Genomic DNA, 57,671 nt, shown 5'->3' on the forward strand with positions numbered 1-57,671 from the left:
ATTTGTTTCAGCAGCGCTTTGGTATGGCTGTCAATCTTTATTTTGGTAAGCACTTTTTCGTGCCCGATGCCACGGCGCGGATCCTTGTTCTCTTTATCGATGAGCTGCTTTATAGTTGATACGCCATCGCCTACCACCATGGCCGGTGTGCGTTTGGCGGCGGCCACAAACTTGCCGTTTATAACCAGCAGCCTGAAGTCGTAGCCGGTAATGTACTGCTCTACAATAACGCCCGACGAGTATTTTTGAGCCTCTGTAAAGCCTTTTCTGGCATCGTTGAGGTTTGTGATGTTGATGGATGCGCCTTTGCCGTGGTGTCCGTCCAGGGGCTTTGTAACGATCGGGAAGCCCAGCCAGGTAATAGCCCGCCGTAGTTCCTCCTGCGAATAAACAGTCGTGCCCTGCGGCACTGGTATTCCGGCATCTTTCAGCAGGTCTTTTGTAGCATTTTTATCACCGGCAATCTCTACTGCAAAACACGCTGTGCGGCACGTCAGGGTGGCCTGTATGCGCTTCTGGTGCTTGCCATACCCCAGCTGTATCAGCGAATGCCTGTCGAGACGGATGTAGGGAATGCCCCGGCTAACCGCCTCCGAAACTATAGCATAGGTGCTTGGCCCGAAGTATTCGTCTTCGCGTATCTGGTGCAGACGGTCCAGGTCATCCCACAGGCGATACTTTTCTCCTTTCACCAGGGCTTCGGTAATGCGCACGGCGGCATAGGCGGCATACTCACCGGCACGCTCTTCCTGGTACGAAAAAATAACGTATAGTTCATCCTCTTCGCGGGTAGGGTAACAACGGCCAAAACCGCTGTCCATGCCAGCCATTGTCTGCAGTTCCAGGGCGATGTGCTGTACTACATGCCCAAAGCTGGTGCCCTCTTCTACGGACCTGAAAAAGCCCCCTTCCACGCCCTCGGATGCCCGGTGGCTGATCATGCCCGGAAACATGCGCTGAAGGCGGTTATAAAAGTTCGGAATATCGCTGGTAAGTTTCTGGCTCAGATCTTCCAGGGCCAGTTTCAATACAATAATTTTCGGATGCTTTACAGACCAGTAATTTGGTCCGCGCATTACGCGCAGGTCTACTATTTTCATATAATGGTACTCGTAAGCTTATTGTTTGTTCTGATGGTAGAGGATACAGGGTTTAACTATTTATACATTACGGTGAACTGCAGGAGCTTCTGTTGTTAAGAAGTAGCGGTTCCGGTTTTTTTGGTACATGTAGTCTGTTGTTGTTGGCAGGAATGCCGGTTTCAGGGATATGCTGAGTACGCAATCGGGGTGCAAAAGATTAGCACTTGTGCAAAATCTGAGATCCATTTTTGCTATATAAAGGTAAGTAACAGAGTATGAGCGGCATATTTATACAGGATGCTATAGTTGCCGGAAGTGCCTGCGCAAAACTACAGACCAAGCTATAGTTTTATAGTTGGTGTTATCCTGTTGGGTCGGGTTGGTGTTTGGTAGCTTGGGAAGGTATGGCTGGTAAAGCAAAAGCCCCGGCTGCTGGTGGCAACCGGGGCTTTAGTAAGAGGTAACGAGCGGATTCGAACCGCTGTAGCAGCTTTTGCAGAGCTGAGCCTAGCCACTCGGCCACGTTACCGTGATTGGGAGTGCAAATATACAAAGCTGTGTATACTTGTCAAACTATAGAAGGTTATTTTTTGGCGACAAATAATTTACAAACCATAACTACCTGTGTATGAACTATACTTTTTTGGTCTGCGTCGGGATTATAGTTTATAGTTTGTTAGGATGGGGGACGACGAACTGATGTAGACGATGTGCGATGCATATCTGAGTATGAGGGCTGCACGTGGTTGGGCAATGTATTTTAATGCACACTTTCTTTCAATACTTTTCTATGGCCATTTGAAATGTAGCTGTAAAAGTTTCTGTCTATTTCTTTTAACTTATGCAGTTGAGTCGGAATAGTATGTTTTGGGTGTGGGCCACCGAATAGAAAATAGAAAAATGATTCTATCTCCTTGGGTTTCTTTGCCTTTAACATTTGGTAAGTTAAATCCACGTTTTCCATGACAAGAGGCTCCAAGCTGTGTTGCAGTTGACTAACTGCGTCAGCTTCCTATTTCCCGTTTATCCCTATTTTTATTGCCTTATTTATTTTCTCTTTCTTTGATACCTTGTCAAGAGCAAAGAATCTGGATATGTAGTCAAACGATTCTTCATACAACGGGCCAGGCTTATCTTCAACATAACCAAATATACTTTCAAATGTCCGAAAGTCGCTTGGGAAAAGGTTTAGGTATAGAATCTGGTTTTCTTTAGTATCAGCTCTTTTTAAGTTATTGAAGGATGACTCCAGTTTTTGAGTGTTTGAACCTTGAAAAAGTAAAACTGTTGACAATAACAATAAGAGAGTTTTCATAATTTATATTTTGACCAACGTTTCGTATATAGCTTGTGCGAGGCGTAACCGAAGCATAGGGTATAAACTGTGTTGAGTAGAGTTATTTTTATTTCATTCTATACTTCTTTGACCACTCATCCACGCTTAGCGGCTTTGATTCGTTATTCGGGAAAGTGGCTTTTATGTATTGGTACTGTTCCTGTGTCAGGAAAACAGCTTCTCCGTCGTTACCGCCAGACATCAGGTATAGCCGTTCTGGTGATTTGCTTCTGCTTAATATGTCATTCACCATTTCAGCGTACCGTTTCGCTGCTACACCCCAAGAGATTGCACTTCCTTGGTCGTTTCTGAAGATGACATACTCTTTGCCGTTCAACCAAATAATGTGGTTCAGTCCACCGCTTTGAGAGTATTCTTCTATTTCATTTTCTACCTTCAGATTTACATTCAGCTTCTTAAAGGTCCTTTCCATATCGGAGAGGTAACTTCTAAAACCACCTTCTTCATACAAGGTCTCTCCGTCAAGCCCATATAGCCTGTAATCTGCTGATTGATACTTAGGCATTTCATAAGTCGTCACAAGTGCGCCATGTGTGGCGTAGCCTTCGGCAAGTGCTTTTTTTAATTCAGCTACTTTGCTTGATTGAGCATACTTGAAGTAACCAAGCGACTCAAGTTTTTGAACAACTTCTTTGCCTGAAGGCTTTTTCTGAAAAATGCTTTTGAAACTAAACAGCATGACTATTGAAGAAAGGCATAGGGTGAATAGTAGGACCTTTTTCATTGATTACAATTTTACTCAACTATATTATAAACCAAAACATAAGTTTATCTGCACTATGTACGTAATACTTGCTGCATGCTTTCGCGAATAGATACTGTATAGTTGTCAGCTAATATAACTATAAATCGGATAGTGTTCTGTAATCCACAGAAGAAACTATAACACTTATAAATCCATTAAACTATAGCCAAAACAAAAAGGCCCCGGATTGCTCCGGGGCCTTTCGTTATGTAACAAGCCTATTACTAAGCGTTGTTCTCTTCTTCAGAAGCTTCTTCGTCAGAACCTTTTGCTTTTTTAGCAGCAGCTTCTAACTTTTTAACGCCAGCTTCTTTCTCGTTCTCCATCATCTGCTCTTTCAGGGCAGAAAGGGCATCCAGGTCACCAAGCGTTGACTTGTTCTCGGCTTCTTTCGGAGCCTTAGGAGCTTTCTCTTTCTTCTCACCGGCAGCAGCTGGAGCTTTTTTGGTAGCTTTAGCTACACGGGCAGCATCTGCGCTCTCAGTGTGCGTAGCAGTATGAGAAAGGATGATCTTACGATCGTCTTTAGAGAACTCAGTTACTTTGAAATCAAGCGTTTCGCCAGCTTCAACCTGAGAACCATCTTCTTTTGCTAAGCCTTTAGGGAAAGCGAAACCTTCGATACCGTATGGTAACTCAAGTACAGCACCACGCTCAGATTTCTCCAGCACAGTAGCTTTGTGTACTGAACCTACGTTGAATACAGACTCAAACGTATCCCAAGGGTTCTCCTCAAGCTGCTTGTGACCCAGCGCAAGTCTTCTGTTAGGAACATCCAGCTCCAGAACAACTACATCCAGGTTATCACCAACTTTTACGAACTCAGATGGGTGCTTAATCTTCTTAGTCCAGGAAAGATCAGAAACGTGTACCAGACCGTCAACACCTTCTTCCAGCTCCAGGAACAGACCGAAGTTTGTCAGGTTACGAACTACGCCAGTGTGCTTAGTGCCTACTGCATATTTCGTTAACACATCTTCTTTTGTCCAAGGATCTTCAGTAAGCTGCTTAATGCCCAGAGACATTTTGCGCTCTTCTCTGTCCAGAGTCAATACAACTGCCTCAACCTCGTCGCCTTGCTTAATGAAGTCTTGTGGGTTGCGCAGGTGCTGAGACCATGACATTTCAGAAACGTGGATAAGACCTTCAACACCTGGCATAAGCTCCAGGAACGCGCCGTAATCAGCTACGTTAACGATCTTACCTTTAACTCTTGAACCAACTTCAACCTCAGCAGGAAGTGCATCCCACGGATGTGGCGTAAGCTGCTTCATACCCAGAGAGATACGCTTCTTATCTTCATCAAAGTCAAGAACTACAATCTGTACTTTCTGGTCAAGCTGCAATACTTCTTCCGGGTGGTTGATACGGCCCCATGAAATATCTGTAATGTGAAGCAGGCCGTCTACGCCACCAAGGTCGATGAACACACCGAAGTTTGTCATGTTCTTGATAACGCCTTCCAGAACCTGACCTTTTTCCAGGTTGTTCAGGATGGCTGCACGCTGCTGCTCCAGGTCTTTCTCGATAAGTACTTTGTGAGATACAACCACGTTGTCGAAAGCGGCGTTGATTTTCACAACTTTCACTTCCATTTTCTTACCTACAAACACATCGAAGTCGCGGATAGGCTTAACGTCGATCTGAGAACCTGGCAAGAACGCTTCAACACCGTAAAGGTCCATGATAAGACCACCTTTGGTTCTTCTCTTAACGATACCTTCCAGAATGTTGTCATTCTCAAGTGCATCGTAGATTTTAGCCCAGGCAGAAACGATTTTCGCCTTCTTGCGAGACAAGATAAGCTGACCGTTTGGATCTTCCTGGTCTTCGATAAATACTTCAACTTCGTCACCGATTTTCAGATCAGGCATGTCTCTGAATTCTGAAGTAGCAACCAAGCCGTCAGATTTGAAACCGATGTTCAGGATCACATCACGATCAGTGATACCAACCACAGTTCCTTTAACAACCTCCTGCTCCTGTACGGTAGTCAGGGTGTCGTCATACATTTTTTCCATTTCGGCTTTCTCTTCTTTGCTGTAGCCGCCGCCGAAACCTTGAGACTCAAACTTGTCCCAATCGAAATTTTCTGGAGAATTACTCATATTGTTCTGTTGCTCTGGAGAAGCCACCGGCTTAGAGCAATGGGCCGGTTTGGTTTAGTTTTACATTTCCCTGTAGTTCAGGGCTCATCCACCCGGATGAAAGCGCAAAAGTAAAACTTTTTCAGTTGAAAAACCAATGCTTACAAGGGAAAGTGTAAAGTAATGTAGCAAAGGGGGTTAAGTGTTTAGTTGATGGTTGTTGGTTGTTGGTTGTTGGTTGGAGGTTGTTGGATTGTTGTCTGAATCAGGATTTGCAGGATTAGTGGATTTTTAGGATTTGGGTTTTGCTCTAGTTTGAGCCATAGTTTTATAGTTGCTGCAGTACATTTCAATGTTAAATTTCACTGGCGCGAGTCTCCAGACTCGTGACTTTTTATGACGTTGAGTCTCCCGACTCAACTGGCCCGACAGGGACAGGAATGGCAAAGGCGGTCGCTATAGTTTCATGTTTACGGTCAGTCATCCCCCTGCCCCCTTCAAAGGGGGACTTTTCTGCTACTGCTATAGTTAGCAGCTATAGTTTTATAGTTTCCGTGGTCCAACCACCCCAACCCCTCAGAGCTACGCTCGCTACTTACGAAATCGCTTCTAAGTAGTCTAAGGCGGGGAGCTTTTCTGTTCCTGCTATAGTTTAGCCGCTATAGTTGGTGGCTATAGTTCCGATCAGCATTAACCACTTCGCTGTTTCGGACATCCGTGTACGAAACCCACCTGCTGCGGACGTCCACGTCTGCGTAATACCCGTAGCTATAGTTGGGAAAACAGGTAATCTCTGGTAGCCTTAAATCCGGAAACGGAAGTCAGTCTGAGCAAACTATAGTTGCGGTTATAAGGCTATAGTTGCAGCTATAGTTCGGACTGGTTTTATAGTTTGGGGTCCGTATAACAGGCACATAACAAGCACCTCGTCAGTCTCAATCTCAAAACCCCTGTTTATACTTTTTACTTATAGCTACACTTTAGTTAATCAAACTATAACTGCTGATTAACTGTAGTTTATATAGTAGAAACTAAATATTTTAGCACAGCTATAGTTACACTATTCCTTCACACCAAGGTACATTCCCCAGTCCTGGTTGGCTGGTGTTAGCTGCATTTTCAGGAAATACTGGAGCGAGGGCCTGATGGGTTTTCGAAGTAGTTTAAGACCAGCCTCCTCGGGGGTGCGGTCGCCTTTGCGGGTGTTGCAGCGCGAGCAGGCCGTCACCAGATTCAGCCAGTTGGTCTCCCCTCCCCTGCTTCGGGGCAGCAGGTGGTCCAGGGTCAGGTTGCGGGCGTTGCCACAATACTGGCAGGTATAGTTGTCGCGGCGCATAATGTTATGGCGGCTCAGGGCAATGCCGTGGTAAGGCACATGCACATAGCGCTGCAACCGGATAACCGACGGCACAGGAAACGTTGTAGAAACGGTACGGAGAGATTCAATTTCCGACTTCGTTACCATCTCGGCTTTGTCGAGGTAAACGAGCAGGAAAGCTTTGTAAATAGAACAGACAGCAATGGCACTGAAGTCCTGGTTCAGGATGAGAACTTTATCTTTCATGGGGAGCACAGTAAACTATAACATAAGCTTCTACGGAAAAAACCGGTCGCCTACGGTGCCAGCACCCAGAAAATTAAGTTCTAAGCTGCAAAAATACGCTTGATAATGCGGAGCTTATGGGAATAACGCTTGCGGGCTGCGTTGTAAATGCCGTTGTGGTCCAGGGTATCAATGCGCACTTCGCCGCTGGCATGCATGATCTTCTGGTCCTCCAACACAATGCCTACATGGATGATACGACCTTCCTCATTATCGAAAAAGGCCAGATCGCCGGGCTGTGTCTGGTTCACAAAATGTACCTCCTGGCCAGCTGAAACCTGCTGATAGGCATCGCGCGGCAGCTGCACGCCGCAAATACCATATACCTGCTGCGCAAAACCAGAGCAATCAATCCCGAACACTGATTTACCGCCCCACAGGTAAGGCGCTTTCATAAAGTTATGGGCTACTTTTACCAGCTGCGCTATAGTTGCTTCGGTTTCCGGATTAGAGGCGCGACCGCTATAGTGGTACACCTGCTCCCCGATACGCACATTCATGCCATCAAAAAACGGCAGATACGCGCCAATGCCTACCGGAATACGCTCGTCAGCATTACTGATAACCTGCACCAGGTCCATCGTACGCGGGTGTTGCGCCTGCTTCCATTCTTGGTAGTACTCTCTCGAAATCGGTGTATGCTGGTTCTGGTCTATCCAAGCCTGGTAGCCATCGGTAGCCAACTGTATGCGCACCCATTTCTCCTGGCGGCTGATGATCTCATAGCACTCCCCAAAAAGCACCTGCGTTACCAGTTCGGCTCTGTTAGATGGTTCGGCGCGCATCGGCACCAGGCTCAGCATACTTATTCCGTAGTCCACGACTTTTGAATTATGAATTAAAAATTATGAATTATGAATGGGAGGTAATTTATAGTTTATCCCTTCTAAAAGGCTACTAATTCACTATGATTTATACTTTAATACAGAATTATTAACTCGAAATTACATTCATAATTCGAAATTCATAATTCATAATTGCGCGCTGACGCGCTTAGTATCCGCTTCTGTCCAGTTCGCGTTTTATGTCTTTTGCTTTGATGTCTTCGCGCTTGTCGTGTAGCTTTTTACCGCGGGCCAGGGCAATCTCTACCTTGGCAAAGCCACGGTCGTTTATGAACACGCGCGTCGGGATGATGGTGACACCCTGCTCCTGCGCCCCTTTTTCAAGTTTAGCGAGTTCGCGTTTATTTAGCAGCAGTTTGCGGGCGCGCATAGGTTCGTGGTTATAGTGCGTACCTTCGGTGTAGGTAGAAATGTGCATGTTGTGCAGCCATAGTTCACCTTTCTGAAACACACAATACCCGTCCTGCATGTTCACCTTGCCTTCGCGTATCGATTTGATCTCGGTACCCATCAGCATGATGCCGGCGGTGTACTTATCCAGGAACTGGTACTCGAAGGAGGCCCTGCGGTTAACGATGTTTACGTGTTTCTGTATTCTGTCCTTGTCTTTGGCCATTTATGCTTGCTTAGGTGCCAAAACTTTGGCTAATTTTTCTTTTTTCAAAATTTTCTGACCTGTTTCTCCGTCGGCCACTAATCTGTCGCCTACGCGGGCTTCGTAACTGCAGATCACTTCGTGGCCGTTTACTGCTTTTAGGGTGGCAACTATAGCTATAGTTTCACTTTCAAAAGCAGGGCCTTTATGACTGATCGTCAGAAATGTACCCACCCCTTCTTCATCCTTTTCTTTCATCTCCAAAACGAACAACCTGCCGGCCCACTCCGCCGCCTGCGCCAGCGCAAACGTAGAGCAAACCGCATGCACCAGGCCATCCTCAAAACGCGCAAAGTCCGCAGCAGTTACAAGCTTCTGGTATAGTTTAGTATCTCCGATCTGGAATGGGTTATTCATTGGACCAGTGATTAAGGGGATTATACTTATTGATTATGATTTAGGTCTGAATATGAACTTTCGGGATTATCAGATTTACAGGACTTTGATTATCACTTCTCTTTTTTAGTCTCCTTTTCAATAATCCTGTTAAATCAGAAAAATCGGGTTAATCACTGGTCAGATTTTCATCCTCGGATCGGGGCTGGCGTATTGGTCGGCGAAGTCGCCGGCCAGGTACTGGTAGTGCGCAGCCATGGCGATCATGCCGGCGTTGTCGGTGCAGTACTGGAAGGCCGGGATGTACACGTTCCAACTGTAGCGTTTGGCGTAATCCTGCAGGGCAGCACGCAAACCGGAGTTGGCCGATACACCACCAGCTATAGCAACTTCTTTTATGCCCAGGTCTTTTGTCGCCTGCACCACTTTCTTCAGCAAGGTCTTGATCAACGTATGCTGCACACTGGCACAAATATCATTGATGTTCTCCTGTACAAAATCCGGGTTTTCCTTCGTTCTATCACGCAGGAAGTAAAGTACTGAAGTTTTGATACCGCTGAACGAATAGTCGTAGCCGGGCATGTTGCCAACCGGGAATTCGAAAGCTTTCGGGTTTCCTTGTGCGGCAGCTTTATCCAGCATCGGGCCACCCGGGTAAGGCAGTCCCAGCATTTTGGCTGTTTTGTCGAAGGCTTCGCCCACGGCGTCGTCCGTTGTCTGGCCGATCACTTCCATATCCAGGTGGCTTTTTACGAGCACGATCTGGGTATGGCCGCCACTCACAGTCAGGCACAGGAACGGGAAATTTGGCTTCGGGTCGTCTATAAAATGCGCTAAAATGTGTGCCTGCATGTGGTTTACATCAATCAGCGGGATGTTAAGCCCCAGCGCCAGCGACTTGGCAAAAGAGCTGCCTACCAGCAGGGCTCCTAAAAGTCCGGGGCCGCGGGTAAAAGCCACTGCACTTAACTCATTTTTAGTTACATTTGCTTTGTTTAATGCTTCGGTTACAACAGGAATTATATTTTGCTGATGCGCTCTGGAAGCAAGTTCTGGTACTACGCCGCCATATTTTTCGTGAACGGCCTGAGTAGCAATTATATTCGACAATACCTCACCGCCACGTATAACGGCAGCCGAGGTTTCGTCGCAGGAAGATTCAATAGCTAAAATTGTAGGTTCGGTCATCTTTTGGAAAAAGAACAGTCCATAAATTACTTCAAAGTTATAGGAAAAACGCTACTTCACACAGTTGTAGAGCTTATCCTGTTGCTTTTGCTGCTATTTATAGCTGTTTTCTTTGCTATCCGGATACCTGCCGTACAAACCCATATCGCCCAGCGGGCCGCCCAATGGCTCTCCGAAGCCACAAAGCATGATGTGTCAGTTGGCCGGGTAGATATCGAGTTTTTCAGCAATGTGGTTCTGGAGCAGGTGCAGGTACGCGACTATAAAAAGAACGAGCTCTTTTACGTAGGCCGCATCGTAGCCGATATTGCCACCTTCTCGCTACTCCACCCCAACACCCTTACAATAGCCACCCTGGAGCTGGAGCAGCCCCGCGCCAACTTAGTATACTACCAGGGCTCTGATACCCTGAATGCCGGCGCTTTCTTTAATGCCTTAGGCGATCTGTTCGTAAAGGACACCACCAAACCATCCGAGCCTTTTAACTTCGAGCTGCAGGAGCTGATCATCAGGAACGGGCGCTTCACGTACGACGACTTCAACAAACCGCTCGCCGGGCATGGCATGGATTACGCCCACCTGACCGTGGACAGCATCTATGGCAATTTTGATGAGCTGGTGCTGGCCGATACCTTAAAAGCCAACATCACTAATTTCAGGGCTATCGAGACGCGCAGCAATACCAACCTGAAACATTTAGATACCCGCATGACCTACTCCAGTACGTTCTGGGAATGGGATGCGCTCGATCTGAAGGTGCAGGACAGCCATGTGCAGAACTATGTACGCTTCGACTATAACCGCTTCGGCAACTTTGTGGATTTTAACGACAGCGTAACCATGACCGCCAGGCTTTACGATTCTTATGCGCACGCCAGAGACATCTCCAAATTCACTACGCTGCTGCAAGATTATGAGAACGAAGAGATACACGTTAATTCCATAAACTATAAGGGCAAGGTATCTAACTTTAAAGCCGACAGTGTAGACCTGAAATATGGCCGGAACACACATATAGTAGGCAGCATAAGCGCCGACGGGTTGCCAAACGTAAGAGAGACCTTTGCCAACCTGAAACTGAAGCCATCAACTATAGATGCAGACGATATCAAACAGTTTCTGCCGCAGGATGCCTATGTGGTTGCCGACCGCCTGGGTACTGTAAAGTTAGAAGGCCGCTTTCTGGGCTTTTACAACGACTTTGTAGCCAACGGAAGTTTTGCCACCGCGCTGGGTAACGTAAAATCCGACATCAACCTGAAAATAGACGACGACAAGCGCACCTCTTCCTACAAAGGCTATATCAGCACCAACAGCTTTAACCTGGGCAAGCTCATTAACCGCACCGACCTGCTCACCACCATCTCGATGAGTGGCAAAGTGGCCGGCTCGGGTTTTACTCTGGAAGATGCCAACGTGGACATGGATGCCACCATCAACCAGCTGTACTTTAAAGACTATAACTACCGCAACATTGTAGCCAACGGCAACCTGAGCCGTCAGAAGTTTGTGGGGCAGGTCAGCATAAACGACCCCAACCTGGTTTTATCAGCAGATGGCGAAGTATTCCTGAACGGCGACGAACAGGCCTTTAATATGGTAGCCGACCTGGGCAAGGTTGACCTGCAGGCGCTCCGCTTATCGAAAGAGCCGTTTACCATCAGCGCCAATGCCAACCTCGACTTTAAAGGCCTGCGCCTCGACGACTTTGTGGGCATCGCCAGTTTTGCGAACGCTACTATAAACTATAAAGGCAAAGAACTGGCTCTGGACTCGCTTTACATTAACTCTGCTATAGTAGAAGGACAGCGCGCCCTTAACCTCGTATCGGACCCGCTTACCCTGCAGATTGACGGAGACTTTGACTACTCCACCCTGATCGCTGACCTGTCGCAGTTAGCTGAAGAGTATAAACTGAACTTTGAGAGTAACGATGCTGCCACGCAGGCCTACTATAGCCGCAAACCCAAAAGCCCGGTGAATGAGTATGCCCTGAACTATAGTTTGCAGTTAAAAGATGCTACGCCGCTCCTGCAACTACTGGTGCCCGAACTCACCATTTCCGACAACACAACTATAGAAGGCTCTTTCAGGCATGGCAATACCGTTATAGTGGAAATGGTGGGCGATGTGGATACGCTTACTTACGCAGACTATAACCTGTACCGCAACCATTTCGAGGTTACATCCTCCAAGCTGCAGTTCACCCCCGATGTGCTGGCAAGTATCATCTATACTTCCGAGCAACAGCAACTGCCCACTGCCGGCCGCACACAGGATTTTTACCTCGAAGGTATCTGGAGCGAACGCAAGATAGATTTTGCTACCAGCGTACGCCAGCCCGAGTATAACAACCGCGCCACCATTACCGGCGACCTTAACTTCCTTGAGAACCAGGTACAGCTGGTTTTCGACAAATCGAACATCATTCTGCGCGATATGCCGTGGGCCTTTACACCGGGCAATACAATAGTTATTGGCGATGCCGGCAAGAGCATCCTGTTCCAGAACTTTGCCATTACCAACCAGGAGCAGGTGGTGCGCGCTGCAGGCCTGATATCCGAAGACCCGAACAGCACCCTGAACCTACATGTTGAGAACTTTGACCTGCGCAACCTGAACACCCTGATAACCGAGAAAATTGCCGGTAAGCTAAGCGGCGAGGTTGTTGCCCAGGATGTGTACGACCGTGCCCTGCTGAACATTACCGCCCGCGTCGATTCCTTTTACCTCGATGATTTCCTGATCGGTGACATAGCAGGCAAAGCTGACTGGAACAACACAGCTAAACAAATGGTGGTGGACGTAGGCATAGACCGGAACAACAAGAAAGTACTGAGCGTAACGGGTAACTATAACCCCAATGCCGAAGAAGACCAGTTAGACCTGCTAGCCGTTATGGACCAGGCACAGCTTAAACTGGTAGAGCCGCTCATCAAACCAATCCTCTCCGATTTGCAGGGCGACCTGGAAGGACGGGTGCGCATACTTGGCCGCCTTACTTCTCCTATATTAAAAGGATCGGTGATGGTAACCAACGGGCAGTTCCGGTTCGATTACCTGAACACCACCTACCGTTTTAACGACCGCGTATACCTTGGCCCGAACAGCATCAGTTTCCGGAATGCACAGATAAAGGACCTTTTTGGAAACACAGCAACAGTAACCGGCGGCATTGCACACGACGGCTTCGAGAACATGGTAATTGACCTCAGTGCCCGTTACCGCAATTTCATGATCCTGAACACCACGGCCGAGCAGAACGAACTATACTATGGAACAGCTTTTGGGACAGGCACTGCCAGCGTGCTGGGTCCGGTTGATAACCTGCGCATAAATGTAGATGCCCGCAGCGAAGAAAACACCCGTTTAGTTATTCCGCTGGATAACCAGGAAAGCGTAGCCCGCAAAGACTTCATCAAATTTGTGACACGCACCCCGGACAGCCTGGCCGTGGCTGTAGATAACGAGAAAGTAGACCTGTCTGGCATTAACATGAATTTTAACCTGGATGTGACCGACGATGCTTACTTTGAGATCATCATTGACCGTACAACCGGTGACGTGATCCGTGGATCAGGTTCCGGCGACATCCGGATGACCATCGACACACGCGGCGACTTTAACATGTTTGGTACATTCGAGATCTCTAAAGGTGCTTATAACCTGAACCTGCTGGAAGGTCTGGTAACCCGCGAGTTTAATGTGCAGCCGGGCAGCACCATTACCTGGAACGGCGATCCGCTGGGGGGCATTATGAACATTACCGGTAACTATACCCAGATGGCCTCGCTGCCGGTAACTGAAACCAGCACCATACAGGGCCGCTACCCTGTTACCGCCGTGATAGAGTTGGATGGCCCGCTGCTGACGCCACAGATTGAACTGGGACTGAACTTTGATGAAGTACCGCAGACCGCTGAAACCGAAGCCCTGATAAGCGCCATTAAAAACGATGAAGCCGAACTGAACCGCCAGGTATTCAGCCTGATGGTACTGGGCAGATTATCGCCGCAGGGCACATTCAGTACTGTGGATGCCGGAACTACGGCAGTGGGCGGTAGTTTGGGTAGCTTACTCTCTAACCAGCTCAGCAGCTTCCTCAACAGCATAGACAGCAACCTGGAGATCGACATCGGCTTAGGAAATATAGACCAGGATGCGCTTTCGTCGTTGCAGGTAAGGTTAAGCTATTCGTTTTTCCAGGGCAGGCTGCGCGTAACCAGCGAGGCCGGCCTGGGAGCAAGCAACGAAACCGGCACCACCCGCGACAATGGCTACCAGGGCGACTGGTCTTTGGAGTACTATATTACCAAGAGCGGTGAGCTGCGGGCGCGCATCGAGTACAACACCATTCCGCGGGGGCTGATAGACAGGCGTACCAACCGCCAGAGTTTCAGTTTGCTGCATACCAAGCGTTTCGATAACCTGCGCGAGCTGTTCAGGAGCAACCGCCGCCAGCGCCGCCTCGAGGAGCAGGAACGTCAGCAGATCATACTGGACTCTGACCCACGCTTGAATTTACCGGCCCGGGAGTAGCCCAGCGAGCTAAAAGAAGGGCTTTTTCTTTTAGATACCGCGGCTTTCCGTATTTTTAAAATATATTCCTAATTTTGTATGGAAGGAGTACCTATGGCAAAGCAGCACAAATCAGTAAAAAAGAAAAAGCTCGGTAATTACCCGCATACCATGGTGGTGTTCAGTATCTCGTTGGCCCTGTTCGTAATCGGGTTGTTCGGGTTGCTGCTCATCCATGCCCATAAATTATCGGAACAGGTAAAGGAGAGCATAGAAATGCAACTGTACCTGGACAAGAACCTGACCGGTGTGCAGCTTGCCAACATCCGCAAAAAATTAGCCGCTAAAGAATACGTAGCCATAAAAGCCGACACGGCCCAAGTGCGGTTTATATCAAAAGAAAAAGGCGCCGAAGCATTTATAGGAAAGACCGGCGAAGACTTTACCTCTTTTTTAGGTGAGAACCCGCTCCGCGATGCCTATGCCATTAATATAAAGGCCGAAAGCACCACCCCTGCCCAGATGAAAGGAATCAAAAACGACCTGGAAGGGATAGAAGGCGTGTTTGAAGTCCAGTATGTGGAGGTCGGCTTCATCGAATCCATTAACAACAACATCCAGAAAATAAGCATGATCCTGCTGGGTTTTGCGGCTATCCTGGTGCTGGTAGTAATTATCCTGATCAATAACACGATAAAACTGGCCCTGTACTCGCAGCGTTTTCTGATCCGGAGCATGCAGCTGGTGGGGGCTACGGGCTTTTTTATTCAGCGCCCTTTCCTGAACCGGGCTGCCTGGCAGGGTGTTATGAGCGGTATAATTGCCTCAGGGCTGCTTTTTGCTTTAATGCAATACGCTTATACCCAGATAGAAGAACTGAAAGAGCTGCGCAACGACGAACAAACCTACATCCTGATGGGGTCGCTGCTCGTAATTGGCTGCATTATCGGTTTTCTGAGCTCTTACCGGGCGGTGCGTAAATACCTGCGCCTTTCATTAGACGAACTATACTAACATGGAAAATAAAGACAGACTTGCCTTTGGCAGAAAAAATTACATCCTGATGCTGGTGGGCATTGTGGTACTGGTGATCGGCTTTATCATTATGACACTGGACACAGAACAGTACGGCCTTGGCTTTATGGGCATTACACTGGGTCCGCTAGTAGTTCTGGCCGGTTTCGTTATCGAATTTTTTGCCATCCTTGTTAAAGACAAAAATCACCAGTAAATGAGCGTATGGCAGGCTATCATTTTAGCCATTATTGAAGGACTTACCGAGTTTTTACCAATCTCCTCTACCGGGCACATGATCATTGCGTCGGCTTTGATGGGGATAAACGAATTACCGATCACCAAGATCCTGACCGTAAACATCCAGTTCGGGGCTATCCTTTCGGTGGTGGTGCTGTACTGGCGTCGTTTTCTGCAGAGCTTCGAGTTTTACCAGAAATTGCTGGTAGCTTTTATACCAGCTGTAGTTATCGGTTTTCTGCTGATGGACCTGGTGGATGCCATGCTGGAGAGTGTGGTGGTAACGGCCATTATGCTGGTAGTGGGTGGCGTGGTGCTGCTTTTTGTAGATAAGTGGTTCCGGAATGCCAACAGCGATAAGATCAGCTATAAAAATGCTTTTATGATTGGCTTGGCGCAGTGCGTGGCCATGATCCCGGGCGTATCGCGTTCGGCAGCCTCTATAGTTGGTGGTATGGCGCAGGGCATCGACCGTAAAACGGCAGCTGAGTTCTCGTTCTTCCTGGCGGTGCCTACCATGCTGGCCGCCTCTACTTACAAACTGATCACCGACCTGCTGCAGTTAGAGCTTTCCGACATCCTGAAATTTGATTTGCCCAAGATACAGAACAGCTTTGAGGTGATTAAGCCCGATGACCTGCAGTTGCTGCTGGTAGGTAATGTGGTGGCGTTTATAGTTGCAATGCTGGCGATCCGTTTCTTTATCAGCTTCCTGACCAAATATGGCTTTAAGATGTTCGGGTATTACCGGATAGGATTAGGCATACTGCTGCTGGCCCTTCTTGCATTAGGCGTGGACTTAAGAGTTTAAAATGACTTATAACTTTGAAGCAGGCGAGATACTGCTTATAGATAAACCGCTTACCTGGACGTCGTTTGACGTGGTGAAAAAAGTGCGCAATACGCTGCGTGTAAAAAAAATAGGCCACGCCGGTACCCTCGATCCGCTTGCTTCAGGCCTGCTGATATTGTGCACCGGTAAATTCACCAAACGCATTGACGAGATACAGGCGCAGGAAAAAGAGTACACCGGCACCATTATTTTAGGCCAGTACACCCCCTCCTACGACAAGGAAACAGAAGTAACCGAAACCAAAGACATCAGCCACCTTACGCCGGAAACTATAAAAGCTGCTGCCAATACGTTTGTGGGGACGATAGAACAGGTGCCTCCTATTTACTCGGCAGTGATGGTAGATGGCAAACGCGCCTACGACCTGGCCCGCCGTGGCAAAGCTGCCGAGCTGAAACCGCGCACTATAACTATAAAAGCCTTCGACATTACAAATATTGAAGGCGAAGTGGTAAGCTTTAAGGTAATTTGCACCAAAGGCACTTACATCCGTAGTCTGGCGCATGACCTGGGTGTGCAGTTAGGCGTTGGCGGGCATCTGGGCTCGCTGGTCCGTACGCGCATCGGCGACTATAAACTGGAAGATGCGTTAACTATAGAAGATATTCAGGCAATCAGAAAAGCACAGCTGGAAGCGAATGGAAGTAATTCGTGATATAGCCGATTTTCCGCAACTTAGTTACCCGGTGGTTACTAGCGGCACCTTTGACGGGGTGCACGTTGGTCATCAGAAAATACTGCAGCGCGTAATGGAGCGTGCCCGCCAGAACAATGGCCAGAGCGTGGTTATTACCTACTGGCCGCATCCGCGCCTGGTGCTTTTCCCGGAAGACAACGACCTGAAGCTCCTGACAACGATAGACGAGCGCATCGAACAGCTCCGCAGTTTCGGTATCGATTATCTGCTGATCATCCCGTTTACCAAAGAGTTTTCCCGCACCAGCTCCCGCACGTTCATTACCGACATACTGGTAAAAGCTCTGCATACCAAAGTACTGGTTATTGGCTACGACCATCGGTTTGGCAAAAACCGCGAAGGCAGTTTTGAGCACCTAAAAGCCCACAGCAGCAAGTATGGTTTTGAAGTAGAAGAGATTCCGCGCGAAGACGTGGATGATGTGGGCGTAAGCTCCACCAAAATACGAAAAGCCCTGGAAGTAGGCGACCTGGAAACGGCCACCAGCTACCTCAACCGTTACTATACCCTGACGTCTGTTGTAGTTGAGGGCAACAAACTGGGCCGGACCATCGGTTATCCCACCGCCAACCTCGCTATTCCGCATACCCACAAGCTGATTCCGGCCAACGGCGTGTATGCCGTATGGGCTACTATAAACGGCGAGCAGCATCCCGGCATGATGAACATTGGCATGCGACCTACCGTAGATGGCACCCACCTTACCCTGGAAGTACACCTGCTCAACTTTAACCAGGACATTTACGGCCAGTCCATGACCGTTGCCTTTGCAGCCTACCTCCGCGAAGAGCAGAAGTTCAACGGCCTCGATGCGCTGAAGGCACAATTGGCAAAAGACAGAGAAACAACTGCGAAAGTACTGGGGCTGTAGTCCGGACCAGTGATTAAAGGGATTTTCCTGATTTAGAGGATTGGGATTTACCTCACCCCAGCCCTCTCCTAAGAACAGGAGAGGGTGTTTGTGCTTTAGTTATAGTTGAGGCCATAGTTTCATCGTTGCCGGTTTCAAACCACCCCTACCCCTCAGAGCTACGCTCGCTACCTTCGAAATCGCTTCTCGGTAGTCCAAGGAGGGGAACTCTGACTTTACTATGGTTTGACTTGTAGTGCTATAGTTACGGTTAGTCATCCCCCTACCCCCTTCAAAGGGGGACTTGGTGATACTTTTAACTCACTAACTATAGTTTCATAGTTACATAGTTACATATCATAAACAGGCAGGCGCAGCCTGCCCCGAGGAACTATAACCACGAAAAAACCGATCTGCCACAGCCAAAAGACATCAAGCAAACTATAGCTAAAGTTCCTACTATCGAATTGCTATCAGTCTTTGGGTTGAGCGCCTTGTAGATTTCCGGTGCCTGCAGGGCATTGCGAGGCACGAGCAAAGGAAATGTACACCGCGCGATGCCCGAAGACGGGGCCTCCCGGCCCGGGAGGGAGCCAAACCAACTATAGCACTATAGGCAAGTAGAGCTCCTAGGATTGGTAGTGGCTATGGAACAATGGCTTGGTTCAAGTTGTAGAAAAGTAAACTATAGCACCAGACGCTAGCAGGAGCTGCGCACGCTGCTAGGTCTTTACAAACTATAAGCTGAGATAGATTTCTCACTGCGTTCGAAATGACAATAGTGGAAGTATAGGTCATATAAGATCCCTCACAGCTATACATCCTCTATCCCACCTATATTTCAAGCACTACCAGAAAACCAGAACCCAACTATAACCTATTCTATACTCCAAATCCAGACTTCACCTGACCTATAACCCATTTCACCTAAAAAACTAAAGTCATATTTCCATATGGCTTTTATTCTATATAACTTACCTACGTATAGGATCAAATTCATGAACTGTGTTCCGGGTAACGATTGCTTTGCCCGGGACCTCAGCATTTTAAATAACTATGATAAATAAAACTGTAAAGAACGTGCAGGAAGCGCTGCAGGGCGTAGAAAACGGCATGACCCTGATGCTGGGCGGCTTCGGTTTGTGCGGTATCCCGGAAAACTGTATTAATGAGCTACTACGTTTAGGTGTAACAGACCTGACCTGTATCTCGAATAACGCTGGCGTAGATGATTTTGGAATTGGACTGCTGTTGCAAAAGCGCCAGGTTAAGAAAATGATAGCCAGCTATGTAGGCGAAAATGCCGAGTTTGAGCGCCAACTGCTTACCGGAGAACTGGAAGTGGAACTGAACCCGCAGGGTACCCTGGCTGAGCGCATCCGGGCTGGTGGGGCCGGCATACCTGCTTTCTTTACCCCGGCCGGTTACGGCACCGAGGTAGGCGAAGGCAAAGAGAGCCGCGAGTTTAACGGCAAAATGTACCTGATGGAAACTTGGCTGAAGGCGGATTTTGCCTTTGTGAAAGCCTGGAAAGGCGATACAGCAGGCAACCTGATCTACAAAGGCACTGCCCGCAACTTTAACCCGATGATGGCCACTGCCGGAAAAATTACCGTTGCCGAAGTGGAAGAACTGGTGCCTGCCGGCGAGCTGGATCCAAACATGATCCATACTCCGGGCATTTTTGTACAGCGCATCTTCCAGGGCGAGAAGTACGAAAAACGTATCGAGCAGAGGACAGTGCGAAGCACCTGATTTGGAAATTTGAAGATGTGAAAATTTGAAAATGTGGATGCCCCGAAAGATAACATGATATTAACGTTAACCTTAGACTTTGCAGTAGACATAATTCTATATGCAGAAGAACTGGAAGCGCTGCGAAAATATGTTGTTGCAAACCAGTTGTTAAAAAGCGGGACATCTATAGGTGCCAACGTAAGAGAGGCTCAAAATGCAGAGAGTAAGGCTGATTTTATCCATAAATTCAAAATTGCAGCGAAAGAGGTAGAAGAAACAGAGTATTGGTTACTGCTATGTAATAGAGCACCTTCTTATCCTTCACCATCACACCTTCAGGAAAAATTAAAATCTATCAAAAGGATAATTTCTAAAATCATTATAAGCTCAAAATATAAAGGAAACCAGGAAGAATAATTTGTAGAACTACACATCTCCAAATCTTCAAATTTCCAAATCTCCTAATCTTCAAATCACGAATGAAATGAGTCTTGATAAAAATCAGATAGCGAAACGGATCGCACAGGAAGTAAAGAACGGGATGTATGTGAACCTGGGCATCGGGATACCGACGCTGGTGGCAAACTATATTCCGCATGGTATTGAAGTGGTGCTGCAGTCGGAGAACGGCTTGCTGGGCATGGGCCCCTTCCCTACCGAAGACCAGGTAGATGCCGACCTGATAAACGCCGGCAAACAAACCATCACCACACTGCCGGGATCGTCTATTTTCAGCTCTGCGGATAGCTTTGGCATGATTCGCGGCGAGCACGTGGACCTGACCATTCTGGGTGCCATGGAAGTATCGGAAAAAGGCGACATTGCCAACTGGAAAATACCGGGCAAAATGGTGAAGGGCATGGGCGGCGCCATGGACCTGGTGGCATCGGCCAAGAACATTATAGTTGCCATGCAGCACACCGCTCGCGACGGTTCTTCTAAACTTTTGAAGGAATGTACTTTGCCAATCACAGGCTTGAAATGTGTGAAAAAGATCGTGACGGATCTGTGCGTAATGGAAGTAACCGATAAAGGCTTTAAACTGCTGGAAAGAGCACCGGGCGTATCGGTAGAAGACATTCAAAAAGCTACCGAAGGCACGCTTATAGTGGAAGGCGACATTCCGGAAGTACAGCTATAGTTGGCATTGAGTAATCATCCCTCTGCACCTCCAAAGGGAGACTTTTCACAATCTTGTTTTGCTGGCGCGAATCTGTGATCCGTGACTTATTATAATTGTGGATCTGCGATCCACTGGGCCAGAGGCCCAACTATAGTTCGACACGAGCGAGGACGCTCGCGCCATGTACATTGATTCAGGATGGTGAAACTGCCCTATCCGTGTAAAGGGGGTAGAGGAATGATTTACAAACCACATACAAACTATAAAGCGTAGCTACACGGCTGCGCTTTCTTTTTTTACCCCGGCTTAAACTGCACATATCGTGTAATCCTATTAACTTGTATCGAAACTATAGTTGCTGCACGTATACCTGTAGCATAAAAGAGAAAAACTGACCCATGAGCGATAAGAACGAAGAAAGTACAGAACACACCGAACACAAATTATTACTGCGCCAGCTCGAGCTTAAAGACTATAATGAAGTAAAAGAGATCATGGATACGGTTTACCGTAACATTGATGGCGCCTGGAGCAGAAAGGAATTCTCGAACCTGCTCAAGAAGTTTCCGGAAGGCCAGATCTGTATTGAAGATAAAGGAAAAGTAGTAGCCGGCGCCCTCAGCCTTATAGTGGACTACGCGCAGTACGGCGACAAGCACACCTACGAGCAGATTGTAGACCGTGGCACTTTTAAAACCCACGACCCCGAAGGCGACACCCTGTACGGCATCGACGTGTTTGTGCACCCCGAGTACCGTAACCTGCGCCTGGGCCGCCGCCTCTACGATGCCCGCAAAGAGATGTGCGAAAACCTGAACCTGCGCGGTATTATTGCCGGTGGCCGCATACCTGGTTATAAAGATTACGCCAACAAGCTTACACCTGCCAAGTACATCGAGATGGTGCGCAACAAGGAGCTCTCGGACCCGGTGCTGTCGTTCCAGCTGAGTAACGAGTTCCATGTGCGCAAGATCATGAAGAACTACCTGCCCGACGATACCGATTCGCGCGCCTACGCTACCTTGCTGGAATGGGTGAACGTGTACTTTGAGGAGAAGGAAAAACTGATAGGCGGTAAGAAAACGATCGTGCGCATTGGCATTGTGCAGTGGCAGATGCGTGCCGTAAAATCGCTGGAAGACATGATGCAGCAGATCGAGTTTTTTGTGGACACGGTAAGCTCCTACAAGTCTGATATTGTGGTATTTCCGGAGTTTTTCAACGCGCCGCTGATGGCCTTAACCAAAGAAGATTCTCCGTCGGAAGCGATCCGAAGCATGGCCGAATATACCGATGAGATACGCGAGCGCATGATCCACCTGGCGCTGTCGTACAACATCAACATTATTGCCGGCAGCATGCCCGAATACTACGACAACAAACTATACAACGTAAGCTACCTTTGCCGCCGCGATGGTACGTATGACAAACAGTATAAGCTACACGTTACCCCGGACGAATCGCATTACTGGGGTATGCGCGGAGGCCATAAACTGAAGATCTTCGATACAGATATCGGCAAAATAGGCATCCTGATCTGTTACGATGTGGAGTTCCCGGAACTGGCGCGTATGCTGTCGGATATGGATATGAAGATCTTGTTCGTACCGTTCTGGACCGACACCAAAAACGCGTACCTGCGGGTGCGCCTTTGCTCGCAGGCCCGTGCCATCGAGAACGAGTGTTACGTAGCCATTACCGGCAGCGTAGGTAACTTACCGAAAGTAGAGAACATGGACATCCAGTACTCGCAGTCGGCCGTCTTCTCTCCTTCCGACTTCGCGTTCCCGCATGATGCGGTTATTGCCGAAGCAACGCCTAACACCGAGATGACCCTGATAGCTGACCTGGACCTGAACCTGCTGAAAGACCTGAACACCGCCGGCAGCGTTCGTAACCTGAAAGACCGCCGCAAGGACCTCTACAACCTGAGCTGGGTTACCCGCAAGGAAGATTAACAACTATAGTTTACAACTATAAAAAAGCCTTTCCTATAGTTTGGGAAAGGCTTTTTTTATTTTAGCTATAGTTTGCAGCAATCAGTTTATCCTTGCCTGAGGATCTTTTCCATTTTTCTGCCTTTGGCCAGTTCGTCTACCAGCTTATCCAGATACCTTACTTGCCTGGTAAGCGGGTTCTGTATTTCCTCAATACGGTAGCCACAGATCACGCCTGTAATCAAATGCGCATCAGGGTTTAAACTCGCTCTGGTGAAGAAGGCCTCAAATGTAACTTTCTCGTCGATCAGCTCCTGTAGTTTCTGGTCATCAAAACCTGTCAGCCATGTTATTACCTGGTGCAGTTCCTCTTTGGTGCGGCCCTTGCGCTCTGCCTTGGCTACATAATGCGGATACACTGATGCAAAGGTCATGTTGGCTATTCGGGCGTCGTGGTCGGGTGTGGTGCTCATGGCTATGGAATTGGTTATTGCTGGTAATGTTTAGGTAAAATATAAAAGATACATGTACCGCTGCAAGTTTGAAAGACATAGGAGAAGCTTTAATTGCCTGTCCTAATCGCGAAAGACCTGTATTGAAAGTGGTTTGCTTGTAGCATAACCGGCTTAGTTTTCTATCTCATCCAGGCCTTGCTCCCGCAGTTTGGCTAACCCGTCTTTCATAGCTTTAATTTGCTCTGGTGCATGTCCTTGCCAACCTGTAACCTCACCCACAACCTTTAATGGGTGTTGCGAGCGATAAGACATTGTCGGATTGCCGGGAAACTTCTTGTCAGTTAGATTCGGATCGTCTTCTATGCTGCCAGTTGGTTCAACAAGATAAATTCTTTCCTTTTCATCTCCAGCGGCAAGTTCGGCACCCCAGATAGCAGCGTCCAGAGTAGCCGTGAAATAAATATGGTTTAGCTGCCCGTATTGGCTATAGTTCGAGTTAAAACCAACTTTTAAAAGAGTACCTGTTTTCAGGTTGGCCTTCGTACCATGGAAATATGTCTGCGCAAAAGGACTTGGTGAAGAATTGTTCTCATTCTCGTTTGGTTTCATTGGCGTTGTTTTTCTTACTGGACATTGATTTTTTTTGCGTTTTAACGTTTCGTGCATAAGGTGAATAAGGCGTCGCTGCCGCTTGGCTTATGTGCAGGGTTAGGCTAAGTTATTTTACTTTTTCATATACCAGTCTCTTCCATTGGTTTGTATAAAGTCGAATTTTCACCTCATTCGATTCAATTCTTTTCCCATTGTAATCGAAGGCGACTTTGTATGGCACTTCCTCACTGCCTTTGTTTTGGTGGATTGAATTTACTTCTAGCGAGTAAAGCCCGGCAGGTTCAAGTCCAGAGTTATAATAACTGTTGCCACAATCTGACTTATAGTTTTGCCTAATTTGGTACCATTTACCTTTGATTTTTATGTAATCAGAGAAATTATTTATCGTAGCATCAATTCTTGGGATACTGGCAGTGTCACTTTTCAGGTTTATCATGTATAACTTCACATATGAATTCCCATTCTCCTTAACAACCTCCCATTCATTGGGTATTCTTAGGAGGAGACTATCGGCGTTTACTGGTTGAAACGTTTGCAGAAAGCTTTTATCTGCTTTTGTTTTCTGCTCTAACCAAACCTGAAGTTCACTCCCAAGTGAACCTGCCTCGATTAATAGGCTTTGATACCATTCTTCAGATGAAATCTTTTTTTGCTCATAGGATTCCCATAACAGCTTTTCCTTTTTTTGCCAATCAGTTTGGGCGTATGCGCTTGTAATAGATAAAAACAATAGATTAAATAGTGTTAATATAATCTTCATAATATTTATAGTTTAACGCTAACGTGTTCGTATATACCGTGTGCAAGGAGTAGCCGAAGCATAAGGTATAAACTGTGTTGAGTAGAGTTATTTTATTTCAGTCTATACTTCTTTGACCACTCTTCTACGCTTAACGGCTTTGACTCGCTATTCGGGAAAGTGTTTTTTATGTACTGGAATTGTTCCTGCGTCAGAAAAACAGCTTCTCCGTCATTACCGCCAGACATGAGGTAGAGCCGTTCTGGTGATTTACTTCTGCTTAATATGTCATTCACCATTTCAGCGTACCGTTTCGCTGCTACACCCCAAGAGTTTGCACTTCCTTGGTCGTTTCTGAAGATGACATACTCTTTGCCATTCACCCAAATGATGTGGTTCAGTCCACCGCTTTGAGAGTATTCTTCTATTTCATTTTCTATCTTCAGATTTACATTCAGCTTTTTAAAAGTCCTTTCCATATCAGAGAGGTAACTTTTAAAACCACCTTCTTCATACAATGTCTCTCCGTCAAGTCCATACAGCCTATAATCTGCTGATTGATACTTAGGCATTTCATAGGTCGTCACGAGTGCACCATGTGTGGCGTACCCTTCGGCAAGTGCTTTCTTTAATTCAGCTACTTTGCTTGACTGAGCATACTTGAAGTAACCAAGCGACTCAAGTTTTTGAACAACTTCTTTGCCTGAAGGCTTTTTTTGGAAAATGCTCCTGAAACTAAACAGCATAACTATCGAAGAAAGGCATAGGGTGAATAGTAGGACCTTTTTCATTGATTACAATTTTACTCAACGGTCTGGTGCAGCCGACGGGTGAGGCGTAGCCGAGTATGAAGGCTGCACGTGGCTGGGCAATGTATTTTTAATGCACACTTTCTTTCAATGCTTTTCTATGGCCATTTGAAATGTAGCTATAAAATTTTCTGTCTATTCCTTTTAACTTATGCAGCTGAGTTGGAATAGTATGTTTTGGGTGTGGGCCGCCGAATAGGAAATAGAAAAATGACTCTATCTCTTTTTGTTGCTTTCCCTTTAAGATTTGGTAAGTCAAATCCACGTTTTCCAGGACAAGTGGTTCTAAGGTTTGCTGCAGGTGGCTAATTGCGTCAGCTTCCCATTTCCCGTTAATCCCTATGTTTATTGCCTTACTTATTTTCTCTTTCTTTGATACCTTGTCAAGCTCAAAGAATCTGGAAATGTAGTCAAATGATTCTTCGTACAACGGGCCGGGCTTATCTTCCACATAACCAAATATTCTTTCAAATGTCCGAAAGTCGCTCGGGAAAAGGTTGAAGTATAGAATCTGGTTTTCTTTAGTGTCAGCCCCTTTTAAATTATTGAAGGATGACTCCAGTTTTTGAGTGCCCGAACCTTGAAAAAGTAAAACTGTTGACAACAACAATAAGAGAGTTTTCATAATTTATATTTTGCCCAACTATGGTATAGCAGGAGTACCTACTCCTGTAATCTGCACTATGTGTGGGGTTATTTTAGCTTATAAAGCGCTACCTTATACCTGATGTATAGTTGTATACCCCACTTTTAAAAATAAAGAAAGTATCTGAATATTACTATTATTTAGGATGCCTCTAAATAAATACTTAACACTTAAGCCATAACCTTTTCATAGTTTAATTCTAAAGCGAGATACGCAGGGGACAAAACTATAAGCTTCTACAAAAAGCCAGCTTCAGATTAGTTGTTACCCGTGTTTATACTCGAACATAAACGAGTATAAACACGGGTAAACTTTCTGTTCTAACCATAAACTATAGTTTTCCCGTGTCTTTTGTGGGCATAACTTAGTAACTTCGCCGGCAAAGTTTTTTAGCATGAGCAAAGAGAAACCAAGTTTACCAAAAGGAACCCGCGATTTTGGCCCTGCAGTAGTGGCCAAGCGTAACTATATATTCAACACCATCCGCAGCACTTTCCAGAAGTTTGGCTACCTGCCCCTCGAAACCCCGGCCATGGAACAGCTGTCGGTACTTACCGGCAAGTACGGCGACGAAGGCGACCAGCTGATCTTCAAGATCCTGAACTCCGGCGATTACCTGAGCAAAACCACACCTACCGATATAGAGCAGGGCTCCAAACATCTGATCCGTAAGATCTCGGAAAAAGCGCTGCGTTACGATCTGACCGTGCCATTTGCCCGTTTCGTGGTGATGAACCGCAACGAGATAACTTTCCCGTTCAAGCGTTACCAGATACAGCCGGTTTGGCGCGCCGACCGTCCGCAAAAAGGCCGCTACCGCGAGTTTTATCAGTGCGATGCCGATGTGGTGGGCACCAACTCGCTGCTTTGTGAAGCCGAAATTGTGCAGATGATCGATGAAGTGCTGACTACCCTTGGCCTGACCGATTTCACGATAAAGATAAACCACCGCGGTGTGCTGGCCGGCATTGCCGAAGCTATTGGAGAGAAAGGCCGTGAAGGCGATATTTGTGTGGCCATCGATAAGCTGGATAAGATTGGTGTAGAAGGCGTGCGCAAAGAGTTGCTGGAACGTGGCATTTCGGAGAGTGCGGTTAGCAAACTTGAGCCTCTCTATAGTTTGGAAGGCGACAACCAGAACCTGCTGCAGCAACTGCAAACGATATTAGGCAACACCGAAGAAGGCCAGCGCGGCCTGAAAGACCTGAACGATGTCTGGACCTACCTGGATAACTTGGGCAGCAACGCCTTATCAGCTGAAAACCCATCTGGTAACCCGCGCTTGCAACTGGATGTGACCCTGGCCCGTGGCCTCTCCTACTATACCGGCTGCATTTTCGAAGTGAAGGTGAACAATGTGAGCATGGGCAGCATTAGCGGCGGCGGCCGTTACGATAACCTGACGGGCATGTTCGGTTTGCCGGGTGTATCGGGTGTGGGCTTCTCGTTTGGTGTAGACCGCATTTACGATGTGCTGGAAGAACTAGACCTGTTTCCGGCCAATGCTCAGATGAGTACTAAGGTGCTGATCGTGCAGTTTGATAAGGAATCCGAACTATACGCGCTGCCGTTGCTGCAGAAACTACGCGATGCCGGTATCTCGTCGGAATTATACCCGGAAGCGGCCAAGCTGAAAAAGCAGATGGGCTACGCCGATCAGAAAAATATACCGTTCGTGCTGCTGGTTGGCTCCGAAGAAATGGCAAGCGGCAAACTGAAGCTCCGCGACATGCAGACTGGCGAACAGGACGAACTATACATCGACGATATTATTGCCCAGCTAAAAGACATAGCCTAACATGAGCAACGTACACCACATCTCCGGCGAGCACCTGAGCCTGGAGCGCATCCAGGAGATCATTTCCGGCAACTATAGTTTAGCCCTCTCCGCCGATGCCGAGCAGCGCATAAAAAAGTGCTACGACTACCTGCAGGACAAAATGAAACAGAACGAGCGCAGCATTTACGGAATCAACACCGGCTTTGGCTCGCTGTATAAAAACAAGATCTCGAACCACGATCTGGAGCAGTTACAGCGCAACCTGATGATGTCGCATGCGTGCGGCACGGGGCAGGAAGTACCGCAGGAAGTGGTGAAGCTGATGTTGCTGTTAAAAGTGCAGTCGTTGGCGTACGGGCATAGTGGTGTGCAGTTGCAAACCGTAAAACGGTTGATCGATTTTTATAACCGCGATATTTACCCTGTAGTTTACCAGCAGGGCTCGCTGGGTGCCAGCGGCGACCTTGCCCCTTTAGCGCACTTATGTTTGCCGCTTATCGGATTAGGTGAAGTGCATTACCAGGGCTACAAACTCGAAAGCCGCCATGTGCTGGAGATGTTCAGTTGGGAACCGATTGCCCTGAAAGCAAAAGAAGGACTAGCCCTGCTGAACGGCACGCAGTTTATGAGCGCTTACGGCGTTTACAACCTGTTGCAGGCCCGCCGCCTTTCCGCCCAGGCTGACTTAATTGGAGCCTTATCTTTAGATGGTTTTGATGGAAGAATCGAGCCTTTTAATGAGCTGATACACAAGGTCCGTCCGCATAAAGGGCAGCTGCAGACTGCTGAAACATTCCGCAATTTACTGGAAGACAGCGAGCTTATAGTTCAGCACAAAGTGCATGTGCAGGACCCCTATTCGTTCCGTTGCATTCCGCAGGTGCATGGCGCCAGTAAAGATGCGCTGCGCTACGCCGAAGACGTTTTCCTGACGGAGATAAATTCTGTAACCGACAACCCGAACATCTTCCCTGACGAAGACGAGATCATATCGGGTGGTAACTTCCATGGACAGCCCCTGGCGCTGGCACTAGACTTTACAGCTATTGCGCTGGCCGAACTGGGCAGTATATCGGAGCGTCGCAGCTACCTTTTAATTTCCGGCAACCGTGGTTTACCTGACTTCCTGGTGGCTGAACCTGGTTTGAATTCCGGTTTTATGATCACGCAGTATACGGCCGCCTCTATAGTTAGCCAGAACAAGCAACTATGCACGCCGGCTTCTATCGATACTATTCCGTCATCGAACGGCCAGGAAGACCACGTGAGCATGGGTGCCAACGCCTCGACCAAACTATACCAGGTAGTACAGAACGTAGAGCGCGTGTTGGCTATAGAACTGATGCATGCCGCCCAGGCCATAGATTTTCGCAGACCATTGAAGACATCACCAGTTCTGGAAGGACTTTATAGTTCTTTCCGTGAAACAGTGCCGTTTGTTTCTACAGATCGCGTGCTACACGACGATATTATGAAGAGCATTGCTTTCCTGAGAAACTATAGTCTGTCTTAGGATTGGGCAGGAGAAATTTGTCCTCCTGAAACCTCTGCGCACATAGCGTAAACCTTAGCGTACTTTGCGGTTAACTTTAAACGCAGAGGACGCAAAGGCCCGCGCGGAGAACGCAAAGCTATAGTTGCAAAATAACGCTGTACCGGTGTTAAAATGTGAGAAGCCGCCAACGCTCACAATCCGTCAGAACTTAGATAAGGTTCAGATATTTTTAGGTAAATTCGTAAAGTAACTTACACAACATTACCTGCCTTGGAAAAGCGTTTGCTCCTGTTTCTGCTCCTACTTTGTACCTGCCTGGCAGCGCAGGCACAGGCGCAGGACTGCAGGTGCTTCAAGGCTTACAATTCGAATAATGTAGAAATAACCACATTTTGCGTTGGGCAGGAAGTCTTCTTCCGGGACTGCACCGGCAATGCAAAGCCCGAAGAGGAATACTATGATTTTGACGACAGCGACGGGCTGCAGTTTACCGATTATCGCATTAAATCGCATGTATTTACTGAGGCGCGCACGTACACCGTAACCCAGGTGGCAAACGTAGCCAATTGCGGAAATACAGGGTACTACACCCGCACCTTCGAGGTAAAAGATATCAGCCCACCCCACTTCGAGATCACTTACTGCGCCAACAACACCGTTAAGATCGATATTGCTGAGTCCAGTTTTGATTCATTCCTGATCGACTACGACAATGAATATGAAGTGGAAGTGTTTGCTACCGGTGAGCAGGAACCTTATACCTTTACATCTGCCCCAGACCCGAATGACAGAAGAGCAATAACTGTACGCGGAAAACTGAAAGGCAACCCCGGCTGCCCCGCAGGAACAACCATTTATTTAACACCACTTTCACCCTACATCACCCCCACCATCAGCCAGGTACAGGTACTTCGGCAGGATGCCGCTACCGGCGAAGCAAAACTAACAATTGAAGGACTGGTTCAGGGTTATCAGTACACCTTAGAGCAGCGGATTGGCGGCACTTTTCAGCCTGTAAGGCCGGTTAGCGTTCCTTCCACTTCCATAACTATAGATAAGCTGAACACCAGTGTGCCGCAGCAGTTCCGGATAACCGGTACCGATGCCTGCAATCAAAATCTACCTGCCTCCAATATTATCACCACAATACCTATAGTTGCTGATGGCGGTAACGAACGGGCTACTGTAAACTGGCAAACTATAGCCGGCACTTTTCAGCAGTTTGATGTGTACCGGAACGGCGTACTGCAGCAAAGTTTTCCGGGCGCAACCACCGCGTATACCGATGCCAACGTGCGCTGCGGGCAGCAATATTGCTACGAGCTAAGAGGCAGATCCGCAGACGGTAAATCCGTATCTGTGTCGGCGCAGCCCTGCGTTTCGGTCACTTCTACCACTCCGCCACCGGCCCCTGACCTGCTGGCCAGCTTTAACCTGCAGAACGAGATCGAATTAAGCCTGCGACTGCCACCCGGCGATGCTGCCCAATCCATCACCTACGACCGCAGCCTGAACGGAACCCCTTACAAGAACCTGGCTACCACCCCGGACCTTACCCTGACCGACAAACTCACTACGATAGCACCGGTTTGTTACCGGGCTACTTTTACCAATGCCTGCAACCTTACCTCGGCGCCAAGCACATCCGCCTGCCCTGTAGTACTTACCGTAAAACAAAACCCGGACGAGACTGTGCTGCTTACCTGGACCAACTATAGCGGTTTTTCTGGTGGTGTAACCAACTATAGTTTAGAGTTACTGGATGAAAGCGGCAATGTAATCAGCAGCAAAACCGTGCAGGGCAACCGCCACACCGAGCAACTGGCCAACGAACAGGAACAGGTTTTCCGGTACCGCATTAAAGCTACTTCTGCCACCGGCGAAGTGACCTACTCCAACAACGAAACTATAAAACTCGAACTGGTCCTTTTTATACCAAGCGGCTTTACCCCAAACGGTGATGGCCTGAATGATGTGTTTGAGGTAAAAGGAAAGCGTTTCGAGCGTTTTGCTCTACGGGTGCTGAATGGTGCAGGCCAGGTAGTGTATACGTCAGCCGATCGAGCGCAGGGCTGGGACGGCACCTACAACGGGAAAGCCCAACCGGCCGGCAGTTATGCCTACGAGGTAACCGTTACCTTACAGGATGGCACTACTAAAAGGCGCACCGGCACGGTTACGCTGCTGCGCTAAAAAGAAAACAGGAACCTGTCTGGGCTCCTGTTCTCATTCAACTATCCATTTTACTTCTCTAACAGCATTTTTATAGTTTGCGTACCCGAGTCGCTGACCAGCCGGGCAACATAAAGGCCTTTGGGCAGGGCCGTGCCATCCAGCTCAAAACTATAGTTCTGCCCGGCCTGCGCTGTTCCCACACCCAGGCGTTTTACCAGCTTGCCGCGCAGATCATACACTTCCAGCACGTACTGCCCGGTTTGTCTGGTGCTGAAGGTAATGGTGGTCTTGTCGGTAAAGGTGTTGGGGTAATTGTAGAGCTGTGTCTGTAGTTCGTCAGATCGTGTGGCTTTGGCCAGCTGGTTGCGGCGGTGAATGATGATCTGTCCGCGCTCAATGGGTTGCAGCCCTGTGCTCATGTCGTAGATGTCGCCGGCCTGCTCAAAATTATCATACACAATGTTGTTGCCATCTTCCAGGTTCCAGATACGCACTCGTATCTGATCATCCCGGTCGTTGGCTCGGTTGCCACCCGCATCCTGCACCGAAACCAAAAAGCCATACCGGCCACGGCCCTGCAGGGTACCTTCGCCTTTAAACACGGCCCTGTCGCCGCTAACGACCAGCCAGTCCAGCTTGCGGGCCATGAACAGCTGCCGGTTGCCCAGGTGCAGCAACAGGCTGCCCTGAGGCTCATCTGCATTTTTGTTTTGATAGCGGATGCTGAACGCGAACTGTACCTGCCGCTGCTGCTGCATCAGCTCATAGTTACCTGCCGGCGAGTTGTACCAGCCAGCCCCGGTTACAAAGCCAGCCGAAGGGTCATAAACAGCGATCCATTCTTCGTAGTCGTTGTTGAGCGGGCGAAGGCAGCTTTCCTCGTAGTTCAGGCCCACGCGGTAAATGCCGGCCTGGCTGTAGCGGTGCTCCCCGGTTATGCGCGAAGTGCCAAAAGCGGTGTAAGAAACCGAAGGCTCGCTGCCATCGCCCCAGCTCCAGCGCACACCGGTATCCTCTACCAGTGTAAGTTCCCCGAAATCTGCCGTGGTGCGCACCTGTTCGTTTACTTTCACGCTGTGCGGCGGCAAACTCAGCGTTACCTGCACCGGCACATTGCAGGCATCTTCCTGGCTGTATTTGGCTATCACCACGTCCCGTGTCTGGTTCATGATTTCTCCTGCTACTATCACGTTCGCGGCGCTGTCCAATACTAACCGGGCAACGTTTGGAGCGGTATCGGCGTCTGTTGTTACTTCCCATAGTTTGGCACCATCGGCGGCGGCATATTTTGTGGTGATAATGTCTCCGTTCACTTCGTGGGTGGTATACACATTACCCGTGTCGTCAACCCTTAATTCAGATGGCTCATACTCAATAGCTGCATGCCAGGTCAAAGACAGGTCAGCTGAACTATATTTTAAGAGAACCGGTCCGGTTGCCGTGATGCCGTGCATGTTAATACTACCCGTAGGATCTAACCGTAAATCGGATACATATAACAGCAATTGTCCATCTATTTCTAACTGTCGGAAGTCGATCTGCTCCCCGGTGGCTGCATCGTATTTCAACAGAAAAGCGGTAGAGTCATGCAGGTTCTGGTTGCTTGTACCAACTATAAAAACTTCACCGGTAGCATTTACTTCCATGCCATTTACATGGTCTGCAGCACCGCCATCGTAGTGCTGTGTCCAGATGCGGCTGCCGGTTTCGCCGGATAGCTTCAGGATGGTGATGTTGCGGGTGGCAGTTACATTTCCGGAGTCGCCAGAAACGTACACATCCCCGGCCGCATCTAACTCAAATTCACTGAAACTGCTCAATTCTGAAATGGAAGGGGTAGTCGGGCTTGAGAAACTTCGGGCCCAAAGGTAAGTGCCCTCCGTTGCGTTTAGTTTATAAAGAAAGTATAACGTTCCGCTGGGTATACCAGGATTTGCCCGAGTGCCGCTTACAAACACACTGCCCTGGTTATCTACTTTAACACCAGTGCCCCTGTTGTAACCGCTGCTGATGACATAAGTCCATAGTCTGGAACCATCAGAACCGCTGTACTTTATTACATGCAGGTCATCCCTGTTATCACTACCTACCCTTACTCCCAGCACATAGGCATCTCCGCCAGCGTCTATAACCAGGTGGGTAAACCGGATATCCAGTTCGTGTACCCGCCAAAGCTCATTTCCGTCTGGAGCATATATTACCAAAAATCCATCTCCCTCTCTCGGGTCGCTGCTGCCCGAAACGCTTGCACCGGCTACCAGCACATTGTTATTAGCGTCAGTTTCAAGGCCTGCAACCGTATCGTTTGCCGGTGTAAGGCTTGTGCGAGGGTAAGTTTGCAGTAAAGTACCATCCGAAGCCCGCAGGTGTGTAATGCTATTCCTTCCGGACAGCACAAGGGTTCCGTTAGATAGCTCCTGCAATACAAGAAAATCAAAAATATCCTGGCTACTCCATAGTACCTGCCCACTTTGCGGATCTATTTTAAGCAAAGCGCTGGTCGGGAACGACACCAAAGCATAGACGCTACCCAAATTGCTGACCTGTAACCGGAGCACAGAGCTATTAACAGGCAACGCCCAACTCAATTCACCTGCAGAGGTAAAGCGCAGGATGTGCGCCTGTTGGTCCAGGTTACCTGCTACCAGCAAACCTCCGGCGTTATCTGATGTAAACTGAACAATTCCTGTCAGGTCAGTGCCGTTGTATTGCGGCGTAATGTTCCATCGTTCAGCGCCATCGTCAGCGGCATAGGCAACTATAAACTCGCCTTCGGTATTTGTGGCTGAGATGTACACCCCGGTAGCATCTATGGCAAAGCCATTTATAGTTTCGGATTGCGGCGTTGCGTGGATGTTACGCCATACCTGCTCACCGGCTGTATTGTATTTAAAGGTAACAATGTCTGTTTCTCCGTTTGTATGGGGTATTGTGCCGGTAAGGTAGGCGTTGCCCGCAGCATCGGCTTTCAGATCGAATACAGTTACCAGTAACGGCGTGGCAGCTCCTTCTTCAGGCCAGTTGATATCTCTTGTCCAGGAGTGCTCTCCGGTAGCTGCATCAAACCTTGACAGAAAGTGAATTCTGATAACAGATGCCCTGCCTATAGTGTAAACGCCGCCATTATTATCTACAGCAATTTGCAGACCGCGCTCGCCAGCATAAGGGCTTAAGGTGCTGAACCACTTTCTTTCGCCGGTAGTTCCGTCAATTTTAGCCACAAAAACATCACCTCGCGCATCCTGTATAGGGTCTATTGATCCAACCAGATATACATCGCCGTTAGCATCAAGAGTTATTTCGCTCAATTCGAGAACTTCGTAAAAAGCGCCGCTAAGAGCTGACGAAACCCACACCTGTTCACCAGTAACCGAAAATTTACTTACCTCAATGCGTACGTCTTCGGTGCGGTTATCTACTACACGGGCTATAAATGAGTTACCGGCAGCATCCATAACAGCATTTGCACTTACAAAATCTAAAGGAGTGCCAACGGCTCCATCAAAGTACCGCACCCATTCTTCCTTCACCTGCTGAGCAGATACGGTTTTAATAATAAAAAGCAGGAGAACTAACAGTAACAACACCCGTAACCACGTGCTGTTCTTAATAGATGGTAAAGAAGTTTTCATAACTGGTAAGTAAAAGTAGGTGCTTATCTAAGCTTTTGAATTTCACTAAAAATCAGTGGCCAAATACGCAACTATGCAAGTTGCCGAGCGAGAAAGGGTGCAGAAAAGATTTTATAGCCTGTATATACTTTATACTATAAAAATTATAATTTTATATCGAGACATAAGCTATATTTACAGGAAAACAAGTATAGCCACTTGCTATATTGGTGAATTATAGTTTAAAACAGGTATAAGAAGATAACCAGTAAGGTATTATACAATGCCAAGTTATGTTGCTACTTTTTCTGCAATCTGAGATTATGCTTGTATATTTGAGGTGCAGTTGCGTTATACCCTGAACGCGACATTTTTACTACAAAAAGCACACGACTATGTTTGATATGATGGGCATGATGGGCAAAATGAGAGAAGTCCAGGCCAAACTGAAAGAAGCACAGGAAAATTTACAGCACATAACCGTTACTGCCGAGGCTGGCGCCGGACTGGTAAAAGCTACCGTAAACGGCCAGCGCAAGCTCCTGAAGATTGAGATAGACGAATCGATCCTGAACGTGAACGACCGCGAAATGGTGAACGACTTGGTTGTAGCTGCTGTGAACAATGCCATGCTGACCGCCACCGAACGTGCGCAGGAAGAAATGAAAAAGAAAACGGACGGCTTGCTGCCTAATATCCCTGGTTTAGATCTCGGCAACTTTGGCTTATAGTACCAGCCGCACGGCTATTGTTATTCTTAACTGGAACGGGCAACGCTACCTGCAACAGTTTCTACCGTCGGTATTAGCCAACAGCCCCGGCTGCGAGGTTATAGTGGCTGATAATGCTTCTTCGGATGATTCTATAGTTTATGTAGAGCAGCATTTTCCGGGGGTACGCATTATCCGGCACGACCAGAACCACGGTTTTTGCGAAGGCTATAACCTGGCGCTACAACAAATTGAGGCAGATTACTATGTCTTACTGAACTCGGATGTGGAAGTGACGCCGGGGTGGGTAGAACCTATAGTTGCCATGCTGGATGCCGACCAAACTATAGCTGCGGTGCAACCCAAAATAAACGCACAGCAACACCCCGACTTCTTAGAGCATGCCGGAGCTGCCGGTGGTTTGATCGACACATTGGGTTACCCTTTTTGCCGGGGCCGTTTGTTTGAAACGATAGAAGAAGACCGCGGGCAGTATAACGATGTGCAGGAGATTTTCTGGGCGACCGGTGCCTGTATGTTTGTAAGAGCCAAACTATACCACCAGCTGGGCGGGCTGGAACCTGCTTTTTTTGCGCACATGGAAGAGATTGACCTGTGCTGGCGCGCCAAAAATGCAGGCTACAAAATTATGTATAATGGCCACAGCCAGGTATACCACGTAGGCGGCGGCACCCTGCACAAATCCAACCCGCGCAAAACGTACCTGAATTTCAGGAACGGGCTTGCCTTGCTTTACAAGAACTTACCCGGATCGGAGTTGATCCCAACTATAGTATTGCGCATACTGCTGGACTGGCTGGCAGCTTTCAGGATGTTACTGGCAGGACAAACAGCAGATGCACGCGCCGTGCTGGATGCCCACGCCGATGTACTGCGCCACAGCAGCTATTGGCGCAAACGCCGTAAAGCCCAGCAACCTAAAGGCAATTTTGCCCGTATGGCAGGCGTTTACAAAGGCAGTATTGTGTGGGAATATTTTGTGCGGCAAAAGCGAACCGTGCCGGAACTATAGGTCCCAGACGGTGCTACGCTCGCGACGAAGACTTTTCTGTACGTTCATCCAGAAGGCCAGCATCAGGTAAATGATCACCGGCGAGCCCATGGTCAGGAAAGAAACATAAATAAAAGACAGGCGAATGCTGCTGCTGGCGATGCCAAGCTTTTCGCCCAGCATCGCACACACGCCAAAGGCCTGGGATTCGATAAAGTACTGGATTCGTTTCATGCGCATTCTTTTAAGTCTATAAAATTACGGTATTTACTAATTTCATCAAAATAGCCGGGCCTTAATACATAGGTGTAACGGCAAAAACAGGTCCTGAGGTACTTTTACGAACAAACTTTATATCCAGCTATGCTCTGTTACAAAAAAAATTACGCTACGGCAGTAATCTATAGTCTGCTATTGCTGCTGTTGGCCAGTGGTTGTACCCTGCAAAAAATGACGCGCCTGGCAAAAAAACAGCACATAACCGTGCAGCCAAACCCGCTGGTAGCCAACGGACAGCTGGTAGAGTTTGAAGTAAAAGCCAGCATGCCACCCCAGATCGTAAAGGATGGCTACCGCTACAAACTGGACCTGTACTACGAATACGGCGAGCAGCAGCGCGAGCAGGTAGGCGCCCTAAATTTTGAGTTCGGAGAGTTTTTGTATGAGAACGGCTGGCCAACTATAACCAAACAATTCTCTTTCCCTTATTCGCCTAAAAAGAACAAAGGCACACTGTATGTGCAGGGCATGGCCATCAAAAAAGAAACCGACGATGTAAAATACAGCGAACCCAAAGCCATTGCCACCGGCCTGAACACCACGCCCCTGCTGATGGTGCGCAACAACGAGATTCTGTTTATACCGGACAGTTACGCCAAAGAAGCAGACCAGCCAGCCCAGCTTACCTTTTATTTTGAAGAAGACAACGCCAAACTGCGCAGCCACCTGGGCTCTAACCTCAGCGTGCTCGACCAGTACATTGCCGATAACGTTGCTACACAGGAAGTAACCGTTACAGCCTCACAGTCGCCGGACGAAGCGGGAGGCATGGCCCAGAAGCGCCTCGAAGCCCTGGAGAAATATTACCTTAGTAAAGCAGAAGCTTTAAACTATAACAACAAAAAGATCTCGCTTAAAAAGCTTCCGGTTAAAGATACCTGGGCGCAGGTAACAGAAAAGATAAAAGCCTCTGCCCTGCCCAAAGCACAGGTGCAGGAAGCACTGACTATAGTTAACAGCAACACATCAGACAAAGAAAAAGACGCAGCCCTGCATAAAACCGCTGCTTACGAATACCTGCAACTATACGTGTACCCGGGCCTGCGCTACGGTGGTGTAACTATAAACTATAACCGCAACCAGAAAGCCGATTACGAACTATACCTGCTGGCCAAACAGATTGCCGAAGAAAAGGCCCCGGCCGATGTACTGACCGAACAGGAACTACAGCATGCCGCTACCCTTACGCCACTGTTGGCCGAGAAGAAACAGATCTACGAGGCCGCTGTAAAGACCACCAACAAATGGCCGGCTTACCATAATTTAGGCAAGGTGTATGTAGAGATGGCCCGCAAAGAGTACCGCCCTAAAGCAAAACAGGCCCTGCTGGCAAAAGCTATCCATAATTTAACCTATGCCGGTTTCCGGAACCCTACTGCCCCGGTATACTATAGTTTGGCAAGCGCCTACCATGTGCGCGGCGATAAGCTGGAAGCCCTGCAGTACTACGATTATGCCATTAAATTAGGTGGCAATCCCGATGAGCTGAAACGCATTTTTGCAGACAAAGCTGCTTTGGAAATTGAGATTGGCCAGTTTGACGATGCCATTGAAAGCCTGAAATATGCCGGTAACACCTACCAGACACAGATGAACCTGGGACTGAGCTACCTGTTGAAAGAGAACTACGAAGGCGCCCGGGAGTTTTATAACAAAGCCCTGGAACTACAGCCAAACGATGCGCTGGCCAACTATAGTTTAGCTATTATTGCGGCCCGCACCAAAAACGAGGCGATGCTGACCACACACCTGCGCCAAAGCATAAAAGCCGATAACAACTATACCTTAAAGGCGATAGAAGATAAGGAATTTGATGCGTACCGCTCAGAGCAGGCTTATAAAGATGCTTTCCGGCCATAACTCAATATAAATGCCTTGTAAATTGGCAGGTTTATCTTAATTTTACCCGCTGAACGAGAATATAACATCTGATATGCGTACTATACAGTTTAGAGAAGCCCTGCGCGAAGCCATGTCGGAAGAAATGCGCCGCGATAAGAGCGTGTTTCTGATGGGTGAAGAAGTAGCAGAATACAATGGTGCTTACAAAGTTAGCCAGGGCATGCTGGACGAATTCGGTCCGGAACGAGTAATTGATACACCGATCGCCGAGCTTGGTTTTGCCGGTATAGGTGTGGGTGCTTCCATGAACGGCCTGCGCCCGATCATCGAGTTCATGACCTTTAACTTCTCGCTGGTTGCTATTGACCAGGTGATCAACTCTGCGGCTAAAATGATGTCGATGTCAGGTGGCCAGTATGGTTGCCCGATCGTATTCCGTGGCCCAACTGGTAGCGCCGGTATGTTGTCGTCGCAGCACTCGCAGAACTTCGAGAACTGGTATGCCAATACGCCGGGTCTGAAGGTTGTTGTGCCATCTAACCCTTACGATGCAAAAGGCCTCATGAAGTCTGCCATCCGCGATAACGACCCGGTTATCTTTATGGAGTCGGAGCAGATGTACGGCGACAAAGGCGAAGTGCCTGAAGAAGAATACCTGATCCCGATCGGTGTGGCTGATATCAAGCGCGAAGGTACGGACGTAACGATCGTTTCTTTCGGTAAGATGATGAAAGTGGCGCTTGCTGCTGCCGAAGAATTAGCTAAAGATGGCGTAAACGCCGAGGTTATCGATCTGCGCACTGTTCGCCCTATCGACTATAAAACATTGGTTGAGTCTGTGAAAAAGACAAACCGCATGGTGGTAGTGGAAGAAGCATGGCCACTTGCCTCTATCTCTTCTGAACTGGCTTACCACATCCAGAGCAACGCGTTCGATTACATGGATGCTCCGGTAAAACGTGTTACCTGCCGCGACGTTCCGCTTCCGTATGCGCCAACGCTTATCGAGGCATCGCTGCCAAACGTAGCGCGCACTATTGAAGCCGTAAAACAAGTAATGTATACAAAAGCTTAATTGCTTTAAACCCTAAATAAGAGAAGGCGACTTATAACGAGTCGCCTTTTTCTTTTTCCTTCACTTCTACTTTGCCGGTGTCGGTATCAATCTCCACTTCTTTTTTTTTAACCTTTACGGCGGTGTCTTCGGGTTCTATCGTTTTATCATGCGCTTTGGAGTATACCTGCGTAAACTCTGCCCCGAACAGGAAAATAACCGCCGTATAGTATACCCACACCAGTATCAGCACCAATGAACCGGCAGCGCCATAGGTATCGGCCAGCGGGTCGTGCTGAAAGTAAATGTTGAGAACGTATTTGCCCAACACAAACAGGATAGCCGTCACAAATGCCCCTACCCATACATTTTTCCAGCGAATTTTGGCATCAGGCAGCACGCGGTAAATAGCCGCAAAAATAACCGTACTGATCAGGATGGAAACCAGGATGTTGCCAATTGTTATAAGGTAAATAGCAACACCTGAGAATGCCTGGCGCAGGAAACCATACACGATCCCCAGCGCGACATCAATAGACAAAGAGACCAGCAACAGGAAGCCCATACTGATAACCATGGCCAGCGACAGTACCCGCCCTATCAGCAGTTTCAGCCAGCCTTTTTCAATCTTGGCCTTTACTTCCCACATGGCATTCAGTGAATCCTGGAGGGCTACGAAAACAGTAGTGGCCGAAAAGATCATGGTGGCTACCCCAACTATAGTTCCGATGGTACTGGCATCTGAAATAGCGGCGTTCTCGATAATGCTCTGGAACTGTTCGGCACTGCTGCGTCCCACAATGCCGCCCAACTGGTTCACGACTTCCCCTTTCACGGCTTCCTGCCCGAACACTGCCCCGGCAATACGAATGGTAATGATCAGCACCGCCGGCAGCGAGAAGATGGTGTAAAATCCAATAATGGCCGCATAATCCAGCGGATTGTCGTCTACAAACTCTTTAAAGGTCTGTTTGGTGATCTGCCACGTAGAGGCAACTCGTTTGTTCATTTACTTATAGCTATAGTTGCAACAACTGTAGTTTGGCCAAAACCAGCTATAGGTACGGAGAATTATAGTTTGTTGATGTGTTGAGATGGTGCTATAGTTGCCTTCATCCTCTTTGCTCCCCACTCTGCTCTTTCGGATTTGCAATTCGAAAGTATAGTTGCTGCGGATTTGTAATCCGCTTTACAGAGGCATTAGCTACTGGCAGGAAAGCGGATTACAAATCCGCGGGGTAAGGTAGTTCCGGATTGCAAATCCAGAACAGCAGGTTGTGGGAACTTTTGTGAAGGTAAACTATAGTTTGTGAACACGCCGATTACAAATTTTGCTCTTTTGGACTTCTTAGTTCGAAAGCCTTCAGCGGGGGATTTCCTAATCCCCCTGTTCCTGTATACGCGGATTAGGAAATCCGCATCAGAGATAGTTCCGGACAAGGATGTCCGGAACAGCTAAAGGGAACTATAGTTTCGCCAGTTACAAACTGGCCCCATTTACGGCCACAAGTTGTGCTGACACTAAACTTGCGGCTTATCTAAGCATTCAAGCGGCCAGAGGCCGTGTGTAGCTCACACTCGCGGGACGCGAGCGAGGGCAGAGATTAATTTACATTGATTTCAACGCTTTTAAACGATTCCATTCCTCCTGTTTTGAAAGACACAGAATATCAACTGTTTGGAGGTAGCTTATTTTATCGTTCAAGTAGTAGTGAAGAATAATATCTTCAATCTCTCTGAACTCGCAAGCGCTTAGCTGCAGGAATTTGGTTTTTATAGTTGTGCCATTGCTTAAAATCAGCTTCAACTTATTATCAACTCCCCTTGACAAGGTGTTCTCAAAGTAATTATCAAGTCCTCTATCCCATTTTTCAAGGCCAAGCCAGTCTCCAGCTTCAATCTCTATCTTACTTATCTCAGATAAAGCAAATTGCTGATCTGCTATCATAATCGCGTCCTTTTCAAATACTATAACTCCTTGTAGCTTTCCTTTAAGTGGTCTGAATTTATTTGTTACTAATACACTTTTACCAATAAAATAAATGTATGGTAGAAGAATAGCAAACGCTAAGGCCTGGAGCACCGGATCTGTTCCCGGAATAAGAAATACAAACTTCAGAACAAGTACCAAACAAATAACAGCTACTATAAAAGCATAGCTCATGTAGGTATTAGTCCAGTAAAAGGTAGCTGGTTTAAAAATAGAAAAGCTTTTTGCCACTTGTGAGCCCTTTAAACTATAGTTAACCCCTACCCTAACAACACCAGCTTGGCCAGGTAATTTCCATTTTCGCCTTCGTAGAGCACTTCAAAACTATAGCCGTGTTCTTCGGCGTATTGCTCCAGTAGGCCGGCATCTATAAACAGCCACTTAAATTTGCCGCTCTCGTGGGTTTTGTACTTCATGTTGTACTCCACTTCGCCATAGTACCCAGCGTTCAGGTCCAGCAGCACAGAGCCGTCTTCCTGCTCGTACATGTACAGGATATCCGACGACTCCAGCAGAATCTGGCCGCCCGGGTTCAGGATCGTTTTAGTGTGTACCAGGAACTTGTAAAGTCCGAACAGGTCGCCCACTATCCCAATGCCGTTCATCAGCATCAGTAGTGTATCATATTTCTGATCTTTCAGGGTATGTACATCAGCCAGCAGCACGTTTTCGACCCCACGCTGCTGCATGGCAGCCACAGCGCCCTCCGATATATCGATGGCCGTAACAGGCAGGCCGCGTTCCTGTAGCAGTAAACTATGGCAACCGGCACCGGCCCCCACATCCAGCACATGCCCACGACACTCCTGCAGGGCTATTGTTTCCAGTTCAGGCATTTCTTCTTCCTGCCTGAACAGGTAATCAACAGGTATCACATCGTCTTCAGCTATGTTGCAGGCCACCGTAATTGTTCCGTTCTTTTTGCCTTTCAGGTAATCCTGTATCGCCGCTCCGATTGGGTCGTTTTTGATCATAAGTAATTATTGCAAGATGCGAAGTTCGTAAGAATTTTGATTTTTAGAAACACTTTATTGAACATTCCTAATTATAGTTAGGCGCTAATACACTACTACACTTCTTAATATCAACCGTTTACCATTAAACAAGGCAGGTACGCTGTTGCATTTAACTAAAAAATATGTAGATTTAGAGCGCGCTACCAAATTTTACTTTTTATGAGTTCAGCAGTTTTTAGCCCCGTTCTGTTTATGAATCCGAAACTGGAAGTTAAGTATTTATACCTTGAGAAGTCGAGAAACAAGCTGTTAAAAGACCTGCAAAGTTTAGATGATACGTTGCTGAACACACCTCCGGCTGAAGGAAAATGGTCGATCGGCCAGATTGTGGCGCACCTGCTGCAGGTAGAACAGGCTACCATCAGCTACATTCAGCGCAAGATACAACAGGAAGAGGAACTGCACACGGCCTCGGTACGAAACAAACTATACGCCCTGTTGCTGAAACTGGCCCTGAACTCCGGCATGAAATTTAAAGCCCCGGCTGTGGTTGCCACTGTACCCGATGAGGTAGACCTGGGCAAACTGCACCAGCAATGGGACGACACCCGCTACAAACTCGAAGACCTGCTGACCGAACTCCCTCCTGCCCTGCTGTATAAATGCGTTTTCAGGCATCCGTATGCCGGTATGCTGAGCATCGGGCAAACCCTTACTTTCTTGCAGGACCATTTTAACCACCACCTGCACCAGATAAACCACATCCGGCATCACCTCGAAAAGTCAGCTTAACGCCACTAAACTACAGGCTGCCACGTAACAGCAATAGGTTAAACTATAGTTTGTTACAGATGCTTCCAGAAGATCTTCCGGTATTTATGGGTGTGGATTACGGCGCCAAGCTGGCCGGCACCACGGCAGCAGCCATGCTGCAACACGGCACTCTGCACCTGAAGCAAAGCCACCGCGGCCAGGATGCCGATGATTTTTTACTGCAGCTGATACAGGAACAAAAGCCTGCTATCGTTTTTATGGATGCGCCCCTCACACTACCAAAAGTTTACAGCCAGTCTCCTTACACATCCGGTTCCGATTTCTTTTACCGCACCTGCGACCGCGAAGTACAGGCCATGTCGCCACTGTTTATTGGAGGCCTTACAGCCCGGGCTATAAGGCTGCGCACTATAGCAGCGGAGCGCGGCATCAGCATGCTGGAAACTTACCCGAGCCAACTGGCGCATTTGCTGCTGCCTCATAACCGGGGCTACAAAAAAGACCCGGCCGCCTTACCGGAATTTACCCGGCTGTTGCAGCAACAGCTCCCGTTCGCTCTTGCCCGTCAGCCCGAAAACTGGCACCAGTTCGATGCGCTGCTGGCCTGGCTAAGCGGTTATCGCCATTTAAACGGACAAGCCATACTTTACGGCGACGCACACGAAGGCCGGATTATAGTTTAAAACTATAGTTCACGAACCTTTGCGCCTCTTGCGTAAACCTTGGCGTACATTGCGGTAAAACTTAAACGCTAAGGGCGCGAAGGTTTACGCAGAGATCTCAAGGGGAAACAAGTCTTAACTATAGTTTACTTATTCCCGCCAAGGTCGCCGGCTGTTTCCAGGGCCCGGAACTCCATCTGCAGGGCTTTTATCTTTACTTCGTCGTCGGTGTTCAGGCCGTCATCTATTTCGTCTTTACGCTCGTTCAGGGTGTTCATCACCATTTTTGCCATTTCCCAGTCTTCGTTTGTCCAGGTGCTGTGCTGGTTGCGCACATTTTCCAGCAACGTGATATACACCTGGCGTACGTTGGCCTGTGTTATAGTGGTGGCATCGGCGTAGTTACCTAACAGGCGTTGCTGCCATTCGGCCAGCCGGGCGGCGCGCAGGTTGCGGGCATGGGTCTCATCTGCTTCCCGGAACTCCTGCTTCAGGTTCTCATAATCCTGCTTCAGCTCATCAGAGAAGTTTTCCTGTTTCTGGTCCAGTTCCTGTGTTCGGGTCTCAAAGTCGGCTTTCGCGCGTTTCCAGTCTTCTTCGGTGCGTTGCGCAACATTGGCGGTGGTCTGGTTTACCCAGTTCCTGAAATCGCCGAGCTCATCGTTCACTTCCCGCTCTCGGCTGGTAGTGCAGCCTGCAGACAGGCACAGGCAGAGTATCACTATAAAATGAAAAATGTATCGTAGCATAAGGCATTGTTGTTAGATCGTTCTACCTGCATGTACGCAACTACATATCATAAGATGCTATCATTCAACACCTTTCATTTCAAAATAAAACTATAAATTTTAGGCTGATGATAAACCCATACTCTGTAACATCGTACATAAACTTAAACGAAATAAGTAATTATAGTACATTAATAAGAAAAACACCCGGCAATATGAAGCTCCGGTTGCGGAGCCCAAGACCGTACTAACCTATACTACGAGTATGCGCGTTTTGAATGCACAAGTGTAGTATAGGTTATTGTCTTTACGGGGCATAAAAAAGCGGCGGTAGCCTTTGCCACCGCCGCCTATAGTTTTAAGTTGTACTCCCGGCTATAGTTTGTTTATTTTCTGCAGCAACTCTTCGGTGCCGGTCACGTCCTCGCCGGAACGCTTACCTGCCGCAATTGCTTTTTCAGCCATTTCCTTTGCTTTCTGTTTCTGGCCGAGCTTGTACAGCAGGGCAGCCTGGGTATCCATGTTGGCGTAGCCCGGGGCAATGCTTACTGATTTGCCGGCCCACTGCTCGGCTTTCTGCAGCATAGCTTTGTCGTCAATGGTCTCATAATACTTCCAGGCAATGCTGTTCAGGCGCATCGCGTCGTTGCTGAAGTAGGTATCGTATAGTCTGGTGTTGGCGGCATGGTATTTTGGCAGGTCTTGTTTGCGCTCGTAGTAAATGGCTTCGGCAAACAACTGCTGCTTTTCCGCATCTTTCAGTTTCAGGTTGCTCAGGTCGGTTTTCAGTTTGCTATAGTTGGCATCGTTGCCTTCGTAAGCGGCGCGGTTCAGGGCGGTGCCATACACGCTCAGTATCTTCTGGTCCACCGAGTCGGCGGTATACTTTTTGGCAAAGGCATCGCGGTTCTTTACAAGGTGCGTAAACGTAGGCGACTCTACGGTGTTGATGTTGGTGTAGATCAGTTTCCAGTTGCCCGGCTCCAGCAGTTGCTCTGATTTCTGGGTAGCAAAATACGCTTCGGCTACTTTACCGGCATCCAGGGCAGCTTCATTAAGCACTTTCAGGTAGCCCATCATAAAGCCGGCGGAGCGCTCGCCGCCCTCAAACTTCTTCTGGTACGATGCAAAGTTCTGGGCAGGATCTTTGGCTATAGTTGCCACCTGCAAAAACATTTCGGCCGGGCGGGCGCCAACAGTGCGGTGCATTATGCCGCCATCGGCGTTGAGGAACAGGAAGCTTGGGTATGCCTGCACCTCGTATTTTTTGGCCATCTCAATGCCTTCGCCTTTCTCCATGTCCAGTTTATAGTTCACGAAGTTGGCGTTAAGGTAGTCGGCCACTTTTTCATCTACAAACACGTTCTTGTCCATCCATTTGCAGGGCCCGCACCAGGTGGTGTAAGCATCAATAAAAATGGGCTTTTTCTCTGTTTTGGCCTGTGCCAGTATTTCGGCTACGGTACCTTTCCGGAAGTTTATTTCTTTTGTTTGCGCCCAGGCGCCGCTGCATACCAGCAAAGCCAGCAGCCATAGTACAGATCTTTTCATATGGTTGGGTTAAGGTGTATGTGCTTGATTAGAGAACATTTACGTACAGCTATATAGCCTAACGGAAACTATAGTTTAAATTATACTTTTTTACCGAAAAAGTCATCAGAAAAATCACTTATTATCTGAACAGGAGGATTATAAAGACAAAAGACGTACATCTACAGACAAAACACCCGTACTGTGATATAGTTTAACCCCAGACCTATGAAACAGAAAGAAGATTTTATGCGCGAGGCCATCCGGCTGTCGGTAGAGAAAATGGAGGAAGGCTGCGGCGGTCCGTTTGGCTGCGTAATTGTGAGCAACGGCGAAATTGTGGCCCGCGGCTATAACAACGTGCTCGGCTCCAACGACCCCACTGCCCACGCAGAAGTAGAAGCCATCCGTAAAGCCTGTACCAGCCTGGGCACTCACCAGCTGAACGACTGCGAACTATACACCAGCTGCGAGCCCTGCCCCATGTGCATTGGCGCCATTTATTGGGCCCGCCCCAAAAAAGTATATTATGCCAACTCCCGCGAAGATGCCGAGCGCATCGGCTTCGACGATAAATTTATTTACCAGGAACTCGACAAACCCAAAGCAGAGCGCCGCATACCCATGGAACAGCTTTTAGCCGACGAAGCCAAAGAAGCCTTTGAGAAATGGGTTGCCAAAGAAGATAAAACAAGCTACTGATTGCGGACTACAATCCTATCGGAAACGAACTATAGACTATAGTTAACCGCTATAAACTATAAATGGCCGGGAACACGAAGCTCCCGGCCATTTATTATTTACAACGTGGCTGTTTTAGCGCACGCTTTCCATTTCCACGCGGTCTCTGCTTTGCAGGTCTAACAGGTGGCCGTTTTCTGGCAGGGCCAGCATCGGCAGTTTCAGCTTCTTCAGCAACTGCGATGTTACGCTGCTGTGAATGATCTTTTCGAAGAACATCCGGTTCAGGATGGTAAAGGCTACCAGGTCGGCATCGCTTTCATAGGCGTATTTCGCGATTCCCTCGGCTACATTTTCGGCATCGATCTCTACAAAGTTAATTTCCGCCTCCGGAAACTGTTTGATCAGCTCTGCTTTAATATATTCGTCGTCAATGTAGTCTGGCTGTTTTTTGCTATCAATGTGCAGGAACGTGAGCGAAGCATTCAGGAGTTGCTTTAGTTGCAGCAGCTGCATAGCGGTTACCTGGTCTCCGTTCTCAAAATCGGCAGCGTACACGATCTGTCGTATCGGTTTAATGTCGGCACCTTCCGGAATGGCTAATACAGGGCACAGGCCAAGTTTCGCGATAGCCTCGGTGGTAGTACCAAACATTTTTTTGGCGAAGTTTTTGGCGCCGCCTGTTCCCATTACCACCAGGGTCACATCCAGCTCTTTTATAGCCTTCCGGATATCGCCGGTGGTGTCGCCGCCTGTAACAATGTACCTTACCTGCGCCCCGCTTTGGTTCACCTGGCCTATAAGAGCAGAAAGCTTTTCACGGGCTTCGTCTGTCTCTCTGTTATGGTTCAGGGTAGGCAAGGTCGGGATGATTTCCAGAGAATGTAAAACTACAACTTCAGCATGGGCCTGTGTTGCCAGTTCAATGGCATACTGCAGGGCGCGCACTGAATTATCAGAAAAATCAACAGGTACGAGTAGTGTCTTCATGGTCTTTATACTTTTAATGAAACAAAAGGCAAATACTGCTTGCCTTCTACTAATAACTTAAAATTACAGCCTGTCTAAGGCTTAAACTATAAGCAATGGCATTCTATAAACTGATCTTTGTCATGCAACTACAGGCAGTAGCTACAAAGCAAGCATTTATCACTTAAAATACTGATTTTCGGCACTTTACAACAAAGCCTTTATAGTATAACTGTTTACATAGGCTTTAGTTCAAACCCGTGGCCGGGTTGTTGGGATGGAATTGTAAAGACACGATGAAGGGCAAACAAAAAAGGCTGAGCAATTGCCCAGCCTTCTGTTCTATAGTTTATAGTTCGCTTAGCGGCGACCCATCATTTTAGCAAGGTTACCCAGGCCGCCTTTGGTGCCGGCCATCTTGTTCATCGACTTCATCATTTTGCGCATGTCGTTGAACTGCTTCATCAGGTTGTTTACCTGCGTAATGTCGGTACCAGAGCCTTTTGCGATACGGGCACGGCGACTGCCATTTATCATATCCGGGTTCTCGCGCTCGGCCGGTGTCATCGATTTAATAATCGCTTCGATTGGTTTGAACGCGTTGTCGTCGATCTCTACATCTTTCAGGGCTTTGCCAACTCCAGGTATCATACCCACCAGGTCTTTGATGTCACCCATTTTCTTTATCTGCTCCAGCTGCGTCAGGAAGTCGTCGAAGTTGAACTGGTTCTTGCGGATCTTCTTGTTGATACGCTTTGCCTCGTCCTCGTCAAAGGCCTGCTGCGCGCGCTCTACCAGGGAGATCACGTCACCCATGCCCAGGATACGCTGTGCCATACGATCCGGGTAGAACAGGTCAAGCGCTTCCATCTTCTCACCGGTCGAGATGAACTTGATCGGCTTCTCAACTACAGCACGAATGGAAAGGGCCGCACCACCACGCGAGTCACCATCTAACTTAGTCAGAACGACACCGTCGAAGTTGATACGATCGTTGAAAGTCTTGGCTGTGTTCACCGCATCCTGACCAGTCATTGAGTCAACTACAAACAGCGTCTCTGTTGGCTTAACGGCAGCTTTGATCTCGGCTATCTCTTTCATCATCGCCTCGTCCACGGCCAAACGACCGGCGGTATCGATGATAACTACTTTCTTGTTTGTCTTTTTAGCATGCTCAATGGCATTCAGGGCTATCTGAACCGGGTTCTTGTTTTCCAGTTCGGTATAAGCTTCTACACCTACCTGCTCGGCCAGTACCTGCAGCTGGTTAATCGCTGCGGGGCGGTACACGTCGCAGGCAGCCACCATTACCGATTTGCCCTGCTTTTTAAGGTAGTTGGCCAGCTTACCAGTAAAGGTTGTTTTACCAGAACCTTGCAGACCTGCGATCAGGATGATAGCCGGATTGCCGCTGATGTTGATGTCCTGCTTTTCGCCGCCCATCAGCTGTGTCAGCTCTTCGTACACGATCTTCACCATCAACTGGCCCGGCGACACAGCGATTAATACATCGCGGCCCATGGCCTCGTCCTTGATCTTATCGGTTACAGTTTTGGCAACTTTATAGTTTACGTCGGCATCAACCAGGGCGCGGCGCACCTCTTTTATAGTTGCTGCAACGTTAATTTCGGTGATGCTTCCCTGGCCTTTAAGGGTTTTAAAGGCGCGGTCAAGTTTGTTACTTAAATTATCAAACATCTCTTTCTTCTGGATTTAGCTACAAAAATACACGTCTGAACCGTTGATTAAAAATGATTTGACTGATTTGTATGATTTTAATTAACCATCAAAACCGGAACGTACAGGTTCAGTTGTACGCCTGCGCCCGGCATAAAATCCTGCAAATCTAATTAATCCTGTTAATCTGTGGTTCAGACAATCCGTAAAGCCATATTTAGTATATATATTTCTTATATTTGAACGAACAGTTAAGCAATTTACCGCTTTGAAGAACACTGATCCTACAAACTTACTATATATCTCTTATTACTGGCCGCCATCCGGTGGACCAGGCGTGCAACGTGGCCTTAAATTCTGCAAGTACCTGCCCCAGTTCGGCGTGCAGCCCGGTGTGCTTACTGTTGATGAAAAACAGGCTTCGTATGCCCTCCTGGACCCTACTTTCGAAAAAGAGATACCGGAAGGCCTGGAAGTTTACCGCACCGCTACTTCAGAGCCTTTTGAGTACTATAAAAAGCTTTCGGGCAAAAAAGAAATACCATACAGCGGCTTTGCCAACCAGAAAACCAAAGACACTTTTCTGGACAAAGTATTTAAGTTTGTGCGCGGCAACATGTTTATACCCGATGCCCGCGTAGGCTGGAACAAACATGCCCTTAAAAAAGCGGAAGAACTTATAGATGCCGGCAAGTACAATGCCATCCTGACCACCAGTCCGCCGCATTCTACGCAGCTGATCGGCCTTAAGTTAAAGCAAAAGTACAATCTGCCCTGGGTAGCCGATTTACGAGACCCCTGGACAAACATCCATTACTACGACCAGTTGCTGCACACGCCGATAGCCAGGCGGCTGGATGAAAAATATGAGCGCCAGGTGCTGGAACATGCCGATGCTGTGATTGTTACCAGCGACGACACCAAGCGCCTGTTCCTGAACAAACCGGCCCGGATCAGCGATGAGAAGATCCATGTGATCCCGAACGGCTACGACGAAGATGATTTTGTTTTCCAGAGCAATCCGCCAACAGATACCTTCCTGATCACCTATACCGGCACTATAACCGAGCAGTACAACATTGATGTTTTCCTGAAGGTGATCGCTAATCTGCTATCCACGCACAGCGAGATCAACTATAAGCTTCGGTTTGTGGGCAAAGTGTCGGATGGGGTGAAGCAGCGGATCATGAAGGCTGGCCTGGAAGGAATAACAGAATACATTGCCTATGTGCCGCACCAGGAAGCCATTAAATACATGATGGAAAGTACTGTGCTGCTGCTCTCGATTGCGGAAGTAGACAGTGTGTACGCCAACGTGCCGGGCAAACTGTTCGAGTACCTGGCTTCCAACAAACCTATAGTAGCGCTTGGCCCGGTACACTCTGCCATGGACCAGATCATAGACGAATGTGGCGCTGGCCGCCTGTTCCACTACACCGCCTACGACCTGATGCTGGACCACATGACGCAAATGAGCAAAGCCTGGAAGATCAACCCGAACCTGGACCTGCCCTACATTAACCACGCCCGTTTCTCCAGAAGAGCTTTAACGGAAGAGCTGGCGAAGGTGATCAAGGGTTTGCGTTAGGTTTGGCGTTAGTTGGGTGTTGCTATAGGTTTACCTCACCCCGACCCTCTCCTAAAAACAGGAGAGGGAGTTTTGTACCAGGATTGCTATAATTGCTTACTTAACCCATCCCTCCCGAAAGGGAATTTGTCTGAATCAGGATTTGCAGGATTAAAGGATTTTCGGGATTTAGGCTTTCGGTATAGTTAAGGCTATAGTTTTATAGTTGCAGTGGTTCAAACCACCCCTACCCCTCCTTATCCAAGGAGGGGAACTTTCTGTCTTGCTATAGTTTGACATATAGTTCTATAGTTACACATCACGAACAGGACAGGTTTACCTGTCCCTTTGGAAATACAACCACGAGAAAAGCAGATCTGCCACAGCCAAGAGACATCAGGCAAACTATAGTTAAGTAGCAAGCTATCGAATGTGTTATCAGTCTTTGGGTTGAGCGCCTTGTAGATTTCCGGTGCCGCAAGGCATTGCGACGTTAGGAGCAAAGGAAATGTACACCGCGCGATGCCCGAAGACGGGGCCTCCCGGCCCGGGAGGGAGCCAGGCTAACTATAAAACGATAGGCTCATAGAGCTCCCAGGAATAAAAGAAGCTATGGAAGGAACGACGGCTCGTTTCCAGCATTAGGCAAAGTCAACTATAGCACCAGACACTAGCAGGAGCTGCGCACGCTGCTAGGTCTTACTAACTATAAACTGAGATAGATTTCTCACTGCGTTCGAAATGACAAATACCATTAACTAATAGGACAAATAAGATGTCTCGGCTGCGCTCAACATGACAGTCAGAATACTATAGCTTATAAACTATAGCAACTGCAGAACATTTTCTGGTGGACGACCGATCACGGCTTTATCCCCTTTCACAACTATAGGCCGTTCAATCAGCACCGGATTCTCAACCATCGCCTGGATCCATTCGTCATCGTTTAAATTTTTACCGGCGTAACGCTCTTTATAAACTGCTTCGCCTTTACGTACGAGTGCTTCGGGCTTCATTCCCAACTTCTGCAATAAGCCTTTCAGCTCTTCGGCAGAGGGTGTTTGCTTCAGGTATTCCACTACTTCTACTTCCTGGTTATGTTCTTTCAGCAGGTCGAGGGTGCAGCGGCTTTTGCTGCAACGGGTGTTATGGTAAATTCTGATCATAGGCATCGGTATTAGTGCATATAAAAGTATAAATTTCCTGTATCTTACACCTAACAACGTAACTGAAACCTGATGCGCTGTTTTCAGTAAGAACCACAAAACCCGACCCGATGATGCATGCAGGAACTGATATAGTTGTAAAGACATGGCTCGAGCTGCAGTCTGCGCTCTTCGACCACAGTTGGGACCCGCTGCTGGGCCGTTTCCGGTCGAGTTATGTGTACCGTGGCAGCTGGAACAAATCCTATGACCTGAGCACCAGCATTACCCGCATCGGACCTCAGTACGAGAAGCTGGAACCGCACATTCTGCGCAACTTCCGCAAATATGCCCACGCTACCGCGCCGCAGGGCGATACCATCTGGAACTGGCTGGCACTGGCGCAACACCATGGCCTGCCCACCCGCCTCCTCGACTGGAGCTATTCGCCTTACGTGGCCCTGCATTTTGTAACCGACCTGCTTGATAAGTATGAGGAAGATGGAGCAGTGTGGTGTGTGGACTATGTGAAATCGAAACAATATCTGCCCCCGGCCCTGCTGGATGCGGTGAACGAAGAAGGGGCCAGCGTATTTACTCCCGAAATTCTGGCACCTGTAAGCCCTACCCTGAAAAAACTGAGCAGTTTCCAGAAAGAAGAGTTTGTGCTTTTCCTGGAGCCGCCTTCCCTGGATGCCCGCATTGTGCAGCAGTACGCCCTGTTCTCGATGATGTCGGATGTAAAATCTGAGCTGAGCAAGTGGTTGCAGCAGCACCCCGAGCTGTATTTCCGGGTAATAATACCAGCCGAGCTTAAATGGGAAGTGCGCGATAAGCTGGACCAGGCCAACATAACCGAACGGGTACTTTTTCCGGGGCTGGCCGGCCTGAGCCAGTGGCTGAAGCGGCACTACACCCATACAAAATCAAGCTGAGGAGTTAAATTAAATTTATGCCATATACTATGTGCGGGTAACTATAAAATTGCTTAACTTAAGCTATCAATTTACCCTTATCGTTTACGTATGCTTACCCGCCAGTTTCCGGCCGCTTTTCCTGCCAAAAACCGCTTTGCCCTTTTACTTTGTACAACCACTTTATTTGCCAGCAGCTGCATGCAGGAGCGCGAAGCCCAGCAAGCCGCACAAGCCACCTCGCCCGAAACTATAGTTGTGCAGGACACCGTTGCCAGGACGGAGCCCGATACCACAACTATAGTTAACCCGGACACAGCAACTATAGCCCAACCAGATACGGCCTGGATCTATCCCGGCCCAAAACCATTGCCCGGCGCGATACTTCCCGAGAAACGCATTTTAGCATTTTACGGCAACCCGCTCTCGAAACGCATGGGCATTTTAGGCGAATTGCCACCTAAACAAATGCTCCAGAAACTCGACGAGGAAGTAGCCCTCTGGCAGGCTGCCGACCCAACCACGCCGGTACAGCCTGCCTTGCATGCTATAGTTGTAACGGCCCAGGGCAAACCCGGCCGCGGCAATAAGTACAGGCTCCGGATGACGGATAAAATGATAGAGGATGTACTGGAGATGGCGGCACAGCGCGATGCGATCGTTTTCCTGGATGTGCAGGTAGGCCAGAGCACTTTGCAGGAAGAGCTACCACACCTGGTAAAATATCTGCAGCTGCCAAATGTGCATTTAGGGATAGATGCGGAGTTTGCCATGAAGAACGGCGGCGTACCCGGCAGAAGGATCGGATCGTTTGATGCCGAAGACATTAACTATGCCACCGGCCTGCTTGCCAGCCTGGTAACCGAGCATAACTTACCACCCAAACTCCTGATCGTGCATCGCTTCACACAAGGCATGATCACCAATTCTCAGAACATCAAGCTGGACCCGCGCTACCAGGTAGTAATGCACATGGATGGCTGGGGCGGTCCCGCTCTTAAAAAAGACACCTACCGCCGCTACATCAAAAACGAACCGGTACAGTTTACAGGCTTTAAGCTCTTTTACAAAAACGACACCCGCGGCGGGCACCGCCTAATGACACCCGAAGGAGTGCTCGCCCTGACTCCAAAACCCATGTACATTCAGTATCAATAATTTTGATTGAGTGAGTTTTGAGTGAGTGAATTGGTTTCATGGTTCATTTTTCGAGGTTAGATTTTATACATTCCATCGATACAAGAAACACCAGTCACGATCTATAGTTGTTCAAGACAATGTAATTCGTAATTCGTAATTCGTAATTCGTAATTCGTAATTCGTAATTCGTAATTCTGCCTATAGTATAAATTTTATCCCTTTACTAAAATTATCTTTTTATAGTATAAATTTTTCCTTAACTTAAAAACAAGTCAGGTGTTCAGGGCTTTTTCAAAAAAGTTTGCACCTGCCGGGAGTAATAAGGCCCGGATTTTGCGTTAGGATAATACAAATGGAGAGGTGTGCAGGTATAACCTATAGTTGCAGCACCAACTTTTAGCGAGAGGGGAAATTTATGGCGCAGTTCTTACAACCTAAATTGGCAAAAGGTTTTGCCTTACGGTTCATCCAGATCATCATCGTGTTTCCGATGGCGGTGCTACTCAGCTTTTACATACCGCCCTACAAGTCTATGGACTATGAGCTGCACTTTTTGTTGTGGCTGATGGTTTCGGCGGCTGTTTCGGTTATCGTTACACGTATCAGCCCGAAACTTACGGTGCTGTCGTTCTTTACCATTATGGGTGTGTTCTTTTACAACAGCACGTTCCCAAACTATACGTTCGGCGATATTTACTCCGACTATAATGCCGCTTTGGTAAACATGACCAGCAACCCGCACAAGGTATCGTACTTTAAGCCGGTAAAAGGCACTTATTTTCAAGAGGAGCGCGTGAAGAACGCCATGCAGCCTACGCACCCGAAACTGCGCAACTTCGCCGTAGAGAACTCTACCCGCTACTTCCACGACGAGTACTACCGCAAGTACGGTAAGCTGGTGCGCTATTTTTCTCTGTTCAAGCACATCCGCCTGAACTGGAAATACGTGAACGACCCGGTAAACATGGACTACTACTCCCCTCCTGTGGAAAGTATGGAGCTGCTGGCCGGCGACTGCGACGATTACGCGATCCTGATGGCCTCATCGGTAATGGCAATTGGTGGCGAGGCCCGCGTAGTGATCTCGGAAAGCCACATGTATACCGAAGTGAAAGTGGGCGAATCCAAAGACATAGATGAAGTGAGCCATGTGGTGCGCACCCTGTTTCCGGATGAAGTGAACAGCGGCAAGATCCATTTCCATGAGACAAACGACGAGCTCTGGATCAATTTTGATTATACGGCACGCCACCCGGGCGGCTATTACCTGGAGCCGGAACTATACAGCGTGATCACATTTAAAAAATAAGCAGAGGTTGCTCTGAACCTATAGTTGGAAGCGAAAGGGTAATTTATCAGGTTCTGCCAAGACTCCTTTTGAGTGGCCTAACAGCGCTACGGCACGAAAAAGAGATGAAGTCAGGTTCCGAAGAAATTTTATTGGCAGCCCAGCAAATAAATTTAACGCAACCTCTACGCATAGCTAAATCAGTTTTAAACACGTACAAGTGCAGCAGCCACCCTTGCCGGTGGCTGTTTTATTAGTTAATTTAGCCTGATAACCTAAACTGATTCTACCTATGCCCAAAATTCTGATCATAGATGATGAGCGGGCCATCCGTAGTACCCTGAAGGAAATTCTGGAGTTTGAGAATTACACCGTTGACGAAGCCGAAGACGGCGAAAAGGGACTGCAGCACCTGAGCAAAAGCAAGTACGATGTAGTACTCTGCGACATAAAAATGCCTGGTATGGACGGCCTGGAAGTGCTGGAAAAAGCCATGGAGCTGACGCCGGACACCCCGTTCATCATGATATCGGCACACGGAACGATTGATACGGCCGTGGAAGCCACCAAAAAAGGTGCCTACGATTTTCTGCAGAAACCACCGGACCTGAACCGCCTGCTGGTAACCGTGCGAAATGCCCTGGATAAAGCCACTCTGGTCACCGAAACCAAGATCCTGAAGAAAAAGATCTCTAAAACCTACGAAATGGTGGGTGCTTCGGAAGCCTTAGGTCGTGTAAAACAGGCCATAGAAAAAGTTGCCCCAACCGATGCCCGCGTGCTGATAACCGGCCCCAACGGATCTGGAAAAGAACTGGTGGCCCGCTCCATACACGAGCACAGCAACCGCGCCAATGGCCCTCTGATAGAAGTGAACTGTGCAGCCATACCAAGCGAGCTGATCGAAAGCGAACTGTTTGGTCACGAGAAAGGCTCGTTTACGTCGGCTGTTAAACAGCGCATTGGTAAGTTTGAGCAGGCAAATGGCGGCACCTTGTTCTTAGATGAGGTGGGCGATATGAGCCTTTCGGCGCAGGCCAAAGTGCTGCGTGCTTTGCAGGAACATAAAATTACCCGCGTTGGCGGCGACAAGGATATACAGGTGGACGTACGCGTGATTGCTGCTACAAACAAAAACCTGCTGGAAGAGATTGAAGCCAGGAACTTCCGGGAAGATTTGTACCACCGCCTGGGTGTGATCCTGATACACGTGCCACCGCTGAACGAGCGCCGCGAGGACATTCCGGACCTGATAACCAAGTTCCTGAACGACATTGCCAACGACTATGGTAATAAGCCAAAAGGTATAACTCCTGATGCGCTGCAATACCTGCAAGGCTTAGACTGGCGTGGAAATGTGCGGGAGCTTCGTAACGTAGTAGAACGCCTGGTAATTATGAGCGGCCCGGAAATTACTGCCGAAGATGCTAAAGCCTACGCACGACCGGTTGTAGCTTAAACTATAGCTCGTAAACTATAAAACCGCAGTCCGAAAGTATAAATGCTTACGGACTGCGGTTTTTTATGCTGCCGACCTTTTGAGCAGACAGCAGTTCTTATATTT

General features: G+C 48.1%; 50 protein-coding genes and 1 tRNA gene (2 of these 51 running past the window's edge). 25 read left to right on the plus strand and 26 right to left on the minus strand.

Annotation, left to right across the window (positions count from 1 at the left end; translation table 11 throughout):
* The 10 genes from cphA to tsaD all read right to left on the minus strand — a co-directional run.
* Window positions 1–1,100, minus strand: the start of a protein-coding gene (cphA, locus tag H7F15_RS12745) for a cyanophycin synthetase (RefSeq protein ID WP_185197373.1). The gene continues 1,528 nt to the left of window position 1, outside the view; the window shows 1,100 of its 2,628 coding nt (coding positions 1–1,100); it begins with the start codon at window positions 1,098–1,100; its stop codon lies off the left edge, out of view.
* A 440-nt stretch (window positions 1,101–1,540) separates the two neighbouring features.
* Window positions 1,541–1,611: transfer RNA gene (locus H7F15_RS12750), tRNA-Cys, on the minus strand.
* A gap of 483 nt (window positions 1,612–2,094) precedes the next feature.
* Window positions 2,095–2,397, minus strand: a complete 303-nt coding sequence (locus H7F15_RS12755; RefSeq protein ID WP_185197374.1) for a hypothetical protein — start codon at window positions 2,395–2,397, stop codon at window positions 2,095–2,097.
* Window positions 2,398–2,485: 88 nt separating this feature from the next.
* Window positions 2,486–3,163, minus strand: coding sequence for a hypothetical protein (locus H7F15_RS12760; protein ID WP_185197375.1), 678 nt, complete (start codon window positions 3,161–3,163; stop codon window positions 2,486–2,488).
* 245 nt (window positions 3,164–3,408) lie between these two features.
* Entirely contained in the window at window positions 3,409–5,292 is a 1,884-nt protein-coding gene (gene rpsA, locus H7F15_RS12765) for a 30S ribosomal protein S1 (RefSeq protein ID WP_185197376.1), read from the minus strand.
* A gap of 1,039 nt (window positions 5,293–6,331) precedes the next feature.
* A complete protein-coding gene (locus tag H7F15_RS12770) occupies window positions 6,332–6,835 on the minus strand; it encodes an HNH endonuclease (RefSeq protein WP_185197377.1) in 504 nt (167 codons plus the stop codon).
* An 80-nt stretch (window positions 6,836–6,915) separates the two neighbouring features.
* A complete protein-coding gene (locus tag H7F15_RS12775; RefSeq protein ID WP_370523720.1) occupies window positions 6,916–7,695 on the minus strand; it encodes an NlpC/P60 family protein in 780 nt (259 codons plus the stop codon).
* A gap of 172 nt (window positions 7,696–7,867) precedes the next feature.
* Complete coding sequence (smpB, locus tag H7F15_RS12780; protein ID WP_185197378.1) at window positions 7,868–8,335, minus strand: SsrA-binding protein SmpB; 468 nt, start codon at window positions 8,333–8,335, stop codon at window positions 7,868–7,870.
* Window positions 8,336–8,731, minus strand: coding sequence for a thioesterase family protein (locus H7F15_RS12785; protein WP_185197379.1), 396 nt, complete (start codon window positions 8,729–8,731; stop codon window positions 8,336–8,338). It lies immediately after the preceding gene.
* A gap of 159 nt (window positions 8,732–8,890) precedes the next feature.
* The gene (tsaD, locus tag H7F15_RS12790) at window positions 8,891–9,898 is read right to left on the minus strand and encodes a tRNA (adenosine(37)-N6)-threonylcarbamoyltransferase complex transferase subunit TsaD (RefSeq protein WP_185197380.1); all 1,008 of its coding nucleotides are present in this window, start codon (window positions 9,896–9,898) and stop codon (window positions 8,891–8,893) included.
* An 87-nt stretch (window positions 9,899–9,985) separates the two neighbouring features.
* Between tsaD and H7F15_RS12795 the strand changes: the two genes are divergently transcribed.
* From H7F15_RS12795 to H7F15_RS12840, 10 genes are all read left to right on the plus strand, one after another.
* Window positions 9,986–14,437 carry a translocation/assembly module TamB gene (locus H7F15_RS12795; RefSeq protein ID WP_185197381.1) on the plus strand — a complete coding sequence of 1,484 codons (4,452 nt, stop codon included), beginning with the start codon at window positions 9,986–9,988 and terminating at the stop codon, window positions 14,435–14,437.
* A gap of 78 nt (window positions 14,438–14,515) precedes the next feature.
* The gene (locus tag H7F15_RS12800) at window positions 14,516–15,430 is read left to right on the plus strand and encodes an ABC transporter permease (RefSeq protein ID WP_255481234.1); all 915 of its coding nucleotides are present in this window, start codon (window positions 14,516–14,518) and stop codon (window positions 15,428–15,430) included.
* A gap of 1 nt (window position 15,431) precedes the next feature.
* Window positions 15,432–15,647, plus strand: a complete 216-nt coding sequence (locus H7F15_RS12805) for a DUF3098 domain-containing protein (RefSeq protein WP_185197382.1) — start codon at window positions 15,432–15,434, stop codon at window positions 15,645–15,647.
* Window positions 15,648–16,481 carry an undecaprenyl-diphosphate phosphatase gene (locus tag H7F15_RS12810; RefSeq protein ID WP_185197383.1) on the plus strand — a complete coding sequence of 278 codons (834 nt, stop codon included), beginning with the start codon at window positions 15,648–15,650 and terminating at the stop codon, window positions 16,479–16,481.
* 1 nt (window position 16,482) lies between these two features.
* Entirely contained in the window at window positions 16,483–17,178 is a 696-nt protein-coding gene (gene truB / locus H7F15_RS12815) for a tRNA pseudouridine(55) synthase TruB (RefSeq protein WP_185197384.1), read from the plus strand.
* The gene (locus H7F15_RS12820; RefSeq protein WP_185197385.1) at window positions 17,162–18,091 is read left to right on the plus strand and encodes a bifunctional riboflavin kinase/FAD synthetase; all 930 of its coding nucleotides are present in this window, start codon (window positions 17,162–17,164) and stop codon (window positions 18,089–18,091) included. Before truB ends, H7F15_RS12820 begins: the two co-directional genes overlap by 17 nt.
* Window positions 18,092–19,126: 1,035 nt before the next feature.
* Complete coding sequence (locus H7F15_RS12825) at window positions 19,127–19,825, plus strand: CoA transferase subunit A (RefSeq protein ID WP_185197386.1); 699 nt, start codon at window positions 19,127–19,129, stop codon at window positions 19,823–19,825.
* 54 nt (window positions 19,826–19,879) lie between these two features.
* Window positions 19,880–20,224, plus strand: a complete 345-nt coding sequence (locus tag H7F15_RS12830; protein ID WP_185197387.1) for a four helix bundle protein — start codon at window positions 19,880–19,882, stop codon at window positions 20,222–20,224.
* Between the two features lie 67 nt (window positions 20,225–20,291).
* Window positions 20,292–20,948, plus strand: a complete 657-nt coding sequence (locus tag H7F15_RS12835) for a CoA transferase subunit B (protein ID WP_221627067.1) — start codon at window positions 20,292–20,294, stop codon at window positions 20,946–20,948.
* Between the two features lie 380 nt (window positions 20,949–21,328).
* Window positions 21,329–22,888 carry a carbon-nitrogen hydrolase family protein gene (locus H7F15_RS12840; RefSeq protein ID WP_185197388.1) on the plus strand — a complete coding sequence of 520 codons (1,560 nt, stop codon included), beginning with the start codon at window positions 21,329–21,331 and terminating at the stop codon, window positions 22,886–22,888.
* 86 nt (window positions 22,889–22,974) lie between these two features.
* Here H7F15_RS12840 and H7F15_RS12845 read toward each other — a convergent pair whose 3' ends face one another.
* The 5 genes from H7F15_RS12845 to H7F15_RS12865 form a co-directional block, all read right to left on the minus strand.
* Window positions 22,975–23,340 (minus strand): DUF2200 domain-containing protein, encoded by a 366-nt coding sequence (locus H7F15_RS12845; protein WP_185197389.1) that lies wholly within the window; start codon window positions 23,338–23,340, stop codon window positions 22,975–22,977.
* Between the two features lie 153 nt (window positions 23,341–23,493).
* Window positions 23,494–23,931: an NAD(+)--rifampin ADP-ribosyltransferase gene (gene arr, locus H7F15_RS12850; protein WP_185197574.1), complete on the minus strand. Its 438-nt coding sequence runs from the start codon at window positions 23,929–23,931 to the stop codon at window positions 23,494–23,496.
* A 109-nt stretch (window positions 23,932–24,040) separates the two neighbouring features.
* Complete coding sequence (locus H7F15_RS12855) at window positions 24,041–24,694, minus strand: hypothetical protein (RefSeq protein WP_185197390.1); 654 nt, start codon at window positions 24,692–24,694, stop codon at window positions 24,041–24,043.
* Between the two features lie 92 nt (window positions 24,695–24,786).
* The gene (locus H7F15_RS12860) at window positions 24,787–25,464 is read right to left on the minus strand and encodes a hypothetical protein (protein WP_185197391.1); all 678 of its coding nucleotides are present in this window, start codon (window positions 25,462–25,464) and stop codon (window positions 24,787–24,789) included.
* An 88-nt stretch (window positions 25,465–25,552) separates the two neighbouring features.
* Complete coding sequence (locus H7F15_RS12865; protein WP_185197392.1) at window positions 25,553–26,107, minus strand: hypothetical protein; 555 nt, start codon at window positions 26,105–26,107, stop codon at window positions 25,553–25,555.
* A 415-nt stretch (window positions 26,108–26,522) separates the two neighbouring features.
* Here H7F15_RS12865 and hisS point away from each other — a divergent pair, with 415 nt between their 5' ends.
* From hisS to H7F15_RS12880, 3 genes are all read left to right on the plus strand, one after another.
* Complete coding sequence (hisS, locus tag H7F15_RS12870) at window positions 26,523–27,926, plus strand: histidine--tRNA ligase (RefSeq protein WP_185197393.1); 1,404 nt, start codon at window positions 26,523–26,525, stop codon at window positions 27,924–27,926.
* Between the two features lies 1 nt (window position 27,927).
* Window positions 27,928–29,421 (plus strand): histidine ammonia-lyase, encoded by a 1,494-nt coding sequence (gene hutH, locus H7F15_RS12875; RefSeq protein ID WP_185197394.1) that lies wholly within the window; start codon window positions 27,928–27,930, stop codon window positions 29,419–29,421.
* A gap of 252 nt (window positions 29,422–29,673) precedes the next feature.
* Window positions 29,674–31,596 carry a gliding motility-associated C-terminal domain-containing protein gene (locus H7F15_RS12880; RefSeq protein ID WP_185197395.1) on the plus strand — a complete coding sequence of 641 codons (1,923 nt, stop codon included), beginning with the start codon at window positions 29,674–29,676 and terminating at the stop codon, window positions 31,594–31,596.
* A gap of 50 nt (window positions 31,597–31,646) precedes the next feature.
* On the opposite strand, the gene H7F15_RS12885 is transcribed toward H7F15_RS12880, so the two are convergent.
* Window positions 31,647–35,210 (minus strand): PQQ-binding-like beta-propeller repeat protein, encoded by a 3,564-nt coding sequence (locus H7F15_RS12885; protein ID WP_185197396.1) that lies wholly within the window; start codon window positions 35,208–35,210, stop codon window positions 31,647–31,649.
* Window positions 35,211–35,584: 374 nt separating this feature from the next.
* On the opposite strand from H7F15_RS12885, the gene H7F15_RS12890 reads away from it, so the two are divergent.
* Together H7F15_RS12890 and H7F15_RS12895 are read left to right on the plus strand one after the other, a co-directional pair.
* Window positions 35,585–35,920 carry a YbaB/EbfC family nucleoid-associated protein gene (locus H7F15_RS12890; RefSeq protein WP_185197397.1) on the plus strand — a complete coding sequence of 112 codons (336 nt, stop codon included), beginning with the start codon at window positions 35,585–35,587 and terminating at the stop codon, window positions 35,918–35,920.
* Window positions 35,910–36,932, plus strand: a complete 1,023-nt coding sequence (locus H7F15_RS12895) for a glycosyltransferase family 2 protein (RefSeq protein WP_185197398.1) — start codon at window positions 35,910–35,912, stop codon at window positions 36,930–36,932. Before H7F15_RS12890 ends, H7F15_RS12895 begins: the two co-directional genes overlap by 11 nt.
* On the opposite strand, the gene H7F15_RS12900 is transcribed toward H7F15_RS12895, so the two are convergent.
* Window positions 36,927–37,145: a PspC domain-containing protein gene (locus H7F15_RS12900; protein ID WP_185197399.1), complete on the minus strand. Its 219-nt coding sequence runs from the start codon at window positions 37,143–37,145 to the stop codon at window positions 36,927–36,929. The genes H7F15_RS12895 and H7F15_RS12900 overlap by 6 nt on opposite strands.
* Window positions 37,146–37,274: 129 nt before the next feature.
* Between H7F15_RS12900 and H7F15_RS12905 the strand changes: the two genes are divergently transcribed.
* Window positions 37,275–39,050, plus strand: coding sequence for a tetratricopeptide repeat protein (locus H7F15_RS12905; protein ID WP_185197400.1), 1,776 nt, complete (start codon window positions 37,275–37,277; stop codon window positions 39,048–39,050).
* 73 nt (window positions 39,051–39,123) lie between these two features.
* Window positions 39,124–40,107 carry a pyruvate dehydrogenase complex E1 component subunit beta gene (locus H7F15_RS12910; protein ID WP_185197401.1) on the plus strand — a complete coding sequence of 328 codons (984 nt, stop codon included), beginning with the start codon at window positions 39,124–39,126 and terminating at the stop codon, window positions 40,105–40,107.
* A gap of 31 nt (window positions 40,108–40,138) precedes the next feature.
* Here H7F15_RS12910 and H7F15_RS12915 read toward each other — a convergent pair whose 3' ends face one another.
* The 3 genes from H7F15_RS12915 to H7F15_RS12925 all read right to left on the minus strand — a co-directional run bounded on the left by H7F15_RS12915 (window position 40,139) and on the right by H7F15_RS12925 (window position 43,050).
* Window positions 40,139–41,095 (minus strand): YihY/virulence factor BrkB family protein, encoded by a 957-nt coding sequence (locus H7F15_RS12915; protein ID WP_185197402.1) that lies wholly within the window; start codon window positions 41,093–41,095, stop codon window positions 40,139–40,141.
* A gap of 600 nt (window positions 41,096–41,695) precedes the next feature.
* The gene (locus tag H7F15_RS12920; protein ID WP_185197403.1) at window positions 41,696–42,250 is read right to left on the minus strand and encodes a hypothetical protein; all 555 of its coding nucleotides are present in this window, start codon (window positions 42,248–42,250) and stop codon (window positions 41,696–41,698) included.
* 86 nt (window positions 42,251–42,336) lie between these two features.
* Window positions 42,337–43,050 carry a bifunctional 2-polyprenyl-6-hydroxyphenol methylase/3-demethylubiquinol 3-O-methyltransferase UbiG gene (locus tag H7F15_RS12925; protein WP_185197404.1) on the minus strand — a complete coding sequence of 238 codons (714 nt, stop codon included), beginning with the start codon at window positions 43,048–43,050 and terminating at the stop codon, window positions 42,337–42,339.
* A gap of 234 nt (window positions 43,051–43,284) precedes the next feature.
* Here H7F15_RS12925 and H7F15_RS12930 point away from each other — a divergent pair, with 234 nt between their 5' ends.
* The gene (locus tag H7F15_RS12930) at window positions 43,285–43,824 is read left to right on the plus strand and encodes a DinB family protein (RefSeq protein ID WP_185197405.1); all 540 of its coding nucleotides are present in this window, start codon (window positions 43,285–43,287) and stop codon (window positions 43,822–43,824) included.
* 59 nt (window positions 43,825–43,883) lie between these two features.
* A complete protein-coding gene (locus tag H7F15_RS12935) occupies window positions 43,884–44,489 on the plus strand; it encodes a DUF429 domain-containing protein (RefSeq protein WP_185197406.1) in 606 nt (201 codons plus the stop codon).
* A 125-nt stretch (window positions 44,490–44,614) separates the two neighbouring features.
* On the opposite strand, the gene H7F15_RS12940 is transcribed toward H7F15_RS12935, so the two are convergent.
* Window positions 44,615–45,217, minus strand: coding sequence for a hypothetical protein (locus tag H7F15_RS12940; protein ID WP_185197407.1), 603 nt, complete (start codon window positions 45,215–45,217; stop codon window positions 44,615–44,617).
* A gap of 354 nt (window positions 45,218–45,571) precedes the next feature.
* Window positions 45,572–46,747, minus strand: a complete 1,176-nt coding sequence (locus H7F15_RS12945; RefSeq protein WP_185197408.1) for a thioredoxin family protein — start codon at window positions 46,745–46,747, stop codon at window positions 45,572–45,574.
* A gap of 207 nt (window positions 46,748–46,954) precedes the next feature.
* On the opposite strand from H7F15_RS12945, the gene H7F15_RS12950 reads away from it, so the two are divergent.
* Entirely contained in the window at window positions 46,955–47,428 is a 474-nt protein-coding gene (locus tag H7F15_RS12950) for a nucleoside deaminase (protein ID WP_185197409.1), read from the plus strand.
* Window positions 47,429–47,542: 114 nt separating this feature from the next.
* Here the strand turns inward: H7F15_RS12950 and H7F15_RS12955 are convergent, their stop codons facing one another.
* Window positions 47,543–48,397, minus strand: a complete 855-nt coding sequence (locus H7F15_RS12955; RefSeq protein ID WP_185197410.1) for a universal stress protein — start codon at window positions 48,395–48,397, stop codon at window positions 47,543–47,545.
* 339 nt (window positions 48,398–48,736) lie between these two features.
* The gene (ffh, locus tag H7F15_RS12960; RefSeq protein ID WP_185197411.1) at window positions 48,737–50,074 is read right to left on the minus strand and encodes a signal recognition particle protein; all 1,338 of its coding nucleotides are present in this window, start codon (window positions 50,072–50,074) and stop codon (window positions 48,737–48,739) included.
* A 247-nt stretch (window positions 50,075–50,321) separates the two neighbouring features.
* Here ffh and H7F15_RS12965 point away from each other — a divergent pair, with 247 nt between their 5' ends.
* Window positions 50,322–51,641: a glycosyltransferase family 4 protein gene (locus H7F15_RS12965; protein ID WP_185197412.1), complete on the plus strand. Its 1,320-nt coding sequence runs from the start codon at window positions 50,322–50,324 to the stop codon at window positions 51,639–51,641.
* Between the two features lie 803 nt (window positions 51,642–52,444).
* Here the strand turns inward: H7F15_RS12965 and arsC are convergent.
* Window positions 52,445–52,786 carry an arsenate reductase (glutaredoxin) gene (gene arsC, locus H7F15_RS12970; RefSeq protein ID WP_185197413.1) on the minus strand — a complete coding sequence of 114 codons (342 nt, stop codon included), beginning with the start codon at window positions 52,784–52,786 and terminating at the stop codon, window positions 52,445–52,447.
* A 110-nt stretch (window positions 52,787–52,896) separates the two neighbouring features.
* Between arsC and H7F15_RS12975 the strand changes: the two genes are divergently transcribed.
* The 4 genes from H7F15_RS12975 (at window position 52,897) to H7F15_RS12990 (ending at window position 57,566) form a co-directional block, all read left to right on the plus strand.
* The gene (locus H7F15_RS12975) at window positions 52,897–53,700 is read left to right on the plus strand and encodes an FRG domain-containing protein (protein ID WP_255481235.1); all 804 of its coding nucleotides are present in this window, start codon (window positions 52,897–52,899) and stop codon (window positions 53,698–53,700) included.
* Window positions 53,701–53,790: 90 nt separating this feature from the next.
* Complete coding sequence (locus H7F15_RS12980) at window positions 53,791–54,837, plus strand: hypothetical protein (protein ID WP_255481236.1); 1,047 nt, start codon at window positions 53,791–53,793, stop codon at window positions 54,835–54,837.
* Window positions 54,838–55,234: 397 nt separating this feature from the next.
* Window positions 55,235–56,128 (plus strand): transglutaminase domain-containing protein, encoded by an 894-nt coding sequence (locus tag H7F15_RS12985; RefSeq protein WP_185197414.1) that lies wholly within the window; start codon window positions 55,235–55,237, stop codon window positions 56,126–56,128.
* A 271-nt stretch (window positions 56,129–56,399) separates the two neighbouring features.
* Window positions 56,400–57,566 carry a sigma-54 dependent transcriptional regulator gene (locus H7F15_RS12990; RefSeq protein ID WP_185197415.1) on the plus strand — a complete coding sequence of 389 codons (1,167 nt, stop codon included), beginning with the start codon at window positions 56,400–56,402 and terminating at the stop codon, window positions 57,564–57,566.
* Window positions 57,567–57,629: 63 nt separating this feature from the next.
* On the opposite strand, the gene H7F15_RS12995 is transcribed toward H7F15_RS12990, so the two are convergent.
* Window positions 57,630–57,671: the final stretch of a zinc-dependent peptidase gene (locus tag H7F15_RS12995; protein WP_185197416.1), read on the minus strand. The gene runs 879 nt beyond the window's last position; 42 of the gene's 921 nt are visible here — the last part of the coding sequence; its start codon lies off the right edge, out of view; the stop codon is at window positions 57,630–57,632.

The organism is Pontibacter sp. Tf4 (genome assembly GCF_014212495.1).
Taxonomy (GTDB): domain Bacteria; phylum Bacteroidota; class Bacteroidia; order Cytophagales; family Hymenobacteraceae; genus Pontibacter.

Bases quoted from the DNA above. Each gene is read 5' to 3' on its own strand.
- H7F15_RS12980 (WP_255481236.1), top strand. From the start codon at position 53,791: ATGCTTACCCGCCAGTTTCCGGCCGCTTTTCCTGCCAAAAACCGCTTT.
- H7F15_RS12785 (WP_185197379.1), bottom strand. From the start codon at position 8,731: ATGAATAACCCATTCCAGATCGGAGATACTAAACTATACCAGAAGCTT.
- H7F15_RS12755 (WP_185197374.1), bottom strand. From the start codon at position 2,397: ATGAAAACTCTCTTATTGTTATTGTCAACAGTTTTACTTTTTCAAGGT.
- H7F15_RS12975 (WP_255481235.1), top strand. From the start codon at position 52,897: ATGATGCATGCAGGAACTGATATAGTTGTAAAGACATGGCTCGAGCTG.
- H7F15_RS12910 (WP_185197401.1), top strand. From the start codon at position 39,124: ATGCGTACTATACAGTTTAGAGAAGCCCTGCGCGAAGCCATGTCGGAA.
- H7F15_RS12900 (WP_185197399.1), bottom strand. From the start codon at position 37,145: ATGAAACGAATCCAGTACTTTATCGAATCCCAGGCCTTTGGCGTGTGT.
- H7F15_RS12950 (WP_185197409.1), top strand. From the start codon at position 46,955: ATGAAACAGAAAGAAGATTTTATGCGCGAGGCCATCCGGCTGTCGGTA.
- arsC (WP_185197413.1), bottom strand. From the start codon at position 52,786: ATGATCAGAATTTACCATAACACCCGTTGCAGCAAAAGCCGCTGCACC.
- H7F15_RS12930 (WP_185197405.1), top strand. From the start codon at position 43,285: ATGAATCCGAAACTGGAAGTTAAGTATTTATACCTTGAGAAGTCGAGA.
- H7F15_RS12905 (WP_185197400.1), top strand. From the start codon at position 37,275: ATGCTCTGTTACAAAAAAAATTACGCTACGGCAGTAATCTATAGTCTG.
- H7F15_RS12940 (WP_185197407.1), bottom strand. From the start codon at position 45,217: ATGCTACGATACATTTTTCATTTTATAGTGATACTCTGCCTGTGCCTG.
- H7F15_RS12845 (WP_185197389.1), bottom strand. From the start codon at position 23,340: ATGAGCACCACACCCGACCACGACGCCCGAATAGCCAACATGACCTTT.
- H7F15_RS12990 (WP_185197415.1), top strand. From the start codon at position 56,400: ATGCCCAAAATTCTGATCATAGATGATGAGCGGGCCATCCGTAGTACC.
- H7F15_RS12855 (WP_185197390.1), bottom strand. From the start codon at position 24,694: ATGAAGATTATATTAACACTATTTAATCTATTGTTTTTATCTATTACA.
- H7F15_RS12915 (WP_185197402.1), bottom strand. From the start codon at position 41,095: ATGAACAAACGAGTTGCCTCTACGTGGCAGATCACCAAACAGACCTTT.
- H7F15_RS12920 (WP_185197403.1), bottom strand. From the start codon at position 42,250: ATGAGCTATGCTTTTATAGTAGCTGTTATTTGTTTGGTACTTGTTCTG.
- tsaD (WP_185197380.1), bottom strand. From the start codon at position 9,898: ATGACCGAACCTACAATTTTAGCTATTGAATCTTCCTGCGACGAAACC.
- H7F15_RS12760 (WP_185197375.1), bottom strand. From the start codon at position 3,163: ATGAAAAAGGTCCTACTATTCACCCTATGCCTTTCTTCAATAGTCATG.
- H7F15_RS12885 (WP_185197396.1), bottom strand. From the start codon at position 35,210: ATGAAAACTTCTTTACCATCTATTAAGAACAGCACGTGGTTACGGGTG.
- ffh (WP_185197411.1), bottom strand. From the start codon at position 50,074: ATGTTTGATAATTTAAGTAACAAACTTGACCGCGCCTTTAAAACCCTT.
- hisS (WP_185197393.1), top strand. From the start codon at position 26,523: ATGAGCAAAGAGAAACCAAGTTTACCAAAAGGAACCCGCGATTTTGGC.
- H7F15_RS12770 (WP_185197377.1), bottom strand. From the start codon at position 6,835: ATGAAAGATAAAGTTCTCATCCTGAACCAGGACTTCAGTGCCATTGCT.
- H7F15_RS12800 (WP_255481234.1), top strand. From the start codon at position 14,516: ATGGAAGGAGTACCTATGGCAAAGCAGCACAAATCAGTAAAAAAGAAA.
- H7F15_RS12840 (WP_185197388.1), top strand. From the start codon at position 21,329: ATGAGCGATAAGAACGAAGAAAGTACAGAACACACCGAACACAAATTA.
- H7F15_RS12820 (WP_185197385.1), top strand. From the start codon at position 17,162: ATGGAAGTAATTCGTGATATAGCCGATTTTCCGCAACTTAGTTACCCG.
- H7F15_RS12935 (WP_185197406.1), top strand. From the start codon at position 43,884: ATGCTTCCAGAAGATCTTCCGGTATTTATGGGTGTGGATTACGGCGCC.
- H7F15_RS12825 (WP_185197386.1), top strand. From the start codon at position 19,127: ATGATAAATAAAACTGTAAAGAACGTGCAGGAAGCGCTGCAGGGCGTA.
- H7F15_RS12835 (WP_221627067.1), top strand. From the start codon at position 20,292: ATGAGTCTTGATAAAAATCAGATAGCGAAACGGATCGCACAGGAAGTA.
- H7F15_RS12925 (WP_185197404.1), bottom strand. From the start codon at position 43,050: ATGATCAAAAACGACCCAATCGGAGCGGCGATACAGGATTACCTGAAA.
- H7F15_RS12890 (WP_185197397.1), top strand. From the start codon at position 35,585: ATGTTTGATATGATGGGCATGATGGGCAAAATGAGAGAAGTCCAGGCC.
- H7F15_RS12805 (WP_185197382.1), top strand. From the start codon at position 15,432: ATGGAAAATAAAGACAGACTTGCCTTTGGCAGAAAAAATTACATCCTG.
- H7F15_RS12865 (WP_185197392.1), bottom strand. From the start codon at position 26,107: ATGAAAACTCTCTTATTGTTGTTGTCAACAGTTTTACTTTTTCAAGGT.
- hutH (WP_185197394.1), top strand. From the start codon at position 27,928: ATGAGCAACGTACACCACATCTCCGGCGAGCACCTGAGCCTGGAGCGC.
- H7F15_RS12810 (WP_185197383.1), top strand. From the start codon at position 15,648: ATGAGCGTATGGCAGGCTATCATTTTAGCCATTATTGAAGGACTTACC.
- H7F15_RS12945 (WP_185197408.1), bottom strand. From the start codon at position 46,747: ATGAAAAGATCTGTACTATGGCTGCTGGCTTTGCTGGTATGCAGCGGC.
- arr (WP_185197574.1), bottom strand. From the start codon at position 23,931: ATGAAACCAAACGAGAATGAGAACAATTCTTCACCAAGTCCTTTTGCG.
- truB (WP_185197384.1), top strand. From the start codon at position 16,483: ATGACTTATAACTTTGAAGCAGGCGAGATACTGCTTATAGATAAACCG.
- rpsA (WP_185197376.1), bottom strand. From the start codon at position 5,292: ATGAGTAATTCTCCAGAAAATTTCGATTGGGACAAGTTTGAGTCTCAA.
- H7F15_RS12985 (WP_185197414.1), top strand. From the start codon at position 55,235: ATGGCGCAGTTCTTACAACCTAAATTGGCAAAAGGTTTTGCCTTACGG.
- H7F15_RS12830 (WP_185197387.1), top strand. From the start codon at position 19,880: ATGATATTAACGTTAACCTTAGACTTTGCAGTAGACATAATTCTATAT.
- smpB (WP_185197378.1), bottom strand. From the start codon at position 8,335: ATGGCCAAAGACAAGGACAGAATACAGAAACACGTAAACATCGTTAAC.
- H7F15_RS12955 (WP_185197410.1), bottom strand. From the start codon at position 48,397: ATGAAGACACTACTCGTACCTGTTGATTTTTCTGATAATTCAGTGCGC.
- H7F15_RS12860 (WP_185197391.1), bottom strand. From the start codon at position 25,464: ATGAAAAAGGTCCTACTATTCACCCTATGCCTTTCTTCGATAGTTATG.